The organism is Xanthomonas sp. NCPPB 3959, from assembly GCF_056675575.1.
The window spans coordinates 283,930-324,519 of record NZ_JBWWVR010000003.1 but is presented as its reverse complement, the minus strand read 5'-3'; the positions used below and the strand labels follow the sequence as shown (position 1 = coordinate 324,519).

The 40,590-nt window shown below is 65.6% G+C and carries 41 protein-coding genes (1 of these 41 only partly in view); 17 read left to right on the top strand and 24 right to left on the bottom strand.

The window, feature by feature from the left end; all coding sequences use genetic code 11:
• Positions 1 to 287: 287 nt before the first annotated feature.
• Together AC1KVG_RS06080 and AC1KVG_RS06075 are read right to left on the bottom strand one after the other, a co-directional pair.
• Positions 288 to 1,217 carry a DMT family transporter gene (locus AC1KVG_RS06080; RefSeq protein WP_104550468.1) on the bottom strand — a complete coding sequence of 310 codons (930 nt, stop codon included), beginning with the start codon at positions 1,215 to 1,217 and terminating at the stop codon, positions 288 to 290.
• A 228-nt stretch (positions 1,218 to 1,445) separates the two neighbouring features.
• On the bottom strand, positions 1,446 to 3,185 hold the full coding sequence (locus AC1KVG_RS06075) for a glutamine--tRNA ligase/YqeY domain fusion protein (RefSeq protein WP_481093766.1): 1,740 nt from the start codon (positions 3,183 to 3,185) through the stop codon (positions 1,446 to 1,448).
• A 243-nt stretch (positions 3,186 to 3,428) separates the two neighbouring features.
• Between AC1KVG_RS06075 and AC1KVG_RS06070 the strand changes: the two genes are divergently transcribed.
• Together AC1KVG_RS06070 and AC1KVG_RS06065 are read left to right on the top strand one after the other, a co-directional pair.
• Complete coding sequence (locus tag AC1KVG_RS06070; RefSeq protein WP_481093765.1) at positions 3,429 to 4,070, top strand: glutathione S-transferase family protein; 642 nt, start codon at positions 3,429 to 3,431, stop codon at positions 4,068 to 4,070.
• A gap of 2 nt (positions 4,071 to 4,072) precedes the next feature.
• Positions 4,073 to 4,303, top strand: a complete 231-nt coding sequence (locus tag AC1KVG_RS06065; RefSeq protein ID WP_481093779.1) for a putative signal transducing protein — start codon at positions 4,073 to 4,075, stop codon at positions 4,301 to 4,303.
• A gap of 563 nt (positions 4,304 to 4,866) precedes the next feature.
• Here the strand turns inward: AC1KVG_RS06065 and AC1KVG_RS06060 are convergent.
• The 3 genes from AC1KVG_RS06060 to AC1KVG_RS06050 are packed head-to-tail and all read right to left on the bottom strand — an operon-like array spanning position 4,867 to position 7,942.
• On the bottom strand, positions 4,867 to 5,331 hold the full coding sequence (locus tag AC1KVG_RS06060; protein WP_006452452.1) for a response regulator: 465 nt from the start codon (positions 5,329 to 5,331) through the stop codon (positions 4,867 to 4,869).
• The gene (locus AC1KVG_RS06055) at positions 5,328 to 7,238 is read right to left on the bottom strand and encodes an ATP-binding protein (RefSeq protein ID WP_481093764.1); all 1,911 of its coding nucleotides are present in this window, start codon (positions 7,236 to 7,238) and stop codon (positions 5,328 to 5,330) included. The genes AC1KVG_RS06060 and AC1KVG_RS06055 overlap by 4 nt, the downstream gene beginning before the upstream one ends.
• Positions 7,235 to 7,942, bottom strand: coding sequence for a helix-turn-helix transcriptional regulator (locus tag AC1KVG_RS06050; protein WP_317061781.1), 708 nt, complete (start codon positions 7,940 to 7,942; stop codon positions 7,235 to 7,237). The genes AC1KVG_RS06055 and AC1KVG_RS06050 overlap by 4 nt, the downstream gene beginning before the upstream one ends.
• 124 nt (positions 7,943 to 8,066) lie before the next feature.
• Here AC1KVG_RS06050 and AC1KVG_RS06045 point away from each other — a divergent pair, with 124 nt between their 5' ends.
• Both AC1KVG_RS06045 and msrA read left to right on the top strand, forming a co-directional pair.
• On the top strand, positions 8,067 to 8,582 hold the full coding sequence (locus AC1KVG_RS06045) for an SgcJ/EcaC family oxidoreductase (protein ID WP_104550462.1): 516 nt from the start codon (positions 8,067 to 8,069) through the stop codon (positions 8,580 to 8,582).
• An 83-nt stretch (positions 8,583 to 8,665) separates the two neighbouring features.
• Positions 8,666 to 9,316: a peptide-methionine (S)-S-oxide reductase MsrA gene (gene msrA, locus AC1KVG_RS06040; RefSeq protein WP_023902772.1), complete on the top strand. Its 651-nt coding sequence runs from the start codon at positions 8,666 to 8,668 to the stop codon at positions 9,314 to 9,316.
• Positions 9,317 to 9,578: 262 nt separating this feature from the next.
• On the opposite strand, the gene AC1KVG_RS06035 is transcribed toward msrA, so the two are convergent.
• The 6 genes from AC1KVG_RS06035 to ahpC all read right to left on the bottom strand — a co-directional run bounded on the left by AC1KVG_RS06035 (position 9,579) and on the right by ahpC (position 15,623).
• Positions 9,579 to 10,148 carry a type 1 glutamine amidotransferase family protein gene (locus AC1KVG_RS06035; protein ID WP_481093763.1) on the bottom strand — a complete coding sequence of 190 codons (570 nt, stop codon included), beginning with the start codon at positions 10,146 to 10,148 and terminating at the stop codon, positions 9,579 to 9,581.
• Between the two features lie 158 nt (positions 10,149 to 10,306).
• Complete coding sequence (gene tal / locus AC1KVG_RS06030) at positions 10,307 to 11,275, bottom strand: transaldolase (RefSeq protein WP_176339557.1); 969 nt, start codon at positions 11,273 to 11,275, stop codon at positions 10,307 to 10,309.
• 61 nt (positions 11,276 to 11,336) lie between these two features.
• Positions 11,337 to 11,768 carry a nucleoside diphosphate kinase regulator gene (gene rnk / locus AC1KVG_RS06025; protein ID WP_023902775.1) on the bottom strand — a complete coding sequence of 144 codons (432 nt, stop codon included), beginning with the start codon at positions 11,766 to 11,768 and terminating at the stop codon, positions 11,337 to 11,339.
• A gap of 447 nt (positions 11,769 to 12,215) precedes the next feature.
• A complete protein-coding gene (locus tag AC1KVG_RS06020) occupies positions 12,216 to 13,157 on the bottom strand; it encodes a LysR substrate-binding domain-containing protein (RefSeq protein ID WP_168957007.1) in 942 nt (313 codons plus the stop codon).
• Between the two features lie 91 nt (positions 13,158 to 13,248).
• On the bottom strand, positions 13,249 to 14,841 hold the full coding sequence (ahpF, locus tag AC1KVG_RS06015) for an alkyl hydroperoxide reductase subunit F (RefSeq protein WP_481093762.1): 1,593 nt from the start codon (positions 14,839 to 14,841) through the stop codon (positions 13,249 to 13,251).
• Positions 14,842 to 15,059: 218 nt separating this feature from the next.
• Entirely contained in the window at positions 15,060 to 15,623 is a 564-nt protein-coding gene (ahpC, locus tag AC1KVG_RS06010) for an alkyl hydroperoxide reductase subunit C (protein WP_481093761.1), read from the bottom strand.
• A 202-nt stretch (positions 15,624 to 15,825) separates the two neighbouring features.
• Between ahpC and prmC the strand changes: the two genes are divergently transcribed.
• Together prmC and pip are read left to right on the top strand one after the other, a co-directional pair.
• A complete protein-coding gene (gene prmC / locus AC1KVG_RS06005) occupies positions 15,826 to 16,677 on the top strand; it encodes a peptide chain release factor N(5)-glutamine methyltransferase (protein WP_481093760.1) in 852 nt (283 codons plus the stop codon).
• A gap of 90 nt (positions 16,678 to 16,767) precedes the next feature.
• A complete protein-coding gene (pip, locus tag AC1KVG_RS06000; protein WP_023902780.1) occupies positions 16,768 to 17,709 on the top strand; it encodes a prolyl aminopeptidase in 942 nt (313 codons plus the stop codon).
• Positions 17,710 to 17,847: 138 nt separating this feature from the next.
• Here the strand turns inward: pip and AC1KVG_RS05995 are convergent, their stop codons facing one another.
• The 4 genes from AC1KVG_RS05995 to AC1KVG_RS05980 are packed head-to-tail and all read right to left on the bottom strand — an operon-like array spanning position 17,848 to position 20,744.
• A complete protein-coding gene (locus AC1KVG_RS05995) occupies positions 17,848 to 18,645 on the bottom strand; it encodes an N-formylglutamate amidohydrolase (RefSeq protein WP_481093759.1) in 798 nt (265 codons plus the stop codon).
• Positions 18,638 to 19,189 (bottom strand): NUDIX hydrolase, encoded by a 552-nt coding sequence (locus tag AC1KVG_RS05990; RefSeq protein ID WP_006451767.1) that lies wholly within the window; start codon positions 19,187 to 19,189, stop codon positions 18,638 to 18,640. Before AC1KVG_RS05990 ends, AC1KVG_RS05995 begins: the two co-directional genes overlap by 8 nt.
• The gene (locus AC1KVG_RS05985) at positions 19,186 to 20,181 is read right to left on the bottom strand and encodes a 5'-3' exonuclease (protein WP_481093778.1); all 996 of its coding nucleotides are present in this window, start codon (positions 20,179 to 20,181) and stop codon (positions 19,186 to 19,188) included. The genes AC1KVG_RS05990 and AC1KVG_RS05985 overlap by 4 nt, the downstream gene beginning before the upstream one ends.
• Positions 20,169 to 20,744 carry a nitroreductase family protein gene (locus AC1KVG_RS05980; RefSeq protein ID WP_115039877.1) on the bottom strand — a complete coding sequence of 192 codons (576 nt, stop codon included), beginning with the start codon at positions 20,742 to 20,744 and terminating at the stop codon, positions 20,169 to 20,171. The genes AC1KVG_RS05985 and AC1KVG_RS05980 overlap by 13 nt, the downstream gene beginning before the upstream one ends.
• 361 nt (positions 20,745 to 21,105) lie before the next feature.
• Between AC1KVG_RS05980 and AC1KVG_RS05975 the strand changes: the two genes are divergently transcribed.
• On the top strand, positions 21,106 to 23,469 hold the full coding sequence (locus AC1KVG_RS05975) for a DUF1631 domain-containing protein (protein ID WP_481093758.1): 2,364 nt from the start codon (positions 21,106 to 21,108) through the stop codon (positions 23,467 to 23,469).
• A 184-nt stretch (positions 23,470 to 23,653) separates the two neighbouring features.
• Here the strand turns inward: AC1KVG_RS05975 and AC1KVG_RS05970 are convergent, their stop codons facing one another.
• Entirely contained in the window at positions 23,654 to 24,520 is an 867-nt protein-coding gene (locus AC1KVG_RS05970) for an alpha/beta hydrolase (protein WP_043888968.1), read from the bottom strand.
• 130 nt (positions 24,521 to 24,650) lie between these two features.
• Between AC1KVG_RS05970 and AC1KVG_RS05965 the strand changes: the two genes are divergently transcribed.
• Positions 24,651 to 25,250: a TetR/AcrR family transcriptional regulator gene (locus AC1KVG_RS05965; RefSeq protein ID WP_023902788.1), complete on the top strand. Its 600-nt coding sequence runs from the start codon at positions 24,651 to 24,653 to the stop codon at positions 25,248 to 25,250.
• Between the two features lie 126 nt (positions 25,251 to 25,376).
• Here the strand turns inward: AC1KVG_RS05965 and AC1KVG_RS05960 are convergent, their stop codons facing one another.
• The 4 genes from AC1KVG_RS05960 to AC1KVG_RS05945 all read right to left on the bottom strand — a co-directional run bounded on the left by AC1KVG_RS05960 (position 25,377) and on the right by AC1KVG_RS05945 (position 27,432).
• Positions 25,377 to 25,859 (bottom strand): DUF3106 domain-containing protein, encoded by a 483-nt coding sequence (locus tag AC1KVG_RS05960; protein ID WP_481093757.1) that lies wholly within the window; start codon positions 25,857 to 25,859, stop codon positions 25,377 to 25,379.
• Between the two features lie 5 nt (positions 25,860 to 25,864).
• Positions 25,865 to 26,209, bottom strand: coding sequence for a hypothetical protein (locus AC1KVG_RS05955; RefSeq protein WP_006451760.1), 345 nt, complete (start codon positions 26,207 to 26,209; stop codon positions 25,865 to 25,867).
• Positions 26,206 to 26,769, bottom strand: a complete 564-nt coding sequence (locus AC1KVG_RS05950) for an RNA polymerase sigma factor (protein WP_074058743.1) — start codon at positions 26,767 to 26,769, stop codon at positions 26,206 to 26,208. The genes AC1KVG_RS05955 and AC1KVG_RS05950 overlap by 4 nt, the downstream gene beginning before the upstream one ends.
• Positions 26,770 to 27,012: 243 nt before the next feature.
• Entirely contained in the window at positions 27,013 to 27,432 is a 420-nt protein-coding gene (locus AC1KVG_RS05945) for a hypothetical protein (protein WP_043909879.1), read from the bottom strand.
• Between the two features lie 195 nt (positions 27,433 to 27,627).
• On the opposite strand from AC1KVG_RS05945, the gene sufT reads away from it, so the two are divergent.
• The 5 genes from sufT (at position 27,628) to AC1KVG_RS05920 (ending at position 35,097) form a co-directional block, all read left to right on the top strand.
• Positions 27,628 to 28,182, top strand: a complete 555-nt coding sequence (gene sufT / locus AC1KVG_RS05940) for a putative Fe-S cluster assembly protein SufT (protein WP_006451756.1) — start codon at positions 27,628 to 27,630, stop codon at positions 28,180 to 28,182.
• Positions 28,183 to 28,246: 64 nt separating this feature from the next.
• Entirely contained in the window at positions 28,247 to 29,332 is a 1,086-nt protein-coding gene (locus AC1KVG_RS05935; RefSeq protein ID WP_043888970.1) for a branched-chain amino acid aminotransferase, read from the top strand.
• Between the two features lie 308 nt (positions 29,333 to 29,640).
• Positions 29,641 to 31,386, top strand: coding sequence for a S8 family peptidase (locus tag AC1KVG_RS05930; protein ID WP_115039884.1), 1,746 nt, complete (start codon positions 29,641 to 29,643; stop codon positions 31,384 to 31,386).
• 263 nt (positions 31,387 to 31,649) lie between these two features.
• The gene (locus tag AC1KVG_RS05925) at positions 31,650 to 33,059 is read left to right on the top strand and encodes a S8 family peptidase (RefSeq protein WP_481093756.1); all 1,410 of its coding nucleotides are present in this window, start codon (positions 31,650 to 31,652) and stop codon (positions 33,057 to 33,059) included.
• A gap of 340 nt (positions 33,060 to 33,399) precedes the next feature.
• Positions 33,400 to 35,097, top strand: coding sequence for a S8 family peptidase (locus AC1KVG_RS05920; RefSeq protein ID WP_481093755.1), 1,698 nt, complete (start codon positions 33,400 to 33,402; stop codon positions 35,095 to 35,097).
• A gap of 200 nt (positions 35,098 to 35,297) precedes the next feature.
• On the opposite strand, the gene ybaK is transcribed toward AC1KVG_RS05920, so the two are convergent.
• The 4 genes from ybaK to wrbA form a co-directional block, all read right to left on the bottom strand.
• Entirely contained in the window at positions 35,298 to 35,771 is a 474-nt protein-coding gene (ybaK, locus tag AC1KVG_RS05915; RefSeq protein WP_481093754.1) for a Cys-tRNA(Pro) deacylase, read from the bottom strand.
• 4 nt (positions 35,772 to 35,775) lie between these two features.
• Complete coding sequence (locus tag AC1KVG_RS05910) at positions 35,776 to 36,261, bottom strand: asparaginase domain-containing protein (RefSeq protein ID WP_481093753.1); 486 nt, start codon at positions 36,259 to 36,261, stop codon at positions 35,776 to 35,778.
• Positions 36,262 to 36,417: 156 nt separating this feature from the next.
• Positions 36,418 to 36,762 carry a DUF2069 domain-containing protein gene (locus tag AC1KVG_RS05905; protein WP_481093752.1) on the bottom strand — a complete coding sequence of 115 codons (345 nt, stop codon included), beginning with the start codon at positions 36,760 to 36,762 and terminating at the stop codon, positions 36,418 to 36,420.
• Entirely contained in the window at positions 36,759 to 37,355 is a 597-nt protein-coding gene (wrbA, locus tag AC1KVG_RS05900) for an NAD(P)H:quinone oxidoreductase (protein WP_268212637.1), read from the bottom strand. Before wrbA ends, AC1KVG_RS05905 begins: the two co-directional genes overlap by 4 nt.
• Positions 37,356 to 37,466: 111 nt before the next feature.
• On the opposite strand from wrbA, the gene AC1KVG_RS05895 reads away from it, so the two are divergent.
• The 4 genes from AC1KVG_RS05895 to AC1KVG_RS05880 form a co-directional block, all read left to right on the top strand.
• A complete protein-coding gene (locus AC1KVG_RS05895) occupies positions 37,467 to 38,744 on the top strand; it encodes a YihY family inner membrane protein (RefSeq protein WP_115039888.1) in 1,278 nt (425 codons plus the stop codon).
• Positions 38,741 to 39,352: a TlpA family protein disulfide reductase gene (locus tag AC1KVG_RS05890; protein ID WP_481093751.1), complete on the top strand. Its 612-nt coding sequence runs from the start codon at positions 38,741 to 38,743 to the stop codon at positions 39,350 to 39,352. The genes AC1KVG_RS05895 and AC1KVG_RS05890 overlap by 4 nt, the downstream gene beginning before the upstream one ends.
• Complete coding sequence (locus AC1KVG_RS05885; protein ID WP_006451974.1) at positions 39,352 to 39,618, top strand: acylphosphatase; 267 nt, start codon at positions 39,352 to 39,354, stop codon at positions 39,616 to 39,618. The genes AC1KVG_RS05890 and AC1KVG_RS05885 overlap by 1 nt, the downstream gene beginning before the upstream one ends.
• Positions 39,619 to 39,703: 85 nt before the next feature.
• On the top strand, positions 39,704 to 40,590 hold the 5' portion of the coding sequence (locus AC1KVG_RS05880; RefSeq protein ID WP_115039890.1) for a hypothetical protein. Its footprint extends 346 nt past the window's final position; 887 of the gene's 1,233 nt are visible here — the first part of the coding sequence; its start codon is at positions 39,704 to 39,706; the stop codon falls past the right edge of the window.

The following is a 40,590-nucleotide window of genomic DNA, read 5'->3' as shown; positions in this document are numbered from 1 at the left end:
AGGGTTTTCAATAAAACAGCCGGCAAACTTTCTGGTGCGGTGTCCTCGCCGATTGCGGGACCGTGTGGCGGCATGGATGCCGCCACCGAGCCTCCACGGACGGATTTACGGCGTGTCCCGCGAGCGGCGAGGGCACCGCGCACTCGTGCATGCTTCAGGCCTTACGGCGGTTTGGTCGTGTCCGTAGTAGCGATTTATCACCAGCTGATCTTGTGCAGACAATGAGGCCGGGTAATCCGTCTCAGTGGAGTCCATTGCGGTTCATCACGCATTGCAAGCCGACTGTGTCATTTCGCTTCCGCATGCAGCGCCGCGCACCACAACACGCCGACCAATAAACAGGTAATAGCGGCGAGCTCCAGCGGCGTGGGTAGGCGCATTTCCCAGGCAAAGCCGTACAGCAGCGCAAAGATCGTTTCGAACACGATCATCTGGCCGACCAGGGTCAGTGGCAATACCCGGCTGGCCCGGTTCCACAATGCGTTGCCGATCACCGAGGCCAGGATGCCCAGCAACAGCGAGATGCCCCAGAAACTCGCCCATTCGATCGGCGCGTGCGTCGCGCTGCCAATCAGCGCGGCCGGCGCCAGCACCAGCGCCAGTGCACCGGTGACCACGCCGGTCAGCAGCGACCAATCGCCGCCGGACAGGTCCGGGCGCCGCCGCAGCCAGCGCGCATTGACGATCGAATAGGCCGACCACGATGCCAACGCACCGAATGCGCACAGCAGGCCGGCAATGCGGGTGGCGCGATCGCTGGCGTGCTGGCCGGAATCGTGTTGCAAGGTGTCCAGTGCGACCAGCGCCACGCCAATGACGCACAACAGGCACGGCGCAGCTAGGCGCCGCAATTGCACTGCGCCGGCGGCCCGCGTGCCGATCACGGTGACCACCACCGGCAACAGGCCGATGATCAGCGCGGTGGCCGCACTGCCGGCCCACTGCACTGCGCTGCCGAGCAGCACGTAATAGATCAGATTGCCCAACAAGCTCAGACGCACCAGCGCCCACCATTCGGCGCGCCCCATCCGCGCAGCGGTCTGGCGCGCGCGCGGCGCCAGCACCAAGGCCGCCACCGCGCCGTACGACAGATAGCGTGCCACGGCCAGTTGCAACGGCGTAAACGCCGCCAGCAATTGCGGCGCCAGGAACACCAATCCCCACAGCGCGCCTGCACCGATCCCGCAGGCGACACCCACCATCAAGCGCTCACGCATCGTGCTGCTCCTTTATGCCGTGCAGCATGCAATGAAGTGCGGCACGCAGGCTCCATTGCGCTTGTTCAATTGTTCATTAGCTCAGAAGACAACGCTCTGAGGTGGTGTCACGTGGGGTGCGTGACGCGCGTGGCAGCGAGCAGCGCGCCGCTAACCGGATGCTATGCGTCGCTGCAGCTGTCACTGCCGCATCCGCACCGAACGGTAGCCATCCGGTGCGGAGTTGACTCACTTGGCCCAGGTGTCGCGCAGGGTCACGCTGCGATTGAACACCGGCGTGGCGGCACTGTGGTCACGGCGATCGGCAACGAAGTAGCCGGTACGCTCGAACTGGAACGACTGCTCGGGCGCAGCCTGCGCGGCGCTCGGCTCCACATAGCCGCGCACGCTGCGCTTGGACTCGGGGTTGAGATAGTCGCGGTAGGTCTTGCCTTCGGATTCGTCATCGGGCTTTTCGACCGAGAACAGACGGTCGTACAGACGGATTTCCGCTTCCACCGCATGCGCCGCGCTGACCCAATGGATGGTGCCCTTGATCTTGCGGTTGGCGCCTTCCATGCCCGGACGCGATTCCGGATCCAGCCAGCCACGCAGCTCGACGATCTCGCCAGCAGCGTCCTTGATCACCTCGTCCACGCGCGCAATGCCGGCGCCGCGCAGGCGCACTTCGCCACCCGGCACCAGACGCTTCCAACCCTTGGGCGGCACTTCGGCAAAATCTTCGCGCTCGATCCACAGCTCACGCGAGAACGGCACCTCGCGCGTGCCGAAGCTCTCGTCCTTGGGGTGGTTGGAAAAAGTCAGCGTCTCGGTGTGGCCTTCCGGCAGATTGCTCAGCACCAGCTTGATCGGGTCGATCACCGCCATGCGGCGTGCCGCAGCCGCATCCAGATCCTCGCGCAGGCAGCCTTCCAGTACCGAGAAATCGATCAGCGAGTTCTGCTTGCTGATGCCGACTCGGTCCACGAACAGTCGCATCGCTGCCGGCGTATAACCGCGCCGCCGCAGGCCCTGCAACGTGTACATGCGCGGGTCGTCCCAGCCGTCCACCAACTGTTCTTCCACCAGCGCGGTGAGTTTGCGTTTGCTCATCACCGTGTAGTTGATGTTGAGGCGCGAGAACTCGATCTGGCGCGGTTTGGCCGCCTCGCGTGGCAGGCCCTTGTCCAGCAGCGGCTGCAGCAACTCCGGATGCGCGGCCAGATCCACCTTGTCAACGCACCAGTCGTACAGCGGGCGGTGGTCTTCGAATTCCAGCGTGCACAGCGAATGGGTGATGCCTTCCACCGCATCGCCCAGCGAATGCGCGAAGTCGTACATCGGGTAGATCGGCCATGCATTGCCGGTGTTCTGGTGCTCGACGTGCTTGATGCGGTACAGCGCCGGATCGCGCAGGTTGATGTTGCCGCTGCCCATGTCGATCTTGGCGCGCAGCGTGCGCGCGCCATCGGGGAATTCGCCGGCGCGCATGCGCCGGAACAGTTCCAGGTTTTCCTCGACGCTGCGCTCGCGGAACGGCGAATTGCGGCCGGGCTCGGTCAGCGTGCCGCGGTATTCGCGCACCTGTTCGGCGGACAGATCGCAGACGAAGGCATGGCCGTCGCGGATCAGTTTTTCCGCAGCCAGGTAATACACCTCGAAATAGTCAGAGGCGTGGCGCAGCTGCGCCCATTCGAAGCCCAGCCAGCGCACGTCGTCCTGGATGGCGACCACGAACTCGGGGTCTTCCTTGGCCGGGTTGGTGTCGTCCAGGCGCAGATTGCACAGCCCGCCGAACTCGGCCGCCAGGCCGAAATCCAGGCAGATCGCCTTGGCGTGGCCGATGTGCAGGTAGCCGTTGGGCTCGGGCGGGAAGCGGGTGCGGATGACCGTGTGCTTGCCGCTGGCCAGATCCTCGCGGACGATCTGGCGGATGAAGTCTTTCTTCTCCGCCGGGGCGGTGGCGTCGGTGGCTAGGGTCTCGGACATGCGCGCATCAGCAATAGGTAAACCACAAGTTTAGGCGGTGGCACCGGTTTAGGGGTAGGACGCGTGTGGGTAGCCGGGCAGTTGGCGGTGATCGCGCGCCATCTACCTGCGGGCAAGCACCGGGCTGGCAAGGTCTCTGTGGTCGACCCCAGGCAGGACCAGCTGCATCGGCGAGCGATAACCAGGCTGGCCGTCATCGCCGCTGACGCGTACGCTGCGCCGATCCTTCGGAGTGCCCCACGCATGCCATTGCCCCGCCTGGTGATCGGCGACAAGACCCTGTCCTCCTGGTCGCTGCGCCCGTGGCTGTTGCTGCGGCACTTCCAGGTGTCGTTCGAGGAGATTGCGCTGCCGCTGGAGACGCCCGAGTTCCAGGCCCGCATCGCCGGCTATTCGCCGACCCGGCAGGTGCCGGTGCTGTGGGACGACACCCTGCATGTCTGGGATTCGCTGGCGATCTGCGAATACATCAACGAGCGCTGGCTCGCCGGGCGCGGCTGGCCGGCCGACCTGGCCGTGCGGGCGCAGGCGCGCGCCGCCGCCGCGGAAATGCATTCGGGCTTCGCCGCCCTGCGTACCCAACTGCCGATGGATCTGGCCCGCGCGCCCGGCCCCGCGCACTGGGACGCGGCCGCTGAGCGTGACATCACCCGCATCCAGGCGCTGTGGGCAAGCCTGCGCGCCGAGCATGGGCACGCAGGCCAGTACCTGTGTGGTGAGTTCGGCATTGTCGATGCCATGTTCGCCCCGGTCGCACTGCGCTTTGCCAGCTACGGCGTTCCGCTGTTCGAAGCCGCTGGCGACTATCTGGCCGCACTCGATGCCTTGCCGGCACTACGCGAGTGGAAGCAGGGCGCCGAGCGCGAACGCCTGGGGCGTCATTGACCATGCAGATCGCGTATCGCGCCAGCCACATCATCGACGCGCATCTGGCCAAGCACGCGCTGGAAGATGCGGGCATCACCGCGTTTGTGTTCGGCGAGTCGCTATTGGGCGGCGCCGGCGAACTACCCGCATTCGGCGTACTGCAGGTCTGCGTGGCCGACCTGCATCTGAGTAAGGCGCAGGCGGTGCTGGCTCAGATCGGGTTGTGCGGCGAGGTCACGCGGGCGGTGTGATGTTCATGGCGGCAATCAGGACGTAGCGAGCGGTCGAGCAGTCGTTTTGTTAGCTACTCGTTCGAGTCGTGGTGTGGCTTAGATGCAGTCAAATGTCTAGGTCAAGAGCCTGGGTGGTCGAGGGCGCGATGCCCTCACCGCTCGCGGGACACGCCGTAAATCCGTCCGTGGAGGCTCGGTGGCGGCATCCATGCCGCCACACGGTCCCGCAATCGGTGAGGACACCGCACCAGAGAGCCTGCTGGTTGCTTTTTTGAAAGCCATGCACACCGACACTCTCGACTGGCCCTTGCCGGCCCACCGTCACGGGACCTTACGCGGCATGGATGCCGCGTAAGAGCCTACACGGACGTACTTGCGGCGTGTCCCGCGAGGGTGGGCATGCAGGGCCCTGCAGCCAAGCCGCAGATCATCCGCTCTAAAAACCCAACTCTGCTGGCGCCACCCCGGCGGCGCAGCATCCGACGCGCAGACGCTACTACAAGGACGTACTTGCGGCGTGTCCCGCGACGGTCGGCGGGCAGGGCCCCACAGCCAAGCCGCAGACCATCCGCCCTAAAAAATTAACTCTGCTGACGCCACCCCGGCGGCGCCGCATCCGGTGCGGCGAGGGCGCGCAGACGCTTGAACAGCACCGTAGTTTCGGCCACGTTCCAGACCCGCAGCGCGACCTCGAAAGTGTCCAAGGGCTTGGTCAAAAAATCCTTCGCGCCGAGGCCTAACGCACGGTGGCGCGCGCTGCGGCTGGGGTCGGCGGTGAGCACGATCACCGGCAAAAAGTGGCCGGGGTCGGACAGCCGCGCCAGTTGTTCCAGCAGCGCATAGCCATCCAGCTCCGGCATTTTCAGATCCAGCAAAATCAGGTCCGGCGCAAAGGCAGACACCAGCCCCATCACCCGCAATGGGTCGGTGGTGGCGATCACCTGCTGGAAGCCTTCGCGCTGCAGCAGGTCTTCGAGCAACCGCACGTTGGCCGGCTCGTCGTCGACGATGAGGATGCGGGAACCCAGGATTTCGTCGCGTGTCATGCCAGCAGCCCGTCGATCACAGTGAAGAATTCCGCCACATCGAGCGGCTTGGTCAGATACGCGCGTACGCCCTGATTGCCCACACGTGCCAACGTGGCAGTGGTGGCATCGGCACTGATCACCACCACCGGCACCTCCGCAGTGGCCGGCTGGCTTTGCAACTCGCGCAGCAATTCTTCGCCGTTGCCATCGCTCAAATGCAGATCCAGCAGGATCAGATCCGGCAGGCCTTGCTGCAGCAGCTCGCGCGCCTGCGCCAGGCTGGCCGCTTCGAGCAGTTGCCACTGCGGGCGACGCTCGCTGAGGGTGCGGATCAAAGCCTGGTTGGATGGATTGTCTTCGATGCTCAGCAACCGACACACACCGCTGCCGGCGTTGCTCGGCGGCAGGATTATGCGCGCCGGCTCGCTACGTTGCGGGTCACCCTGCGGTAGCGCGATCCAGAAGCGCGCGCCATCGCGGCTGCTGTCCACGCCGATGTGCCCGCCCATTGCCTCGATCAGGCGCTTGCTCAACGCCAGCCCCAGGCCGGTGCCTTCCACCGCCGAACGCTCTGCACCCAGCCGCTCGAACGGCGTGAACAGGCGTTCGATCTGCGCCGGCGTCAGCCCCGCGCCCTGGTCTGCAACGGTGATGCGCACCTGTTCGCCATCCGGCTGTGCGGTCACCTGCACCTGGCCGCCGGTGCGATTGAACTTGACCGCGTTCGACAGCAGATTGAGCAGCACCTGACGCAGCCGCTGCGCATCGGCGCGCACTGTCCACGGCCCGTCGATGGCGGCCGGTTGCAGCGCGATGCCGTGCTTGTCCGCGTCCGGCGCGATCAGGCCAAGGGCCTCGTGCACGGCGGCACGCACCGAGATCGGTTCCGGGCTCAGATCCAGCTGATCGGCTTCGATACGGGCGATATCCAGCAACTCGGTGATCAGCCCCAGCAGATGCCGGCCGGCACCGAGAATGTGTTGCAGATGGCGTCGGTGCGCAGGTTCGGGTAGATCCATTTCCAGCACCTGCGCGTAGCCCAGAATCGCATTGAGCGGCGTGCGCAATTCGTGGCTGCTGCGCGAGAGGAATTCGGTTTTTGCGCGGTTGGCGGTTTCGGCCTCGCGACGTGCCAATTGCGCTTCGGCCGCGCGCGCGGCGAGCAGTTCGCTGGCCTGCGCCAGGCGCTGACCGACCTGGCCCAGTTCATCGCCTGCACGCGGCTGTGGTGCCAGCGGCAAGCCTTCGCCCAGCCGATCCGCATTGGCCGCCAACGTGCGCAAGCGCCCGGACAACGCCGATGCGAACCACGCCACCGCAAAGACCGCGCCCAGGCCACCGAGCATCGCCGCGCTCAAGGTGATGATGAGATTGCGCTGGCGCAGCCCCTGCGCCTTGGCGGTGCGCACCTGCAACTGCGCGGTTTCGTAGTTGCGCAGTTCGCGCAATTCGGCGCGCAGGATGTCGAGTTTGTACTTGCCGTCCCAGAGCTGGCGGATCTCTTCTTCGCGGCTCAGATCCGGTGCCAGCAAACGGCGCCAGCCCTGCATTTTTTCGGCAAATAACGGTTTGATGCGCGCAAACCGCTGCGCTTGCCCCGGGTCGGTGATGCGTTGCGATAGCCGCTCTGCCACGCGTTGCAAACGCGGTTCGGCATCGCGATACGGGGTGAGGAATTCATCGCGGCGCACCAGGCGATAACCGCGCACGCCGGCTGCGGTTTCTGCCAAGAGTGCGTGCGCTTCGTAGAGATCGCTCAGCACTTCAAGGGTCTGCCGCACATCGTTTTCGGCGGCGATGTTCTGCCGTTCCACGCTGTAGATCGCCATCAGTGCGACCGCCAGCAGCAGCAGCGGCAAGGTCACCACCGCCAGACTCTTGCGGGTGATCGGCCAATCGTTCCAACGCACTGCCAAAGCATTCATAGCGCGAGTCCGGCATGGACCGCGTACACCGCGGCCTGGGTGCGATCTTTTACCTCAAGTTTCTGCAGGATTCGCTCCACATGCACTTTTACCGTGCCGGGAGAAATCCCCAGTTCAGCTGCGAGCGTGGCGTTGGTGAGCCCGCGCGGGAGCAGCGAGAGCACCTGTTTCTCGCGTTTGCTCAGCGCGCTGAGGCGATCGTCCTGCACCGGCTTACGCCGGCGCGTGGCGAGCGGTTTGGCCGGTTCGGCCACCATTGCCGGCAGCAATAGTGCGAACGCTTGCAGCGCCTGCACATCGTCGTTGCCGGGTGCCGGGCGGCTGTCATTCCAGGCAACGCACAGCATGCCGTGGGTGGTACCCAGCGCATGGATCTGTACCTTGGCTTCGCGCATATCGGCCGGGCGCGGTGGCATCAACCAGCTCGCTTCATGGCTGTCGCCGGCAGCGCTGGCGCCGGGCGGCAGTGCGCGGCCGCGGCTGGCGAGTACCTGCGCGCGCGGACCGCGTTGCGCGAGCACCGCGCCATGTTCCAGGCCCAGCAACAGCAACACGCGCCCCAGCACCGCATCGCAGGCCTGCTCCGGGGTCTGTGCCTGCCGTAGCGCCACAGCGGTCTCCCAGAGCGCTTGCCAACGTGCGCTATCGGAGGCGTCGCGCCGTAGCGCAAGGCGCCAATCGCCAGCATTGGTGGGGGTTTCCATGTCTTGCCTCTAGGCCGATCAGCATATTTGAGTATATGCCACTCGGCAGAATTTTCGAGGCCGGGCGATTTCGATACTGAGCCTGCCCGATGAGGCACCCCCATCAACTACACGGAGATTCCCCATGCGTCGCACCTTTATCTCTCTGGTTCTGGCTCTGGCTGCCACCCCGGCGCTGGCTGGCGGCGTGATGCACTACACCGACAAGGCCAAGCTGCCTGCCGATGGCGAAGAGCGCGAAGTGGCGGCGTTGTTCGACACCTGGAACGCGGCGCTGGCCACCGGCAACCCGCACAAGGTTGCCGATCTGTACGCACCGGACGGCGTGCTGCTGCCGACCGTCTCCAACGAAGTGCGCGCTTCGCGGGCGCAGATCGAAAAGTACTTCGAGATGTTCCTGACCAAGAAGCCGCAGGGCGTCGTCAACTACCGCACCGTGCGCGTACTCGATGAAGACAGCGCGGTGGACGCCGGTGTCTATACCTTCACGCTGACCGACAAGGACGGCAAGAAGAGCAAGGTGCAGGCGCGCTACACCTTCGTGTACGAAAAGCGTGATGACAAGTGGCTGATCATCAACCACCACAGCTCGGCGATGCCGGAAGTGGACACCGCCACTGCCTCGTTGACCAAGAAGTAATGCCGTATTGGCCGTAGTGGCTTGAAAGCCGCTACGGCCGGCGCCATCCAGCAGGCAACCCTTACACACGCGGGAGTTGCACCATGCTGGGAATCGGCGCTTTCAAGCAACGCATGCCACGTCCAGGCGAAGCACTACCGGGGCGCGAGCAAGCGCTGCCGCTGCACAACACGCACCTGATCAACGGCCATCCGTTGCGCGGGGAGTTCACCGGCCTGGCCCAGGTGCAATTCGGGCTTGGCTGCTTCTGGGGCGCAGAACGCAAGTTCTGGAACGTGCCAGGGGTGTACAGCACGGCAGTGGGTTACGCCGGCGGCGAAACGCCCAATGCCACTTACGGCGAAGTGTGTTCCGGACAGACCGGCCACACCGAGGCGGTGCTGGTGGTCTATGACGCACAGGCGGTGTCGTTTGCGCAATTGCTGCGCACCTTCTGGGAAAGCCACGACCCCACCCAGGGCATGCAGCAAGGCAATGACGTCGGCACGCAATACCGCTCGGCGATCTATTGCACGACACAGCAGCAATACGACGCTGCGCTGGCCAGCCGCGATGCGTACCAGCAACAACTGGACGCAGCCGGGTATGGCGCAATCACCACGGAGATCCGTTTCCCGGCGCCCACGTTCTATTACGCCGAAGACGATCACCAACAATATCTCGCCAAGCATCCCAATGGCTATTGCGGGCTTGGCGGAACGGGAGTGAGCTGCCCGATCGGGCTGGATGCCTGACGGAAAGGCGGGTCGGATTGAGCGCTGTCATCCATTGTGGTGACGTGCCGATGGCCAACAGTGACCGGCAGCGTTATCACGATCAGGCAGCGCATGGGAGTGCATGCCAGGCAACTTGAATGGCTACGTTGGAGACAACGTGGCCATCTTTTTTTTGTGGCGGTCGCAAGGCGATGCCTGCGACGCCGCGGCGGAGCGGCGATGCAATGCGTGCAGCGAATCAGCTGCGCCGGTTCGGATCCGCCGGCTCACATCTTTCAGGTCAGACGAACTCACCGGCGAACATGCCGCGCAATTGCGCGAGCATGTCGGTGCGTTCCGGATGCAGCAGTCGCATGCAGGCCAGCGCGAAACCGACCGGGCTGGTGCCGGGCGCAGTGATCACGCCGTCGGCGGTGACGACTTTTTCGTGGCGATAGTGTGCAGCGCCCGCATAAGGCACTACGTGTTCCTGCAGAAAGGCCAGTGCGTTGCTGGTGTGAGGGCGGTCGTCGAGCAAACCGGCATAGGCCAATGCGATGGTGGCGCCGCAGATTGCAGCGACCGGGCGCTGCTGTTGCACGCGTTCGACCAACAGGCCGCTCAGTCCGGGAATCTCGCCGGCCTGCCAGCGTTCGCTGCCGGGCAGGATCCAGAGATCGGCCTCCAGCGGTGCCAGATCGGAAAGCGCGAAGTCCGGTGTGATGCGCAAGCCGCCAATCGACTGCACCGGCTGGCCGTCGATACTGGCGATGGCAACCTGGTCGCCGAACCATTCACGCGCCGCCGGCAGTACGACGCCGATTTCCCAATCGGCTACGCCGTCGACCATCATCACTGCAATGTTTGCCATTGTCCGCTACGCCAGTTGAGGAATCCGGATTCTAGGCAGTGCGCGCGCGGCGGTTGTAAGCGTTGTGTGGAGGATGGCGCTGAACGAAATCCCAGAAACGACAACGCCCGCAGGCTGATAAGCCGCGAGCGTTGGCGTCACACAACCGTGATAGGCAATCAGCCGGCGAGTTTGTCGGCGATGGTCTTGCGCAGCGCCTGCAGATCCTTGGCAAAGGTGTCGATGCCGCTGGCCAGCTTGTCGGTGGCCATTGGGTCGGCGGCCAGATCGGTGGCGAAGCTGTCGCTGTCGATCGGGGTGATCTGTGCGTTGTCTGCTTGCGCAGGGGAGAGCTTGCGCGGCAACTCGCCGTGTTCGGCATCGAGCTTTTCCAACAGCTCTGGCGAGATGGTCAAACGATCGCAACCGGCCAGCGCTTCGATCTGCGCGGTGGAGCGGAACGAAGCGCCCATCACCACCGTGGACGAACCACGCTGTTTGAATTCGTTGTACACCGTGCGCACGAACACCACGCCCGGATCTTCGTCGATGCTGGCCGGGGTCTGCCCTTGGGCGACGTAGTAATCCAGGATGCGGCCAACGAACGGCGAGATCAGGAACACGCCGGCTTCTGCGCAGGCAAGCGCCTGCGAGCGGTTGAAGATCAAGGTGAGGTTGCAGTCGATGCCTTCCAGCTGCAGCTGGCGGGCCGCTTCGATGCCTTCCCAGGTCGCTGCGATCTTGATCAGGATCTTGTCCTTGGACACGCCGCGCTCGGCATACATCGCGATGAACTTGCGCGCCTTGGCGATGGTGGCTTGGGTGTCGTGCGCCAGGTCGGCATCGACCTCGGTGGAGACGCGCCCTGGCACCAGTTCGGACAGCTTGGTGCCCACGCCGACGGTGAGACGGTCGGCGACTTCGTTGACGGTGGCCGTGCGATCGTCGCCGCCGTGTTCGCGGCCCCAGGCCAGTTCCTGCTCGATCAACTCCGCATAGACCGGCAGGTCCAGCGCTTTTTTGACCAGCGTGGGATTGGTGGTGCAGTCGACCGGCTTCAGGCGCTTGATGGCGTCGTAGTCGCCGGTGTCGGCAACGACGACAGACAGCTCACGCAGTTGAGCAAGCTTGGATGGGGATGCAGTCATGCGGGTTCTCTCGGATCGTGGACGGGTCGTGGATAGGACGCAGCGCGTTACGTTAGCGCGCTCAGCGTTGTAAGTCGTCGGCCAATGCATGTTGGTCGTGCACGGCGGTCACACGCAGGCGCAGGTCGCGTCCGTCGGGCGTGCGCCAATCGATGCTCTGGCCGACCGACAGGCCAAGCAGCGCACTGCCAACCGGCGCGAGCACTGAAATGCGGCCGTGCTGTACATCGGCCTCGTGCGGATACACCAGGGTGAGCGTATGTCGTTCGCCATGCAGCTCATCTTCGCAGTCGATGCGGGAGTACATGGTGACGACATCGCCGGGAATCTGATCGGCTGGCACAACGCGTGCGCGGCCCAGTTCGTCGCTCAGCGCAGTGGCGGCGGGATGCTTGTTGAACGCGGGCGAATCGAGCAATGCCTCGAGACGGGCGAGGTCATGGCTGGACACAAGAATGGACGGCGGCAAGCCGCTGTGGTGTTGCGAAGGCATGGCAATCTCCTGACGACGACGGCTCGCCAACACGGTGAGCGTCATCTACAAGATGAGGGCGCCGTTGGTCGATCGCAATGCGCGGCCAGGTAGCGCAAGGCATCGTGCTTGCTGAGTGAGGCAGACGCGGTTTTGCAGGTTGCCAGCATTGGCCAAAGGGTCAGGCAAGCGCGCCAATGCGTCAGCCCATGGTCGCAAGCAACCGGGTTGGAGTCTGCCGCATGCCAATGACGCGGAGGCCGCCGTGTGTTTTCAGATGCCTCGCGCAGTAACCAAAAGCCAAACAAGAAACGACGCTCGCGCGTCGCTTATGTGCGGTGGCAGGTGAGAAAGCATCGCGCGAAGCGACCGCAGCCGTGAAACAATTTCCCGAATCCCGAATCCCGAATCCCGAATCCCGAATCCCGAATCCCAAATCCCAAATCCCAAATCCCAAATCCCAAATCCTCAGGCAGCGACCGCCTTGGGGCCGCTAGTCGGCTGGTCCAGGGTGAACAGGCTTTCCGGCAATTCCTTGAACAACTGCGACAGCTGCTCCAGAAACGCGGTCATGGCCGAACTGCGGCGCCAGACCATTGCGATACGCCGGCTGGGCTGCTTGTCTTCGCGGAAGCGGATCAGGCGAATGTTTTCCGAACGTGCCACCGGCGGTTTGACTGCCAGCAGCGGCAACAAGGTGACGCCCACATTGGCGGCCACCATCTGGCGCAGGGTTTCCAGGCTGGTGGCCTGGAACTCGGATTTTTCCAACGCGCCGGCCAGATGGCACACGTCCAGGGCCTGTTCGCGCAGGCAATGGCCATCTTCCAGCAACAACAGGCGCTGCTCGGACAAGTCGTCCAGCGTCATGCTGTCGTGGCGCGTCAGCGGATGGCCTTCCGGCACCGCCAGCACGAAGGGTTCTTCGAACAGGAATTCTGCGTGCAGCTGATCGTCCTGCACTGGCAGTGCGAGTAGCGCGGCATCCAGGCGCCCTTCGCGCAACTGATGGATGAGCTGGTCGCTTTTTTCCTCGATCAGCAGCAGTTCCAGGCGTGGGAAACGCTGGCGAATGCCCGGCACCACATGCGGCAACAGATACGGTGCAAGCGTGGGAAAAATGCCCAGCCGCACGGTACCCGCTTCCGGGTCCTGACTACGTCGTGCGGCTTCCTTCATCTGTTCCACTTCGGCCACGATGCTGCGTGCGCGCACCGCGGCTTCGCGGCCGGCAGGCGTCAACATCACCTTCCGCGGCGCGCGCTCCACCAACGAGACGCCGAGCTCGTCTTCGAGTTTCTTGATCTGGGTGGACAGGGTTGGCTGACTGACGAAACACGCCGTTGCAGCACGACCGAAATGCTTGTGGTCGGCCAGGGCTACCAGATACTTCAGGTCACGCAGATTCATGTGCAGCAGCCCTTGTTGCGTTGACGGGAAACGACGTGAGCACTTGGCGAGCTTAACGCCCGGCGGTGCCGGGCGCTGTGTTGTGCGGCGGTTATGCGGCCTCAGCCACAACCTCGGCGCTGACCGGTGCACTGGAGCGGATCAGGTAATCGAACGCGCTCAGTGCAGCCTTGGAACCTTCGCCCATCGCGATCACGATCTGCTTGTACGGCACCGTGGTGGCGTCGCCGGCAGCGAACACTCCGAGGAGATTGGTCTGGCCACGGTCGTCGACGATGATCTCGCCGCGCGTCGACAACGCCACCGAGCCCTTGAGGAATTCGGTATTGGGCAGCAGGCCGATCTGTACGAACACGCCTTCCAGATCGACATGCTGGATGTCGCCGCCGGTACGGTCCTTGTAGACCAGGCCGGTGACCTTCTGGCCGTCGCCCAGCACTTCGGTGGTCTGCGCGCTGGTGATGATGCGCACGTTGTGCAGGCTGCGCAGCTTGCGTTGCAGCACTTCGTCGGCGCGCAGTTTGTCGTCGTATTCCACCAGCGTGACATGCGCCACGATGCCGGCCAGATCGATCGCCGCTTCAACACCCGAATTGCCGCCACCGATCACCGCCACGCGCTTGCCCTTGAACAACGGGCCATCGCAATGCGGGCAATAGGCCACGCCCTTGTTCTTGTACTGGTCTTCGCCCGGCACGTTCATCTGCCGCCAGCGTGCGCCCGTGGACAGGATCACGGTCTTGCTCTTGAGCGAGGCGCCATTGGCCAGCTTGATTTCGATCAGGCCATCGGCACCGGCCGGAATCACCTGCTCGGCACGCTGCAGATTCATGATGTCCACATCGTACTGGCGCACATGCTGCTCGAGCGCGGCGGCCATTTTCGGGCCTTCGGTTTCCGGCACCGAGATGAAGTTTTCGATCGACATGGTGTCCAGCACCTGGCCACCGAAACGCTCGGCGGCCACGCCGGTGCGGATGCCCTTGCGTGCGGCATACACCGCCGCTGCCGAACCGGCCGGGCCACCGCCGATCACCAGCACGTCGAAGGCGTCCTTGGCCGCAATCTTGACCGCGTCGCGCTTTGCAGCGTTGGTGTCGAGCTTGGCGACGATCTGCTCCAGCGTCATGCGGCCCTGGTCGAACAATTCGCCATTCAAGTAGACGGTGGGCACCGACATGATCTGGCGGGTTTCGACTTCTTCCTGGAACAGCGAGCCGTCGATGGCAACGTGCTTGATGCGCGGGTTGAGCACGGCGGCAAGATTCAGCGCCTGCACCACGTCCGGGCAGTTCTGGCACGACAGCGAGAAATAGGTTTCGAACTGGTAGTCGCCATCCAGGTGCTGCACCTGCTCGATCAGCTCGGCGGTGGCCTTGGAGGGGTGACCGCCGACCTGCAGCAGCGCCAGCACCAGCGAGGTGAACTCGTGGCCCATCGGCAGGCCGGCGAAGCGCAGCGAGATGTCCTGGCCGGGCGTGGTCAACGCGAACGAAGGCTTGCGTTGGTTGTCGTCGCGGTGGATGTCCAGGCTGATCTTGTCCGACAGCAGCACCAGATCTTCGAGCAGGTCGAGCATGTCGCGCGAGCCGGCGCTCTCGTCGATCGAGGCATTGATCTGAATCGGCCGCGTGACCCGTTCCAGGTAGGCGGTCAGCTGGGTCTTGAGGTTGGCATCCAACATGGAAAACTCCTGGGAATGGGCAAGGGGAGGGCGTAGCGTCGCTGCGGTGAGGCAGGTCGCCGGGGAGGAGGGGATGAACCGCAGCCGGCGCAATGCTCGGGAATGCGTGCTGGCGATGGCTGGCGGGCAGCCCGGCACCGGCTCCGGTTCACCCCCGGCCCATCGCTGGGCCGGAGATGTCCCTCCGGCCTGGCGACAGGCCGAAGGGATGCGTCGACTTAGATCTTGCCGACCAGGTCCAGCGACGGAGCCAGGGTCTTGGCGCCTTCCTTCCACTTGGCCGGGCAGACCTGACCAGGGTTGTTGGCGACGAACTGGGCAGCGGTCAGCTTGCGCAGGGTTTCGGTGACGTCGCGGGCGATGGAGTTGTCGTGGATTTCCAGCGTCTTGATCACGCCTTCCGGGTTGATGATGAAGGTGCCGCGCAGGGCCAGGCCTTCTTCTTCGATGTGCACGCCAAACGCGCGGGTCAGCTGGTGGGTCGGGTCGCCGATCAGCGGGAACTGCGACTTGCCGACGGCCGGCGAGGTCTCGTGCCACACCTTGTGCGAGAAGTGCGTGTCGGTGGTGACGATGTATACCTCGGCGCCGGCCTTCTGGAACGCGGGATAGTTGTCGGCGGCGTCTTCCACTTCGGTTGGGCAATTGAAGGTGAAGGCGGCCGGCATGAAGATCAGAACCGACCACTTGCCCTTCAGGCTGGCGTCGGTGACTTCGATGAAATTGCCGTTGTGGTACGCATTCGCCTTGAACGGCTTGACCTGGGTGTTGATGAGAGACATTGAGTTTCCTCGAGCGATGAAAGGGGGGCGGGGGATGGAACAGCCGCCATGGTAGGTAGGATCGATAGATTTCTCAAATCGATTAATGGGATTGCATAGATAGGCTGAGGCTATCGGCTTTGCAGGCTGTCTCTGCCGCTGCAGGGGGCCATTCCATCTCCGATAATGGTCAGCCGATGTTTCGCAGGAGTGAATGATCCGTATGAGCGACGACCCAGCCGGCCTTGCTGCCGACCAGTTGCTGCGGCGGGCAGCCGAGCGGATCGAGCGCAGCGATGCCGAACCGTTGCTGCTGCATGCGCTGGGGCGCGACCGCGCCTGGTTGTTTGCGCACGGCCGCGATCCGGTTGGGGATGCTGTCGCCCAGGCGTTCGAGGCGCTGGTACAGCGGCGTCAGGCCGGCGAACCGGTCGCGTATCTGACTGGTACGCGTGGATTCTGGACGCTGGATCTGGCGGTCTCGACTGCCACCTTGATCCCGCGTGCCGATACCGAAGTGCTGGTCGAGCTCGCCCTCGAGCGCCTCGACAACATGCCAGGCTGCTGCGCCGCCGATCTGGGCACCGGGAGCGGCGCGATCGCGCTGGCCATCGCCAGTGAGCGGCCACACGCCCAGGTGATCGCCACGGATGCCAGTGCCGCAGCGCTTGCTGTCGCCCAGCAGAACGCCAGCCGCCATCAGCTACGCAATGTCGAATGCCGGCTCGGTCACTGGTTTGCACCGCTGGCGGGCCAGCGCTTCGATCTGATCGCCAGCAACCCGCCGTATATCGCAGCGCACGATCCGCATCTGAGTGAAGGCGATCTGCGCCACGAGCCGGCCAGCGCGCTCGCCTCCGGCCCCGATGGACTGGACGACATCCGGCTGATCGTCGCCGATGCGCCCATGCATCTGTTGCCGGGCGGATGGCTGCTGCTCGAACACGGCTGGGACCAGGGTACGGCGGTGGCCGACCTGCTGCGCGCGCGCGGCTTCGAGGCGGTGGCGACGCATCAGGATCTGGAGCAGCGCGATCGGGTGACGTTGGGGCGCTGGGCGCACGCTGCGGGCTAAGCGTGCGCCAGTCGCGTTGCGCGTGTTGTCGGTTGCCCGTGGGCATGCGCCGGCTGCCGATACACTAGCGGTTTCCCGCAGGACCGACGCATGCGCACGCTCTATCCCGAGATCACGCCGTACGACCACGGCACCCTCCAGGTCGACGACCGCCACACGCTGTATTTCGAGCAGTGCGGCAACCCGCAGGGCAAGCCGGTGGTGATGCTGCACGGCGGCCCCGGCGGCGGTTGCAACACCAAGATGCGGCGCTTCCACGACCCGGCCAAGTACCGCATCGTGCTGTTCGATCAGCGCGGCGCCGGCCGCTCGACCCCGCATGCCGATCTGGTCGACAACACCACCTGGGATCTGGTCGCCGATATCGAGCGCTTGCGCGAACACCTGGGCATCGCGCGCTGGCAGGTGTTCGGCGGCAGTTGGGGCTCGACGCTGGCGCTGGCCTACGCGCAGACCCACCCGCAGCAGGTCACCGAGCTGGTGTTGCGCGGCATCTTCCTGCTGCGTCGGTTCGAGCTGGAATGGTTCTATCAGCAAGGTGCCAGCCGGCTGTTTCCGGATGCCTGGGAGCATTACGTCAATGCGATTCCGCCGGTGGAGCGCGCCGATTTGATGTCCGCCTTTCATCGCCGTCTGACCAGCGACGACGAAGCCACGCGCCTGGCCGCAGCCAAGGCGTGGAGCGTGTGGGAAGGCGCCACCAGCTTCCTGCATGTGGACGAGGATTTCGTCACCGGGCATGAGGACGCGCACTTCGCACTGGCGTTTGCGCGCATCGAGAACCACTACTTCGTCAATGGCGGTTTCTTCGAGGTCGAAGATCAGCTGCTGCGCGACGCGCACCGCATCGCCGATATCCCCGGCGTGATCGTGCACGGCCGCTACGATGTAGTGTGCCCGCTGCAAAGCGCATGGGATCTGCACAAGGTGTGGCCGAAGTCGACACTGCAGATCAGCCCGGCGTCCGGCCATTCGGGGTTCGAGCCGGAAAATGTCGATGCGCTGGTGCGTGCGACTGACGGGTTTGCCTGAGCGAGTAAATCAATCGCAGCCGGGGCATGCTCGGACGCAGTACGTTCGCGACCCGCGTAGGAGCGTGCCTGCGCGCGATGAGGCGTTATCGGTAACGCCTCATCGCGCGCGAGCGCGCTCCTACAGTGATTGCCGGTTTTAAGGCGGCAGCAACGCATCCGCCAATGGCGGCAGGATGCGCGCCAATCGATCTGCCCAAGCACGTTGCCCCGCCGCATCGGCTATCAGGTCCTGGCGCAGTTCCAGCTCCACATGCAGCAGGCTGCGGCCTTCGCCGTAGACCGGAATCGCGTAGTCGCTGGTGTCGCTGACCGCATACGGCTGGTTGTCGCCGACAACCAGATCCGGCTCCTCGCGCAAGGCCTGCAACAGGCGATGTGCCAGCCGCGTGTCGCGGTGGTACAGCACGCCCGCATGCCAGGGCCGCGCGTTGCCGGCCATGGCCGGGGTGAAGCTGTGCATCGAGAGCAGCAGTGTCGGCTGATGGCGCGCCTGGCGTGCATCGAGTTCTGTAGCGATACGCGCGTGATACGGCGCGAAGATTTCATCGATGCGTTGTTGCCGATCGGTTGCCGTCAGCCCGAGATTGCCGGGAATCGATGTGCCGTCGCTCACCTCGGGCATCAGCGTGGCCGAACCATGCGGACGATTGCAGTCGATCACCAGCCGCGAATAGGTCTGGGCAATGGCGAACGCATCCAGCGCATCGGCCAACAAACGGGTGACTTCGGCAATGCCGATATCCCAGCCGATATGGCGGTCCAGTTCATGCTGCGGCAACCCCAGGTTGGCCAGCCGTGCCGGCACGCGCTGACCGGCGTGATCGGCGATCAGCAACCACGGCGATGCCGCTTGCGCGTTGAACACAGTGAACGTTGCGGGATCGTCGGCGCCCAGCAAGCGGGCAGGGGTGACTTCAGTCGTCACTTCAACCACGCGGAGTGCCGTCCAGTGCGTGATCGACCAGATACAGCCCGGCCCACAACTTGGGATCCATCTGGTAGCCCTCGGCCATCTTCTGCACCAGCCAGGCGCCGACCTGTGCGCGCGGGATCTCGTGCACGGTGATGTCTTCGCTGGCATCGCCGCCGCCTTCGCCGACCTTGCGCAGGCCGGTGGCGCGCACGAAGGCGATCTTCTCGCTGCTGGCCCCGGCCGAGGTCGGGCCGATCATCAGCACTTCGGCGTGCTCGGCGGTCCAGCCGGTTTCTTCTTCCAGCTCGCGAATCGCCGACAGCTCGATCGACTCGTCGGCATGCACATCGCCGACCAGGCCCGCAGGCATTTCGATGGTGCGTGCCTGCAGCGGCACGCGGAATTGTTCGACGAACAGCATCGCATCGTCGGGCGTCACCGCCACGATGATCGCGGCCAGGCCGCCGGCATGCACGCGCTCGGAATATTCCCAGGTGCCGCGCACGACCATGCGCTGGTACTTGCCTTCGTAGACCACGGTGGGCGGGGTGTCGTGTCGGTTCATGGATGCAGACCTTGTTCCAGGGAAACGGTGGGAAGCGCTGCGGGTGCGCCGGTGCACGCGGCAAGCAGCCGACGCCGGGTGAGCGGGCCAAAGCGCAGGCTCTCGCATAAGCAGGTCAGCATGTCCGCGTCGGCCTGCGCACGCGTGAAACCCGTTGCGGTCAGCGCCAACGGCGCATCGAGCGCAATGGTGCTGAGCTGGCGCCACAGCAAGGCGTGTTCGCGCTGTTCGCGCAGCCGCACCGCCATTTGCGCGGCGCCACGCAGGCGCAAAAATGGGAGTTCGTCCACGCGCTCCAGCAAGGTATCCAGGCTGCCGAAATGCGCCAGCAATATTGCGGCGGACTTCGCGCCGATGCCGGTGACACCCGGAATGTTGTCGATGGCATCGCCGCACAGCGCCAGATAATCGGCGATCTGGTGCGCATGCACGCCATAGCGGGCCTTGACGCCGTGCATGTCCCAGCGTTGGTTGCGTGCGTAATCCCATTGTTCGTCGTGTTCGAACAACAGCTGCGACAGATCCTTGTCGGCCGAGACGATCACCCCGCGCAAGCCCTGCGCACGCGCGCTGTGCAAGGCGCTGCCGATCAGATCGTCGGCCTCGTAGTCACGGTGGGCCAGCACGCTCAAGCCCAATGCCGCGCACAGCGCCTTGCAATGGGCGAACTGGCGCCGCAGCGCGTCCGGCGCGGGGGTGCGATTGCCTTTGTAGGCGGGGTACAGGGCGTGGCGAAAACAGCTGTCCAGCGCTTCGTCGAAGGCGATGGTGATGTGTTCGGGGTCTTCGCGTTCGAGCAAGTCCAGCAGGAAGCGCGCAAAGCCGTGCACCGCATTGGTCGGCCAGCCTTGCGCATCCTGAAACTCGTCCGGGATGGAATGCCAGGCGCGGAACACGTACAGGCTGGCATCGACCAGGTACAGCGGGGTCGGGCGCGCGCTGGTGGGCGGAGCGCCGTCGATCGAGGTGGTGTGCGTGGTCACGGCGTCCAGTCGCGCAGCAACGCACGCGGATCCGGGCGTTCGCGTTCGGGGACCTGCATGCGTGGCGTGCCGATGTGGATGAAGCCGGCGATCCGCTCGTTTTCCTCCAGGCCCAGATAGGCGGTCACCGCCGGGTCGTAGGCCATCCACGCGCTCAGCCATTGCGCGCCAAAACCGTGCGCCTGCGCCGCCTGTAGCAGTGCAAAGCACACGCAGCCGGCGGTCAGCAATTGTTCCTGTTCGGGCACCTTGTGTTCGGGGCGCAGCGAAGCGATCACCACGATTGCCAATGGCGCATCGTTGAAGCGCCCGCGTTCTTTCGCGATCGCCGCGGCCGATGCCAGCGGGTCGGCGGCCTGGGTGCGTTCGGCCAGGAAATCGCCCAGTGCCTGGCGCGCGCCGCCGCTGATGCGCAGGAAGCGGAACGGCACCAGCTTGCCGTGATCGGGCACGCGCACCGCCGAGGTGAGCATGCGCAGCAGGGTGTCCTCATCCGGCCCGGGCTCGCCGAGCTGTTTGGAGGGGACCGAACGGCGCGCGTCCAGCGCCTGGAGCGAATACGGTGCGTGCATAGTTCCGGATCGAGGCAGCGAAACGGCAATTATAGACGGGCCCTTCCCAACGCCCGCCGCATCGTGCCTGGCCAGGCACCCGCAGGTGCAGCCGGGCCAGGGCCGACGGCGTGGGCGGGCCTGCCAAGCGCAAGGCTTAACCCTCGCCAGCGTATAAAGGGCTTGGCAAGCGCCACAGCGGCGCTGCAAGCTACGATGTTCACTTGACACGCAAACCACGGGCGGTCACGAATAAAGTGAGAGATTCATCACATTTAATGGATGAGCGAAACGCCTACCATGCAATAGCGGAATTTGGGGCCGCGTCCGTTTTTTCTTGTTTGAATATTTTCACGCCTGCAGGGGCGGGGAGCCTTTGCGCATGACTTTTCAGCCCAGTCCGTCGGGACACCCGGGCCGTGACCAACGCTTGCTTGAACAGGCGCATGCCGCGTTCGTGCCGGCAATTGCGCAGGTATTTGCCGCTGCAGTCGCACATTTCGACGATGTGCTGTTCGATCGCGCCGAATCTGCGGGCACCTCGCAGTTGCTGTTTCTCGATGGCATGCGCGAGCTGCGTCGCAAACGCGACGACGTGGCCGACCGCTTCCGCCAACAGCTGGAAGACGGCTGGCAGGCGCTGGTACTGGGCATGCCGCTGTCGGCCGAAGTGGTGCTGGCTGGCGAAATCGGCACCGGCCCGCTGAGCCTGGTGCCCGAACATGTGCTGGAATCGCGGCTGGCAGTGCGCAATCTGGCCACCGTGCTGCTGCGCGACTTCAAACAGGTCCTGGCGCGGGTGGACCGTCGCCTGGGCTGGATCGCCGGCGGCCTGGAACTGGTGGCCGATACCAACCCGATCGGCCCGGAACACCTGGGCGTGGCCATCCACGAAGCCTTCGCCATCTGCGACCTGGCGCCGGAAGTGCGCCTGGTGCTGATCAAGCTCTGCGAGCGCGACCTGGCCGAGCCGATCGGCAAGTTGTACGCGCGCCTGGACGAAACCCTGCTCAAGGCCGGCGTCATGCCGGAAATGTCGCCACCCAAGCGTCAGCCGCCCCGCGCGCAGCCGCGCGGCGAGACGCCCGAAGAGCGCGCGCGGCCCGATGGCCAGGGGCAGGGCGCGGCTGCCGAGATGGGCGGCGACGATCAGAACGACCAATACGCGCCGGCCTGGGCCAACCGTTTTCTGGATCGCTGGGCGCATAGCCGTGGCCGCATGCAGGCTGCCACCCAGCGCGGTCATACCGATGGCGGCGGCAGCGCAGGTGGGATGGACGGCGACGGCGATCATCCCGGCGGTAGCCAGGGCATGTTGCTCGAAGCGCTGCACGAACTGCTGCAGCAGACCCGTAGCGTGCGCGACAGCGCCGCGTCTGCGGCAACGGTGGCGGTGGGCCAGCAACGCCCCCTGAGCCAACGCGAAATGATGTCGGTGCTGTCGCTGCTGCAGGCCACGCCGAGCGGGACGCTGGGCGCGTCCATGGGCGATGACAACGAATCGCTGGCGCAGCGATTGAAGAACGAAGTGCTTTCCAGCGCCACGCGGCTGGGCGTGGACCCGGCCACCGCAAAACTCGACCCGATGGACGAAGATGCGATCGATCTGGTCGGCATGCTGTTCGATGTGATGCTGGACGAGCGCGATCTGGAAAATCGCTCGCGCGAGATGATCGGCCGGCTGGTGGTGCCGTTCGTCAAGGTCGCGCTGCTGGATCGCAAGATGTTCGTGCAGAAGACCCATCCCGCGCGGCGCCTGCTCAACTCGCTGGCCGAGGCCTGCGAAGGCAATAACGGCGACAGCGCGGCCGAACGCGTGCTGATGGGCAAGGTCGAGGAAATCGTCGACCGCCTGGTCGCCGAATTCAACGAGAACCTGGCGATCTTCCAGACCCTGGAAGAAGAATTCCGCGACTTCCTGTCGCAGCACCGGCGCCGGGTGGAGATCGCCGAGCGTCGTGCCACCGAAACCCAGCGTGGCCAGGAGAAACTCGAACTGGCACGCAGCCGCGCGTTGTTCGAACTGGAGCAACGGGTGCTGGCCGGCGCGCCATTGCCCAAGGCGGTGGAAGATTTCCTGCGCCAGCCCTGGCTGCATCATCTGACCATGGCGATCCTGCGCGACGGCGACGAAGGTCCCGGCACTGTCGAAGCGCTGGCGCTGGCCGATGGCGTGCTGGAAGAACTGGCCGAGGCGCGTCGCCATATCGTCGGCAAGCCGTGGCTGCAGGTCTGGCAGCCGGCGCTGTATCGCGTGTTCGCCAGCATCGGGCTGCATGGCGATGCGGTAGTAGTGGCGATCAGTGCGCTGCACGACACCTTGCAGGCGATCGCCGAAGCGCGCCCTGAGCTGGAAAAGTCGCTGCCCGACTTGCCGCAGGTCAACCTGCCGCCGCCGGCCGCCGAAAGCATCAATGTGGTGCTGGGCGCCGAAGCGGTGGCGCAGAGCATCGACAGCGCTGACGCCACGCGTTTTCGCGCGATGGATATCGGCACCTGGCTGGACTTTGTCGACAAGGACGGCAAGGTGCAGGCCGGCAAGCTGTCCTGGGTGAGTCCGATCTCGCAACGCCTGCTGTTCGTCAACCGCCGCGGCGTGCGTTTTTGCGTCGCCTCGCCGGAAGAACTGGCGGTGATGGTGCGGCTGGGCCGCCTGCGCGAGCACATCAACGACGGTGCCTTCGACAGCGCGATGCAGGGCGTGATCGACCGCCTGGATCCGCTGCATAACGGCACCGTGCACTGAGAGCCGCGATCTAGGCACCTGCGCGCCGCCAGGTGTGCGCGGCCGTTACGCGATGCGGCAACGCCACACGCACGCGGCGGTTCCAAGCGTTCCATCCGCATCCAGCTGGCGACCGATCGCCAGGTGGTTCAGCCAATTCAAACAGGCCGGCACGCTCGCGCTGTGCGTGCCCTTGCGGTCTGGATCAGAGCGATGCCGGGCCGATGAACTGCAACGCCTGATCGATCACCGAGGCGTGGTCGACCATGCGGTTGTGGCCCAGTCCTTCGGTACTGACCAGTTGCGCGCCCGGCCAGAGCGCCGCAAAACGTGCGCCTTCTTCCCAGGGGGTTTCGCGGTCGCGGCGGTCGTGAATGATCAGCGCCGGGCGGTCACCGAAGTGCGGCAGGCGCGGCGTTGCGTCGAAATCGGCGAAGCGCTTCCCGGTCAGCTGATGCAACCAGTTTTCGAACGGTGCGAACGTGCCGGGTGCGATGCCGAATGCGCGGAACTGGCGCTGCGCACTCTGCGCCGGTGCCAGCAGCGGGGCGATCAGGACATAGCGTGCCGGCCGCCACGCGGGGTCGTCGGCAAAGACCGCCGCTGCCGCGCCCAGGGAATGGCCGATCAAGACGGCCGGGCGACCGTGGCGACCGCCGATGTCGCGCAAAATCCGCACGAAATGCGGCATGTTGCTGATCCTGCCGCCGCTCAAGCCATGTGCGGCCTGATCGAACGCCACCACCGCATAGCCGAGCGCCCGCAACTGCGGCACCCATGCCGCAAAGCGCAGCCCGTAACTGGCCCAGCCATGCGACAGCAGCACATACGGCTGCTGCGCCGGGTCGCCCCACCGGTAAACGGCAATGTCGACGCCATCGATGCGCAGATTCTGGCGATGCGCATCGGGCAACTGAGCGGCGAGTCCGGCGGCCTGCCGGCGGCCTGCCGCTGCCGGGGTCACGAAGCGGCGAGCCAGAAACCGACCGGTCGGGCCGGGGGCCAGCCGACTGGCGCTGGCCAGCACGCCGCGCAGCAGGCGCGCACGCAATTTGGCGATGGACGAGGACATGGCGAGATCCTTGGAGTGGGCGACGTCGTATGGATCTTGTCGTCGACAAGATATACATGAGTCTGCCCAGTCCATCTTGTCAGCGTCAAGATGATCTGCTCCACTGAGGTCTCTGCAAACGAAGTTGCCCATGTCGCAATCATCCGTGCCTGCTGCGTATCACCATGGCGATCTGCCGGCTGCGTTGCGGCGCGCAGGGTGGGAACTGTTGGGCGAGGCCGGTGCGCGCGGGTTGACCTTGCGCGAGTGCGCGCGCCGCGCCGGTGTCTCGCATGCCGCGCCGGCGCACCATTTCGGCTCGCTCGACGGGCTGCTGTCGGAACTGGCCGCCGATGGCTACGAGCGCATGCTCGATCAGATTCTCGCGACCCAGCAGGAACTGGCCGATCCGCTATTGGGATGCGGGCTGGGCTATATCCGCTTCGCCAGCGCGTTTCCGCAGCACTTCCGGCTGATGCTGGGGCTGGATCTACGCTCGCGCAGCTTGCCCAGACTGTTGCATGCCAGTGAAGCGGCGATGGCCTGCCTGCGCGAGACGCTGCGGATGCAGTGGATCGCGCGGCACGGCAGCGCCCCGAGTGCCGAGGTGCTGGAGCAACGCACGCTGCTGGCCTGGAGCACGGTGCATGGGTATGCCTCGCTGGCGATCGATCGCAAGCACGCCGGGCTGCTCGCATTTGCGCCCGAACAGGTGCTAGCGCCGCTGCTGCAAGCGGTGCTGATGCCCTGATTGCGTGCGATTGGCGCTGTCATGACCCGATCGCGTCGTTGATCCGCTTGACTGCCCGGCACGTGAATCAGCCCACACGACGGTACGCAGGATCGCCTGCGATATCGCTCAATCGTCAGCTGTCGCTCAATCGTCTACCGGCGGATGCTCGCGCAGCCAGGCGCTGCGTTCGGCCGGGCTCATCTTCTGCCAGCGTTGCTGCAGCGCATTGCGTTCTTGCTGGTTGAGCGTGCGCATGCGTTCGAACAAGGCCTTGGCTTCGCGGCGCTGCTCGGGACTCATGTTGCGGAAACGGTCCATGCCGGCCTTGGCCTGCTTGCGCTGTTCGGGGGTCATGTCCAGCCAGCGGCGTGCGTGGCGATACATGCGCGGGCGCTCTTCGGGCACTTCGTTCCAGCGTTCGCGCAGCGCATCGATCAGCACCTGGCGCTGCTGCTGGGTCAGTTTTTCCCACTCGGGCATGGGCGTCTCCGCCTCGCGCGGTCCCGGACCGCGCGGGCCGGGGCCATCGGAGGGTGGCGGCCCCGGCGGAGGTGCCTGGGCCAACAGCGACGCGCAGGGCCCGGCGCACAGCAGCAGGGTCAATAGCAGGCGGGTGGTGCGGGTCATCGTGCTTATTCCATGGCCAAGGCGGTGTCGGACCCGAGCCAGACGTACAGGTCGGGGTTCTGGGTCAGCATGTCGTCGGTATCGGTGGTGGTGCTGGCGATCGCCTGGGTCCCGGCGGTGCCTGAGGGTGCCGATTCGCCCGGACGCAGTTGCAGGCCGATGCCGATCGCCAGCAACCCCGAACACGCGGTCGCCAATAACCAGTAACCGCGACGGTTGCGCGAGGGCGCAGTTGCGTGACGTGCCTGGCGCAGGCGTGCCAGCGTCTGAGGCGGCAGGCTGGTGAGCGCGGCGGTGTGCAGTTGACGCAGCTGCGCGTCGAACCGGGCCGGATCGTGAGAGCGGTTCACAGGAAATCCTCGAACTGTTTTTGCAACGCGTCGCGCGCACGCGACAGGTGGGTTTTGACCGAGCCTTCGGAGCAGCCCATCGCCTTGGCGGTGGTGGCCACGTCCAGCTCTTCCAGCACGCGCAGCGTGAACGCTTCGCGCTGGCGCGCCGGCAGGCTGCGCAGGGCCTCGACCAGGCGCTGGTAGGCCTGTTGGTGTTGCTGTTGGTCGACCGGACCGGTGCCTGGGTCGGCCCAGTCGATGGTGCCTTCGTCGTCGGAACGTTCGGCCGGCGCCCAGAATTTCAGGCGGAAGGTGCGCCGCCGCTGCAGGTCGATGATGCGGCTACGCAGGATGCTCCAGAACAGTGGCGTCCATTCGGCCGCCGGGCGCTCGCGGTAACCGAGCAGCTTCACCATGGCGTCCTGCACCGCATCCAGCGCGTCTTCGCGGTGACGCAGGCCGGCCTCGGCAAAACGGAACGCACGCGGACCGATGCCGGCCAGAAAGGCATCCAGCGACACGGGCGCAGTGACGGCCGGTGGAGAGAGCTGCGGATCGAAAGGGGTTCCCACCAGCACAGCGTAGCTTCCGCGGAGACGATACAACGTCAACGGGCGAGGGTGGATTCGGTTGACACGTCTGCGCGCTGTCGCCGCGTGGATGGGCGGCCGTACGCACGCCGTGCACCAGACGATGCGAAGAGGATCAGCCGTGTGCTGTCTTTCACCGGCCGTGGCGGCACGGGCGGAGATCGGCGGCCTCGTCGCCGCTGGCGAGCGCTGCCGTCGATCCGGCAGTCAAGACCCGCTGATCTCAGCTGCTCAGCGCGCTGCCCACCAGCCCAGCACCAGCGCCGCGAGATAACAGGCCAGGTCGAAACCGCTATTGGCCAGCTGCAACAAGGTCCAGGCCAGGCCGGCGCCCATCTTCTGCGCCGAGGTCCATGGGTCCAGTCCCAGCGAGCCGCCAAGCTGTGCGGACGCAATGCCCCAGTTGGCACCGACGATCACCAGGACCGTGGCCACCAAGGTAATGCCGATGCGCACACTGCCGGCGCGCAACGTGCCCAGGCGCAGCATCCAGGCCACTTCCAGCGCGACCAGCAGCGCCATCCAGCCGGCCTGATGACCAAGCGCAAGGGCGATAAGCATCCAGGCAATGAGGGCGGTGACGCATCCCAGCAACAGGAGCGGGGGCCAGAGCCAGTGGGCGGTTCTGGCGGACGCGGTGGTGGGCGGCATTGGAGCTCCTGACAGTGCGCACATGATAGAGCGCGTGGCGCGTTTTGCGCTGCACTGCCGGTGTGAGCCACGGTGGCTGCAGATGACTGTGTTTCAGATGGAATGCAGCGTCGGCGGCACGACCGGCAGCGGCATCGCCGTGGTCGGCTAGAATGGCCGACTTGCGCGCATCCGCCGCGGCCCCATATCCAGCCCATGTATTCCCGTAGCAGCGAACCCGTCCAGTTCGAACGCGATTGCGATGCCGTCATGGTGCCGCAGGGTGATTCGGTGACCCTGCCCGCAGGCAGTTACGGCTATATCACTCAGGCGCTGGGCGGCAGCTATACCGTCTTTGTCGAAGGCAATCTGTTTCGCATTGCCGGCAAGGATGGCGATGCGATCGGTAAGGAGGCCCCGCCGGGGCTGGAATTGCCCGCCAATGCCAGCGATGAAGAGGTGGAAGCGCTGGTGTGGCAGCAGCTGCGCACCTGCTTCGACCCGGAAATTCCGTTCAATATCGTCGATCTGGGCCTGGTCTATGAGGCGGTGATCAGCCATCGCGAAGAAGACGATCAGCGCCGGGTCGACGTCAAGATGACCCTCACCGCGCCCGGTTGCGGCATGGGCGAGATCCTGGTCGACGACGTGCGCAGCAAGGTCGAGATGATTCCGACCATCGCCGAGGCCGATGTCGAGCTGGTCTTCGACCCGCCGTGGGGCCGGCATATGATGTCCGAAGCGGCCCGTCTCGAGACCGGCATGCTCTGATCGTCAGGCGCCATGTCGAAGAGGTGGCGCCGCGTCCTTTCGCCCGCCATACAGGAAACTTCCGGTGTCCGTGTCCTTCGCTTCCACCCGTTCCCCGTCGCCGCGCAGTGCCGACGAGCTGTCCGTGATCCTGGCCGCCCCCGGCTTCGGGCTGCACTTCACCGACCACATGGTCGCCATTTCCTGGACCAACGAGCTCGGTTGGCACGACGCGCAGGTGCGCGCGTATGGCCCGCTGCAGCTGGATCCGGCGGCCTCGGTGCTGCATTACGGCCAGGAGATCTTCGAAGGCATCAAGGCCTACCGGCATGCCGACGGCTCGATCTGGACCTTCCGCCCGCAGTCCAATGGCGAACGCCTGCAGCGCTCGGCGCGCCGGCTGGCGCTGCCGGAACTGCCGGTCGACCTGTTTGTCGAATCGCTGCGCCAGCTGGTGGCGGTGGATGCCAGCTGGGTCCCCTCGGCGCCGGAAACCAGCCTGTATTTCCGCCCGTTCATGATCGCCGATGAGGCCTTCCTGGGCGTGCGTGCGGCGCACAAGGCCTCGTACTACGTCATCGCAAGTCCCGCCGGACCGTATTTCGCCAAGGGCGTGGCGCCGGTGTCGATCTGGTTGTCCACCGAATACGCGCGTGCGGCCAAGGGCGGCACCGGTGCGGCCAAGTGCGGCGGCAACTACGCCGCCTCGCTGCTGCCGCAGCAGAAAGCCTATGCGCAGGGCTGCTCGCAGGTGCTGTTCCTGGATCCGGTGGAAGGCAAATACATCGAAGAACTGGGCGGCATGAACGTGTTCCTGGTCTACAAGGACGGCACGTTGGTGACGCCGGAATTGTCCGGCAGCATTCTGGAAGGCATTACCCGCGACAGCATCCTGCAACTGGCCCGCGACCGCGGCATGCAGGTGATCGAGCGCAAGGTCGCCATCGACGAATGGAAGCAGGGCGTAGCGTCGGGCGACATCACCGAGGTGTTTGCCTGCGGCACTGCGGCGGTAGTCACCCCGATCGGCGAGCTGAAGGGCGATGGCTTTGCGGTGGGCGATCTGTCCGCGCCGGCCGGCGAGGTGACCATGTCGCTGCGCCAGGAACTCACCGATATCCAGTACGGGCGTATCCCTGACCGCCATGGGTGGTTGGTGCGTTTGTCGTAAGCCGACACATTTCGTCAAAAAGGGCCCCCGCATGTCAGTGCGGGGGCCCTTTTTTGTTTGCGAGACAACAAAAGGGAGGATTTCGACAGGAATCGGGTCGAATTCAGCATGAATTACCTGTGATTAATGTCACAGAAACGTAATTTGATTTCTAAAATTACCAACTGCGTATTGTCCAGTCCGGTTTAGTTGGTATAGGTTCGCTGAACGGATCGATAACAGGGGCGATCCGGGACTCCGGATCTTCGCCCAAGGCGGCGTTTCCGGAAACACCGCTTCGGCGGTTCTCTTGACTGGAAGGGAATTCAATGCTCAACGAGACGTTTCGTCTGCGTCACCATGCGCTCCGCATCCTGGGTGTGTCGGCACTCACCTCGCTGCTGCTGGCAACGCCGGCCTTTGCAGGCGAGGTTTACTTAGACGGCCTGGCCACCGCACAGACGCATCAGAAATTCATCGTGACTTACAAGGACGGCAGCAACGCGCTGGCCAGTCCCACCGCCTTGAGCACTTCGCTGCGAGACGCTGCACGCGCGGTTCCGGCCAAGGCCGGCAAGGCACTGGGCTTGAACTCGGTGCGCCGCCTGGCGCTGGGACCGGAGCTGGTCCAATCCACCCGCGCGCTGGACCGTCAGGAAGCAGAAACCCTGATGCGCCAGCTGGCCGCCGACCCCAACGTGCAGAGCGTGGAAGTCGATCAGATCCTGCATGCCACGCTGACCCCCAACGACACGCGCCTGTCCGAGCAGTGGGGCTTCGGCACCACCAACGCCGGCCTCAACATCCGCCCGGCCTGGGACAAGGCCACCGGCACCGGCGTGGTGGTGGCGGTGATCGATACCGGCATCACCACCCATGCCGACCTCAACGCCAACATTCTGCCTGGCTACGACTTCGTCAGCGACGCGACCGCTGCGCGTGACGGCAATGGCCGCGACAGCAACCCGGCCGACGAAGGCGACTGGTATGCCGCCAACGAATGCGGCACCGGTATTCCGGCCTCCAATTCCAGCTGGCACGGGACCCATGTGGCCGGCACGGTGGCTGCGGTGACCAACAACAGCACCGGCGTGGCCGGCACTGCCTTCAACGCCAAGGTGGTACCGGTGCGCGTACTGGCCAAGTGCGGCGGCTCGTTGTCGGATATCTCCGACGGCATCGTCTGGGCCTCGGGCGGCACGGTCAGCGGCATTCCGGCCAACGCCAATCCAGCCGAAGTCATCAACATGTCGCTGGGCGGCGGCGGTGCCTGTTCGTCCACCCTGCAGAACGCGATCAACGGCGCGGTCTCGCGCGGCACCACCGTGGTGGTGGCGGCCGGCAACGATTCGGCCAACGTCTCCGGCTCGTTGCCGGCCAACTGCGCCAATGTGATCGCAGTGGCCGCCACGACCTCGGCCGGTGCCAAGGCCAGCTTCTCCAACTTCGGTGCCGGCATCGATGTGTCGGGGCCGGGTCAGGCGATCCTGTCCACCCTCAATAGCGGTACCACTACCCCGGGCAGTGCCAGCTACGCCTCTTATAACGGCACCTCGATGGCGGCGCCGCATGTGGCCGGCGTGGTCGCGCTGGTGCAGTCGGTTGCGCCGACCGCGTTGACGCCGGCAGCGGTGGAGACCTTGCTGAAGAACACCGCACGTGCGCTGCCTGGTGCCTGTTCGGGCGGTTGCGGTGCCGGCATCGTCAATGCCGATGCTGCAGTGACGGCAGCCATCAGTGGCAGCAACGGTGGTGGCGGTGGCGGAACCGGCAACACGCTGACCAACGGCACCCCGGTCACCGGCCTGGGCGCTTCCACCGGCGCGGAGCTCAACTACACCATCGCGGTTCCGGCCGGCAGCGGCACGCTGACCGTGGCGATCAGCGGCGGCAGCGGCGATGCGGACCTGTACGTGCGTGCCGGCAGTGCACCGACCGACAGCACCTATACCTGCCGCCCGTACCGCAGCGGCAATGCCGAGACCTGCACCATCACTGCGCCCTCGGGCACCTACTACGTGCGCGTCAAGGCTTACAGCACGTTCTCCGGTGTGACCCTGAGAGCCAGTTACTGAGGCCCGCGTCGGCACTGCCTGGCCGTTGTCAGGCAGTGCCGGCCCGCCGCCCGTAGCCGCGTTGCCCCATCAGCGATGTATCGCCCACGTCTGCCATATCGGCAGGCGCAGGGAATGTGTTGCCGCTCGGCCGGAATGGACATCGGCCAATCGTCTCAGCGGGCGTACGCGCCCGTGCAATTCCCGGCCCGATCCGCAGTGCGCGGTGAGGGTCTGGCCATCTCGCCGCAACTGCGGCACCTCTCATAATTAAGGAACGATCGATGTCCAATGTGTCGCAACGTCGTGCGCCTGCGCGCGCGCTGGTGGTCCTGGGTGTTTCCGCGCTGACCTCGCTGCTGGCCGTGCCGGCGTTCGCCGGTCAGGTGAATCTGTCCGGGCTGGATTCGCAGCCCACGCTGGACCGTTTCATCGTCAAATACCGGGATGGCAGCAGTGCGTCGGTGAGCCCGACCTCGATGCGCGCATCGCTCAATTCCGTTGCCAGTGCGGTGCCGGCACGCGCCGGCCGTACGCTGGGCCTGAACCATGTGCGTCGTACCGCGCTGGGGTCGGAAGTGCTCAAGACCACCCGTGGCCTGGACCGCGCCGAAGCCGAGACGCTGATGCGCCGGATCGCTGCCGACCCGGGCGTGGAGTACGTGGAAGTCGACCAGATCATGTACCCGACGCTGACCCCGAACGACACGCGTCTATCCGAACAGTGGGGCTTCGGCACCACCGCATCGAGCATCAACGTGCGTCCGGCCTGGGACACCGCCACCGGTACCGGTGTGGTGGTCGCAGTGATCGACACCGGCATCACCAGCCATCCGGACCTCAACGCGAACGTGCTGCCGGGTTACGACTTCATCAGCGACGCGGCGCGTGCGCGCGACAACAACGGCCGTGACAACAATGCCGCCGACCAGGGCGACTGGCGCGCTGCCAACCAGTGCGGGACCGGCGTGGCGGCAGCCAATTCCAGCTGGCACGGCACCCATGTGGCCGGCACCATCGCGGCAGTGACCAACAACAGCACCGGCGTGGCCGGCACCGCGTTCAACGCGCGCATCGTGCCGATCCGTGCGCTGGGCCTGTGTGGCGGCACCACCTCCGACATCGCCGATGCGATCGTCTGGGCTTCCGGCGGCACGGTCTCGGGCGTTCCGGCCAATGCCAATCCGGCTGAAGTGATCAACATGTCGCTGGGCGGCAACGGCACGTGTTCCAGCACCTACCAGAACGCCATCAACGGTGCGGTCTCGCGTGGCACCACCGTGGTGGTGGCGGCCGGCAACAGCAACGCCAACGTGGCCAACTTCACCCCGGCCAGCTGCGCCAACGTGATCTCGGTGGCGTCCATCACTTCGGCTGGCGCACGTTCCAGCTTCTCCAACTTCGGCACCACCATCGACATCTCCGGCCCGGGCTCGGCGATCCTGTCCACGCTCAACACCGGCACCACCACGCCCGGCAGCGCCAGCTATGCCTCCTACAACGGCACTTCGATGGCGGCCCCGCATGTGGCTGGCGTGGTGGCGCTGGTGCAGTCGGCGGCGACCCGTCCGTTGACCCCGGCGGCGGTGGAGACCTTGCTGAAGAACACCGCGCGTCCGCTGCCCGGCGCCTGCTCGGGCGGTTGCGGTGCGGGCATCGTCAACGCGGCTGGCGCGGTCAGCCAGACCCCGTAACGCTGCGCTGACGACGCCGATGCCGGTGCTGTTGCCGGCATCACGTCGGGTCTGCCCCGACTGCACTGTCGGTGTTTTGAAACCTGCACTGCCCCGCTTCGGCGGGGCAGTGTGCGTTCGGGCATCGGCGATTGCCCGGCTGCGAGGCAGCGCCGACGGCAATGGCTGAACGAAGCGCTCGCCAGTGCAGGTTGGCCGCTTCAGTGCCGCGTGCGGCACGCCGATAGCCACCCCACGTGAGGCGCGGCGGTATGCATGCCCACGCATGGGGCAGGGCGCATTGCAGTGGCGTTAGCGCGTTGCCATCCGGGTTGCCAGATCTTTGGGGAGGGATGGATTCATGTCGTATCACTCAGTTGGCGCACTGCGCCGCGCGGCGTTCGTCTGCGCATTGTCATGCACGTTTCATGCCGCCGCTGGCGAGGTCAATCTGCAAGGGTTGAGCTCCAGCAGCACCCATCAGCGCTTCATCGTCAGCTACAAGGACCGTGTCGGCAGCAGCCGGGCGACCGGCCTGTCGGCGCCCTGGCGCGACATCGCGCGCGCCGTGCCGGAAGTGCGCGGACGTGCGCTAGGTCTGTCGGCCACGCGCCGGCTCAGTACCGGCCCGATGCTGCTGGTGGCCGACCGCAAGCTGGACCGCGTGGATTCGGAAAGCCTGATGCGGCGTCTTGCCGCCGACCCGGCCGTTAAACGCGTGGAAGTAGACATCCTGATGCGGCCGTTGCTGGTGCCCAACGACCCGGGCGTACCGCAGCAGTGGGCGATGGGCGCGACCGCCGCCAGCCTCAACGTGCGCCCGGCCTGGGACCGTTCCACCGGCAAGGGCATCGTGGTGGCGGTGATCGACACCGGCATCACCAACCATCCGGACCTCGCGGCCAACGTGTTGCCCGGTTACGACTTCATTATCGACCCTGCAATCGCGCGCGACGGCAATGCGCGCGATGCGACTGCCGCTGACCAGGGCGACTGGGCGGCGGCCAACGAATGCGGACCCGGCGCATCGGCCTCCAATTCCAGCTGGCATGGCACGCATGTGGCGGGCATCGTGGCAGCGGTGGGCAACAACGCGGTGGGTGTTGTCGGCACTGCCTTCAATGCCAAGATCCTGCCGCTGCGCGTGCTGGGGCGATGCGGCGGCTACATGTCCGATATCGCCGATGCGATCGTGTGGGCGTCGGGCGGCAAGGTGAACGGCGTGCCGAACAATCCGAACCCGGCCACGGTGATCAATTTGTCGCTGGGCGGCTTCGGCACGTGCTCGACGACGTTGAGCAATGCCATCACCGCTGCGGTGACGCGCGGCAGCGCGGTGGTGGTGGCCGCCGGCAACAGCAATATGGATGTCTCCACCAGCGTACCGGCCAATTGCCCGAACGTGATCGCGGTGGCGGCCACCACCTCGTCCGGCGCCAAGGCCAGCTTCTCCAACTTCGGTAAGGGCGTGGATATCGCCGCGCCCGGGCAATCGATCGTGTCCACGCTCAATACCGGCACCACGGTACCGGGCAACGCCGCGTACGCGGTATACAGCGGCACCTCGATGGCGGCGCCGCATGTGGCAGGCGTGGTAGCGTTGATGCAGTCGGTAGCACTGAATCCGCTGACCCCGGCAACGGTGAAGGCTCTGCTCAAGAGCAGCGCACGGCCACTGCCGGTCGCCTGCCCCCAGGGCTGCGGGGCAGGGCTGGTGAATGCCGATGGCGCGGTGACGGCGGTGATCGATTCGACCACCTTGACCAGGAATGTGGCACGCACCGGGCTGAGCGCGGCGCTCTCCGATTCGCTGTATTACCAGGTCAACGTGCCGGCCGGCACGCGCTCGCTCAAAGTGACGCTTGCCGGTGGCAGCGGCAATGCCGACCTCTCCGTGCGGGCGGGCGCGCTGCCCACCGATGCGGCCTACAGCTGCCGCAGCATGCTGCCGGGCAATGGCGACAGCTGCACGCTGGCCGCGCCCGCGGCGGGCATCTATTACGTGCGCTTGAAGGCGACGCTGGGCTTTTCTGCGGTCAGCGTCACTGCGGCGTATTGAGCGATCCCGGCGCGATGGTGTTGCCGCGCCGGGCAGATGCTGAAACCTCTGGATCGCGAGCACTGGTCAGTGCACGCGGACGTGCGCTGCGACGTCGGTCAGAGGTCGCAGTGGGCGACTGCGATGTACACGGTAGGCCCTGGATTCTCAGTGTCGGACGCGCGCACCGACCGGTGCGCGCGGCATCGTGGTGTATGCGCTCACTCGCACAGCAGGCAGGCGCGCCCAGTCAGTGTGTGCAACAGCTGGTCGCCCGGCAATTCCAGCAGCAAACCGCGTTGCCCGGCGTTGATCCACAGCGACGGTGCATCCAGCGCGGTGGCTTCGATCAGCACCGGCGTCTGACGTTGCTGCCCGAGCGGGCTGATGCCGCCGACCTTGTAACCGGTGCGCCGTTCGGCATCGGCCACCTCCATCATGCGCGCCGACTTGCCGCCGTATGCGCTGGCCAATTTCTTCAACGACACCCGGCGATCGCATGGGATCACCACGCACACGGCCTGGTCGTCGACCCAGGCCATCAGCGTTTTCAGCACCGTATGCGGCGCCAGCCCCAGCGCGTTGGCCGCTTGCAATCCCTTCGCGTCGGCATCGGCCTGGTACGCGTAGGGATGCAGCACATAGGCCACGCCGGCTGCGTCCAATGCTGCGGTCGCGCGGGTCGCCTTGCTCATCGCTTCAGAGCGACTCGAAGCGGTTGGCGGCGACGTTCTTGCGCACCTTTTCCGGGTTCCAGATCCGCCCGTTCATGGCGATATACACGCCGGCCGGCAGCGACTGCACGGCGCCGACTGCGCAGCCGATATTGAATTCGGCATCCGAGCCGCGGAAGCGCGCCGGGTTGAGCGCGCCGGTCATCACAATGGTCTTGTCGGCGATCGATTGCAGCACCTTGCCGGTTTCCACCATCGAATCGGTGCCGTGGGTGATCAGCACGTGGCGCGTCGGCTGGGCAGCGATGGTGGCGCGCACCAGTTCGCGGTCGGCAGCGTTGATGTGCAGCGAATCCTTGCGGATGATCGGGATCACAGAGAAGCGGAAGGTCACGCCCAGTTCCTGGAGGATCTGGCCGATCTGCGGGTCGCCGATCTGGTAGTCCGATTTGTCGTCGAAGTAGATCTTGTCGATCGTGCCACCGGTGGTGACGATCAGGAGGTCTTCCATTGCTGGGAATCCTTAAAGCGGGTGGTGCAGTGTGAGATGCAAACGAGACGTCCCATGCTGCGATGAAGCAGCCAGGCGACGCAGCATCGGCGCGGTATAAAAACGCGCGAGGGTCGCCATGATACGACCCCGGCGCGCGCGCTGCAGGACGCTGGGCTAGCGCGCTGCGCGCCGCTTGCCGAACCGCGCCGCCACGCCCGGGCCGCTGACCAGCGCCACCACCAGCAGGGCCAGCAGCAATTCCAGCCACGCCAGCCCACGCGCTTGCGGCTGGCTCCAGGCCGCCATCACGCCATGACTGAACCAGCCCAGCGCGAACACCCCTGCCCAGAACCGCGCGAGCGCACTGCGCAGCGCCAGCGCGGCCAACAGCGCCGGCGGCAACGCGAATACCAGCAGTGCTGCGGTGCGATGGCGGTCGTCGTGAAACCAGACCACGAACACCACCGCCAGCGCCAGCAGTGCGGCGGTCAGCAGCCAATGCAGGGCGCGCAGGCTCATGGGCTGGCCAGCCGCCGCGCGATATCGGCCACCCGGCGGCCGAGCGCGCGCGCCAGCAGGGCTTCGTCGTCGCTGGGCTGCGGGTCGCCGGCTGCGCCGGAGACATGGCTGGCGCCATAAGGCGTGCCGCCGCTGGTGGTGTGGCTCAGCGCAGCTTCGGTAAACGGAATGCCGACGATCAGGCAGCCGTGATGCAACAGCGGCAATTGCATCGACAACAGCGTGGACTCCTGGCCGCCGTGCATCGAGGCGGTGGAGGTGAACACGCCCGCCGGTTTGCCGGCCAGTGTGCCGCTGGCCCATTCGGCGCCCAGGCTGTCGAGAAAATGCTTCATCGGCGCGGCCATGTTGCCGAAGCGGGTCGGGCTGCCCAGCAGCAAGCCGCTGCAATCGGCCAGATCGGCCTTGTCCACATACGGCGCGCCATCGTCCGGCACCGGCGGGGCGCTGGTCTGGGTGACCGCCGCCACCGGCGGTACCGTGCGCAGCCGCGCGCTCATGCCGGGCACTTCGCCGATGCCGCGCGCGATCTGCCGCGCCAACCGCGCCACCGAACCGCCACGGCTGTAATACAGCACCAGAATCTCCGCCATCGCGCATCTACCGCTTGTGTGAGTTGCCGCAGTATCGGCGATGGCGCGGTCGGGCTGCACGCCGCAGGTGCGACAAGGCCGCGATGACGGCGCATCGGGTACCCTTGCGCGATGTCGCGTGTGAACAAACTCCACCAATGGAAAGAACGTCTGCGCGACCGCGCGCGGACGGTCAGTTTCGGCCGCTTCCTGTGGCGCCGCTTTCTCGATGACCGCCTGTTCCAGGCCGCCGCGTCGCTCGCCTACACCACGGTGTTTGCGCTGGTGCCGTTGGCAATTGTGGTATTCGGGGTGCTGTCGGCGTTTCCGGCCTTCAACGAGTGGAAGGACGCGCTGACCGATTTCATCTTCAACAACTTCGTGCCCGGCGCAGCGCGCTCGGTGCAGAACTATCTCAACCGTTCGCTGGAAGATCTGGGCAAGTTCACCGTGGCCGGTATGGTCGCGCTGGTGGCTTCGTTGCTGATCACCCTGCACAGCATCGAGCAGACCTTCAACAGCATCTGGCGCGTGGCTGCCGCGCGGCCCAAGGTGACGCGGTTTTTGATTTATTGGACCGTGCTGACCCTGGGCACGATGCTGGCGGCCGCCTCGATGGCGATGGCCGCCTACGTGTTCGCGCTGCCGCTGTTCCGCACCACCGAAGGTCAATGGCTGGCCGAATTCGCCTGGCGGCTGGCGCCGATGGCGGTGGAATTCGTCTGCATCGTGCTGATCTACCGCGTGGTGCCGCAGCATGCGGTGCGCCTGCGGCATGCACTGCCGGGCGCGCTGCTGGCGGTGATCCTGATGGAGATCGTCAAATGGGGCTTCGGTTTTTATCTGGGCAATTTCCAGACCTATCAGCGCATCTACGGCGCGTTGTCGGCGCTGCCGATCCTGCTGTTGTGGATCTATCTGAGCTGGGTGTCGGTGTTGCTGGGCGCGTCGTTGGCCTCTTCGATGGCGGCGTTCCGCTATCAACCCGAAGCCATGCGCCTGCCGCCTGGCTTTGAAATCTATGGCTTGTTGCGCTTGCTCGGCCGTTTTCGCCAGGCGCGCATCCACGGCAACGGGCTCGACGAAGACCGCATCCTGGCGCTGGAACCCATGCTCACCGATACGCTGATGCAGGAGCTGCTGTGCGAGCTCAAACGCATCCGCCTGCTGCGCCGCGACGAACGTGGGCATTGGTTGCTGGCGCGCGATCTGGACGTGGTGCCGCTGGCCGAACTCTACGAAAGCTGCCAACTGCGGGTGCCGATCGAAGACCGCCCGTTGCCGTGTCGCGACGATGCCTACGGCCAGGCTGCCGCCGCTGCGTTGGAGCAATTGCGTCAACCGCTGCGTAGCGTGCTGGCGCAACCGGTCGGCGACCTCTACACCCATCTTCCCGGAGATCTTCCATGACCCTGCGCCTTGTGCGCGGCGCCTGTGCGCTGCTGTTGCCGCTGTTGTTGATGACCGCCTGCAAGCCCACCGGCGAGGGCGCCCCCGCCGCCGACACCGGCACTGCGCCTGCAGCAGCCCCCCAGGTGCCGGACAAACCTGCCGCAGCCGCAGACCCGGCAACTGCGCCCGATACCTCGGTGGTGCAGCAGACCGCCGAGATGCCGAAGTTGTCGCTGCCCACCGTCACTGGCGAGGCCTACGACCTGGCTGCGCATCGCGGCAAGTGGGTGGTGGTCAATTTCTGGGCCACCTGGTGCGCACCGTGCCTGAAGGAGATGCCGGAGCTCTCGGCGCTGCACACCATGCGCGACAGCATCGAAGTGGTGGGCCTGGCCTACGAAGACATCACCAGCGCCGACATGCAGGCGTTTCTGAAAGATCACCCGGTGTCGTATCCGGTGGCCATTCTCGACCCCTACCAGCCGCCACAGGACTTCGCCACGCCGCGCGGCTTGCCGATGACCTATCTGATCGGCCCGGATGGCAAGGTCGCCAAGCAGTTCCTCGGCCCGGTCACCGCGCGTGATATCGAAACCGCCGTGGGCATCACCGGCAAGGCCGGCTGATGCAGGCGGCGCGCTTCGTCGTCACCGGCGTGGTGCAGGGCGTGTGGTTCCGCGCCTCCACCCGCGAGCGTGCCGTTGCACTGGGCGTGCGCGGACATGCGCGCAATCAGGCGGACGGCAGCGTGGAAGTGATCGCCGCCGGTACCGATGCCGCGTTGAACGCGCTGGAAACCTGGCTCTGGCAGGGCCCGCCAGCGGCCAAGGTCGCGACCGTGACGCGCACGCCTTGCGCGATGCCGCCGACTGAAGACTTTGTAACTGGCTGAGCATTCGCCGTTGGAGCAGGGCAACAGACTTGCATGGCCTCGCCGATAACCTTCTCAACGCGATCACAGCGTGCAGGGGGAATGTATGGCCGCTCCATCTCAAGACCGCAATGACAGGCACGTGTTGCCTGCACACCGCAGCAACCGTCAACTGACGCAGCTCGCGCCGTGGTTGTATCTCGGCGTGCTGCTGGGCAGCGGCTGGTTGTTGTTCCTGCAACCGCAGACCCGCGTGCTGCAACCGGAGCAGGCGGCTACGAGCTGGTTGCTGGCCTGGATCTTCGGCGGCATCGTGATTGGCGCGGTGCTGTGGAGCCTGCGGCTGGCGCGCGACGGCCTGGGGCAGGCGTCTTCGGCCAGCTATCCCATGTCTGCACGCCTGCCCGATTCGTGGACGGACGCCTACGCTGCCTTGCTGCGCCCGGCCAACGCTGCGCCGCTCTCCGCGCCCAAGCCCGACCCGGCCGATACCCAGCGCGGCGCGGCCTGGCACCGGTTCGGCGGCGGCATGCTCAGCGTGGAAAACTTCGATCCCAACGACGCCACCCGCGCGCCCTGGGACAACCTGGACGCGCAGACCTGCATCGCCCGTCTGGACGATGTGCGCCCGGCCTGGCAGAACGCCAGCGCCAACCGCGCGCTGCAGCAGGAGCGTCGCTACTGGCTGGATGTGGTGCTGTCGCTGCTCGATCACGGCGTCACCCGTCCGCTGCAGGACGGCTATCTACCCGATACCGCCACGCTGCGTACCGAGCGCTTCCTGCTCGGCGCCGACGCCGGCCCGATCGTGCTGGCCGATGTGCCGGCGTTGTTTGCACGCCGATTGGCGCTGGCCATCGAGACCATGCCGACGCCGCAGCGCGAGGCCGCTGGCGTGCAGTGGCGTTTGCTACAGCAACTACACGGTCTGGTCGCCGAAAGCCGCATGCTGGACGAGCGTTCGCAGGTCATCCAGGTGCTGGCGTGGAATCC

Coding starts and splice junctions, on each gene's coding strand:
- AC1KVG_RS06055 (WP_481093764.1), bottom strand. CDS start 7,238: ATGAATGCTTTGGCAGTGCGTTGGAACGATTGGCCGATCACCCGCAAG.
- tal (WP_176339557.1), bottom strand. CDS start 11,275: ATGACTGCATCCCCATCCAAGCTTGCTCAACTGCGTGAGCTGTCTGTC.
- ahpF (WP_481093762.1), bottom strand. CDS start 14,841: ATGTTGGATGCCAACCTCAAGACCCAGCTGACCGCCTACCTGGAACGG.
- AC1KVG_RS06050 (WP_317061781.1), bottom strand. CDS start 7,942: ATGGAAACCCCCACCAATGCTGGCGATTGGCGCCTTGCGCTACGGCGC.
- AC1KVG_RS05990 (WP_006451767.1), bottom strand. CDS start 19,189: ATGAACCGACACGACACCCCGCCCACCGTGGTCTACGAAGGCAAGTAC.
- AC1KVG_RS05970 (WP_043888968.1), bottom strand. CDS start 24,520: ATGTCCTCGTCCATCGCCAAATTGCGTGCGCGCCTGCTGCGCGGCGTG.
- AC1KVG_RS05960 (WP_481093757.1), bottom strand. CDS start 25,859: ATGACCCGCACCACCCGCCTGCTATTGACCCTGCTGCTGTGCGCCGGG.
- prmC (WP_481093760.1), top strand. CDS start 15,826: ATGAGCGACGACCCAGCCGGCCTTGCTGCCGACCAGTTGCTGCGGCGG.
- AC1KVG_RS05905 (WP_481093752.1), bottom strand. CDS start 36,762: ATGAGCCTGCGCGCCCTGCATTGGCTGCTGACCGCCGCACTGCTGGCG.
- AC1KVG_RS06065 (WP_481093779.1), top strand. CDS start 4,073: ATGCAGATCGCGTATCGCGCCAGCCACATCATCGACGCGCATCTGGCC.
- AC1KVG_RS05885 (WP_006451974.1), top strand. CDS start 39,352: ATGCAGGCGGCGCGCTTCGTCGTCACCGGCGTGGTGCAGGGCGTGTGG.
- AC1KVG_RS06060 (WP_006452452.1), bottom strand. CDS start 5,331: ATGACACGCGACGAAATCCTGGGTTCCCGCATCCTCATCGTCGACGAC.
- pip (WP_023902780.1), top strand. CDS start 16,768: ATGCGCACGCTCTATCCCGAGATCACGCCGTACGACCACGGCACCCTC.
- AC1KVG_RS05910 (WP_481093753.1), bottom strand. CDS start 36,261: ATGGAAGACCTCCTGATCGTCACCACCGGTGGCACGATCGACAAGATC.
- AC1KVG_RS05920 (WP_481093755.1), top strand. CDS start 33,400: ATGTCGTATCACTCAGTTGGCGCACTGCGCCGCGCGGCGTTCGTCTGC.
- AC1KVG_RS05930 (WP_115039884.1), top strand. CDS start 29,641: ATGCTCAACGAGACGTTTCGTCTGCGTCACCATGCGCTCCGCATCCTG.
- wrbA (WP_268212637.1), bottom strand. CDS start 37,355: ATGGCGGAGATTCTGGTGCTGTATTACAGCCGTGGCGGTTCGGTGGCG.
- AC1KVG_RS06075 (WP_481093766.1), bottom strand. CDS start 3,185: ATGTCCGAGACCCTAGCCACCGACGCCACCGCCCCGGCGGAGAAGAAA.
- AC1KVG_RS06020 (WP_168957007.1), bottom strand. CDS start 13,157: ATGAATCTGCGTGACCTGAAGTATCTGGTAGCCCTGGCCGACCACAAG.
- AC1KVG_RS06070 (WP_481093765.1), top strand. CDS start 3,429: ATGCCATTGCCCCGCCTGGTGATCGGCGACAAGACCCTGTCCTCCTGG.
- AC1KVG_RS06080 (WP_104550468.1), bottom strand. CDS start 1,217: ATGCGTGAGCGCTTGATGGTGGGTGTCGCCTGCGGGATCGGTGCAGGC.
- AC1KVG_RS05945 (WP_043909879.1), bottom strand. CDS start 27,432: ATGCCGCCCACCACCGCGTCCGCCAGAACCGCCCACTGGCTCTGGCCC.
- msrA (WP_023902772.1), top strand. CDS start 8,666: ATGCTGGGAATCGGCGCTTTCAAGCAACGCATGCCACGTCCAGGCGAA.
- AC1KVG_RS05965 (WP_023902788.1), top strand. CDS start 24,651: ATGTCGCAATCATCCGTGCCTGCTGCGTATCACCATGGCGATCTGCCG.
- AC1KVG_RS05895 (WP_115039888.1), top strand. CDS start 37,467: ATGTCGCGTGTGAACAAACTCCACCAATGGAAAGAACGTCTGCGCGAC.
- AC1KVG_RS05980 (WP_115039877.1), bottom strand. CDS start 20,744: ATGCACGCACCGTATTCGCTCCAGGCGCTGGACGCGCGCCGTTCGGTC.
- ybaK (WP_481093754.1), bottom strand. CDS start 35,771: ATGAGCAAGGCGACCCGCGCGACCGCAGCATTGGACGCAGCCGGCGTG.
- AC1KVG_RS05975 (WP_481093758.1), top strand. CDS start 21,106: ATGACTTTTCAGCCCAGTCCGTCGGGACACCCGGGCCGTGACCAACGC.
- AC1KVG_RS05890 (WP_481093751.1), top strand. CDS start 38,741: ATGACCCTGCGCCTTGTGCGCGGCGCCTGTGCGCTGCTGTTGCCGCTG.
- rnk (WP_023902775.1), bottom strand. CDS start 11,768: ATGCCTTCGCAACACCACAGCGGCTTGCCGCCGTCCATTCTTGTGTCC.
- sufT (WP_006451756.1), top strand. CDS start 27,628: ATGTATTCCCGTAGCAGCGAACCCGTCCAGTTCGAACGCGATTGCGAT.
- ahpC (WP_481093761.1), bottom strand. CDS start 15,623: ATGTCTCTCATCAACACCCAGGTCAAGCCGTTCAAGGCGAATGCGTAC.
- AC1KVG_RS05925 (WP_481093756.1), top strand. CDS start 31,650: ATGTCCAATGTGTCGCAACGTCGTGCGCCTGCGCGCGCGCTGGTGGTC.
- AC1KVG_RS06035 (WP_481093763.1), bottom strand. CDS start 10,148: ATGGCAAACATTGCAGTGATGATGGTCGACGGCGTAGCCGATTGGGAA.
- AC1KVG_RS06045 (WP_104550462.1), top strand. CDS start 8,067: ATGCGTCGCACCTTTATCTCTCTGGTTCTGGCTCTGGCTGCCACCCCG.